Genomic DNA, 57,671 nt, shown 5'->3' with positions numbered 1-57,671 from the left:
GTGCCATCGCGCTTTTTGCAGGAAATCCCGCCAGAGCTGTTGGAAGGAAACCCTGCTGCTGCGGAGCGGAGCTTTGGCGGCAGTCGCGGCGGAGCATTCGGCCAGCGCGATCCGGGGGCGAGAGCGTTTGGCTCCACGACTTCGCAAGCAGGCGGCGGTGGCTTCGGCGCGACAAAGCCGGGCATGGCGCAGCGCTTTGCCGGAGGCTCTCAGGCAACGTTTTCCCGCCCAGGCATGCAGGCTGGCGACAAGCTACCCGGACACGGCCAGGGAGCTGGAGTGGATTGGAAAGTCGGGGACAGGGTGCAGCATGGCAAGTGGGGCACAGGCACTGTCGTCAAGGTCAAAGGCACGGGAGACGACATGGAGCTTGATATCGCGTTTCCAAGCCCGACAGGCATCAAGAAGCTGCTCGCGAAATTCGCACCGATACAGCGGACATAAGCAGAACTATCGTTAAAGTAAAGGATGAACGAGATGGATCGATTGACGGCGGAAACAAAAATCAAGGAATTGGCGAAACGAATTGAGCGGCATAATCGTCTTTACTACGAAGAAGATCGGCCTGAGATTACCGACCAGGAATACGATCAATTGATGCGGGAGCTTATCGAGCTGGAAACCCAGTTTCCAGAGCTGGCTTCCCCGGATTCTCCTACTCAGCGCGTTGGGGGGGAACCTTTGCCATTCTTTGAAAAGGTCGTGCACAAGACGCCGATGCTCAGCCTTGGCAACGCCTTTGGCGAAGCGGACATCAGAGATTTTGACCGCCGCGTCCGCCAGGCAGTGGGCAGCCAGGCCGTGCGTTACGTGGCAGAGCTGAAAATCGACGGGCTGGCCGTTTCCCTTCACTACGAAAACGGGGTGTTTGTCCGCGGAGCGACGCGCGGGGACGGAACGATCGGCGAGGATATTACGCAAAACCTGAAAACCATCCGCTCGATTCCGCTCAGGTTGACCAGGCCGCTGACATTGGAAGTGCGCGGCGAGGCATACATGCCAAAGGCTGCCTTTGAAAAGCTGAACCGGGAGCGGGAAGAACGCGGGGAACCGTTGTTTGCCAATCCGCGCAACTCGGCGGCAGGCTCGCTGCGCCAGCTCGATCCGAAAATTGCCGCCTCCCGTCAGCTCGACATCTTCATCTACGGCATCGGCGAGCTGCACGGCGAGACTGTCGAGTCCCACAGCGAGGGGCTGGACCTGCTCGAATCGCTCGGGTTCAAGGTGAATAAGGAGCGCCGCGTCTTCGAGGACGTCGGGGAGCTGCTCGCTTTTATCGAAAGCTGGACGCAAAAACGCCCGAGCCTGCCTTACGAAATCGACGGCATGGTCATCAAGGTAGACAGCTACGCGCAGCAGGAAGAGCTGGGCTATACAGCCAAAAGCCCGCGCTGGGCCATCGCCTACAAGTTTCCTGCGGAGGAAGCGATCACGATTCTCGAAGGCATTGAGGTGTCGGTAGGACGAACCGGGAGCGTGACGCCAACGGCCCTCTTGAAGCCGGTCAGCCTGGCGGGCACGACGGTCAAGCGCGCTTCCTTGCACAACGAAGACATTATCCGGGAAAAAGGCTTGCTGATTGGCGACCACGTCGTCGTGAAAAAAGCGGGCGACATCATTCCCGAGATCATTGCGGTACTGCCGGAGCGCCGCACCGGGAACGAGACGCCGTTTGCCATGCCGACGCATTGTCCGGAGTGCGGCAGCGAGCTGGTGCGGCTGGAGGAAGAAGTCGCCCTGCGCTGCATCAATCCGATGTGTCCGGCGCTGATTCGCGAAGGCATGATTCACTTTGTGTCCCGCACAGCGATGAACATCGACGGACTGGGTGAAAAAGTGGTGGCGCAACTGTACCGCGACGGCATCATTCACAGCGTGGCAGACCTGTACTACCTGCACCAGCAGCGCGATGTGTTGCTCGGCATGGAGCGCATGGGCGAGAAGTCTGTAGACAACCTGCTGGCAGCGATTGAAGCGAGCAAGGAAAACTCGCTGGAGCGCGTGCTGTTCGGCCTTGGCATTCGCCTGGTCGGAGCCAAGGCAGCGCGTGTGCTGGCGGAGCATTTTGGCCATATGGACGCGATCATGCAAGCTTCCGAGGAAGAGCTGACGCAAATTAACGAGATCGGGCCGAAAATGGCAGCGAGTCTCATCAACTACTTCGCCCAGCCGCAGGCACAGGCCGTCATCGAGCGGCTGAAGGCGGCCGGTGTGAACATGGAGTACAAAGGCGTTCGCGTCGAAGCGGGGGCAGATTTGCCGTTTTCCGGCAAGACGATTGTACTCACGGGGACGCTGACGCAAATGTCCCGCCAGGAGGCAGAGGAAGCGATTGTCCGCCTGGGCGGCAAGGTGACGAGCAGCGTCAGCAAAAAGACCGATCTGGTCATTGCGGGAGAAAAAGCCGGCTCCAAGCTGGAAAAGGCCGAAAAACTGGGCGTAGCTGTCATGGACGAAGCCGGATTTTTGGAGATTCTCAAATAACAGCGCCGAAAGAGAAAACAGCGGCGACAGACGGATGAGCAAGGGAAGGGACGTGAAGAGCATGGGTAGCTTTAAGCGATGGGGAATAGGAGCAATGGCAGTGCTGCTCTTGGGCGGTTGCAGCGATGGCGGCGACGTACAGGAGAAGCCAGCTCCCTCTTCGGTTATGGCGGCTGCTCTGCAAGGTGACTTGACCTATCAGGACGTTTTGGAAAAGGGAGAGACGATTCATACGCTGGCGATGACGCCGGATGCTGCACATGTATGGGTGGGCACGCATGCGGGACTGTACAGCTCCACTGGCGGAGGCTTGTGGGGGCTGTTGTCGACGCAGTTGGAGCAGTTTGACACCGTCGGCTGGTTTGTGGACCCGGAAGATACCGCACACATTTATGTCGGTGGAAGCGAAGGGGTGCGACGCTCTGCGGACGGCGGGAAAAACTGGACCCCGGCGAGCAACGGATTGCCTGAGCCTGCTCAGATTCGCAGCTTTGCAGGTACGCGCCAGGGGGAAAAGGTTCGCTTGTTCGCCTTCGTGTCGGGCGAAGGCATCTACCAGTCGACAGACAAGGGAGGGTCGTGGACTCTCTGGCAGCCGATGGACCAGGAAGTATATGCCATGGATTTTGACCCGAACGAGAACCGTCTCTATGTAGCGGCACAATTCAGCTTGCTCTATAATGAAGAGGGGCAGTGGAAGACAGAGGAGATTCCGGAAGCAGAACAAATCTATTCTCTCTCCGTCAACAGGCGTACTGGCGTTCTCGCTGTCGCAACTGAAAAAGGCGTCTATGAAAAAATTGAGGGAGAGTGGCGTTTGCTCGATGCGCGCTCACCGGAAAAGCTGATCGTCATCGCCTCGGGCGACGGCGATACAAAATGGGTGGGAATCGGCGAATCGGCGCTGATCTACAAGCTCAGCGACAATCGCTGGACCAAATGGAATTAGTCCCATTTTTTCAAGACAAAAGGAGTAGCGTATGAAAGCGAAGTTTTTGACAGGATGCAGGTACGCAGCCGCGATTGTGCTCGCGATTGCAACCGCTGGCTGCTCGTTGCTGCCAGGGGGCAAGGATCAAGCGCCCGAGCCTACCGCGCCATCCTTGTCTGAAGTAGTGGAAGTGTCCGAGGATTACTACGGCAGCATCACGCCGTACAAGCCGAATTTGACGCGCGGCATGCTCAGCAGCACGAGATACCGGATTGATTTCAGCCACCTGGAGCTGGGCTTGATGGAGTTTGCCCGCGATACGTTCCCGACCTCCGAGTATTATTTCCAGGAAGGTCAAGTGGTGAAAAAAGAACAGGTAGCCCAATGGATTGCCCAGGAAAAGGCGAGCGGAACGAACGGGCAGCAGAAAAACGGCATTCTGGTGCACGTACTGGAGCATGACTACCTGAACAAAAAAGACAAACAGCTCGCCGGGATGGTGCTGGGCTTGTCTGTTTCGCCGAACTATCAGGATGCAACGGGCAAGGAAATGGTCTACACCCGGCAGGAGCTGCAAGCAAAAGGCCAGCAACTTGCCGCCACCATCGTTTCGACGTTGCGGGTGAGCACGCCGAACGTGCCGATGCTGATTTTGCTGTATCAGGTCCCAGAGGCAAATTCTTCGCTCGTGCCGGGCCATTTCATCATGTCCGGCACAGTGGCGGCCAACGATTCGGCCGTTTCGAAGTGGCAGCCGATCGACGAGGAGTTTTTCCTCTTCCCGAGCGCGGACGTCGAGAAAAAATACGCCCAGCAGTCGTTGCAGTACGACAAGCTGATGCGGCAAGCGCAGGCTTACTTCGGGGAGTACGTCGGCATGACAGGCGTGGGACGCTTTATGGATGGCAGGCTGACCGAGCTGACGATCACGGCAACAGCGGAGTACGACTCGCGGACAGAGGTTCTGCAGTTTACCCAGTATGCCGCCGGAAGCATCAACCAACTGTTCGACAAAAGTGTTCACGTCAACCTGTACGTCCAGTCGATGAACAAACCGCTGGCGATTTATATTCGCCCGACATCCGGCGAACCGTACATGCATCTTTATCGTCAATAAACGGACAGAAGCCCGATTTGCACCAGCCAAGGTGTGAATCGGGCTTTTTGTGCAGTGAATGAACAAAAGTGTATATCATTGAGCAGTTTATAAACATAAGTGTCAGATTTCGTTTTTTGAACTTGGCTGTTGTTTTTCGCGAAAAATGCAAACACTATCGTGGTCGAGCAACTCAGTATTAGTTGGTATGATCCTTGCATATATTTTATGAGTGATCTCAGGAAGAAATCGATAAGGAGGCGTCACCGAATGCAAGTTGAATTCAAAAACGAGGCGTTTACCAATTTTAGCCTGCCGGAAAATAAAAAGGCATTTGAAGAAGCACTCGCCAAAGTAGAAAGCGAGCTTGGCCGCGAGTACCCTCTCATCATTGGTGGAGAGCGCATTACAACCGAGAAAAAATCCCGCTCCATCAACCCTTCCAACAAAGAACAAGTAGTGGGCGTCGTTTCCCAAGCAGACCAGGCGCTGGCTGAAAAAGCAATCCAGACAGCAGCGAGCACTTTCGAAACATGGAAAAAGGTACCTGCACAGGCGCGCTCCCGTTATCTCTATAAAGCAGCAGCGATTCTGCGCCGCCGCAAGCATGAATTTTCCGCTTGGCTCGTAAAAGAAGCAGGAAAAAGCTGGCCAGAAGCGGACGCTGACACAGCAGAAGCAATCGACTTCATGGAATACTACGGCCGTCAAATGGATAAGCTGTCCCAGCGCCATGACCTGCCGCGCATTCCGGATGAAGACAACGAGCTGTACTACATCCCGCTCGGCGTAGGCGTAGTAATCCCGCCATGGAACTTCCCTCTGGCAATCATGGTCGGTATGACAACAGCAGCTCTCGTAGCGGGTAACACCGTTGTGCTGAAGCCTGCTTCCACTACACCAGTAATCGCAGCGAAATTCATGGAAATTCTCGAAGACGCTGGCGTACCAGCAGGCGTAGTAAACTTCGTGCCAGGTTCCGGCAGCGAAATCGGCGACTTCCTCGTAGAACATACGCTGACTCGCTTCATCAGCTTCACAGGCTCCCGTGACGTAGGTCTGCGCATCAACGAGCTGGCTGCGAAACATCGCCCAGGCCAAAAATGGATGAAGCGCCTGGTAGCAGAAATGGGCGGGAAAGACTCCATCGTGGTTGACAGCGATTGCGACATCGAGTTGGCTGCACAATCCATCGTTGCTTCCGCATTCGGCTTCTCCGGTCAAAAATGTTCCGCTTGCTCCCGTGCGATCGTTCACCAAGACGTGTACGATCAAGTGCTGGGCCGCGTAGTCGAGCTGACCAACCAACTGACTGTAGGCGACGTAAGATCCAACGAGTTCTACACAGGTCCGGTTGTCGATGAAAAAGCTTACAACAAAATCCTCGAATACATCGAGATCGGTAAAACAGAAGGCAAACTGGTTGCAGGTGGCGAAAAAGGCCCAGAAACCGGCTACTTCATCAAGCCAACCGTATTTGCTGACGTAGATCCGCAAGCTCGCATCATGCAGGAAGAAATCTTTGGCCCAGTCGTAGCGTTCTGCAAAGCCAACGATTTTGACCATGCACTGGAAATCGCAAACAACACTGAGTACGGCTTGACTGGCGCTGTTATCAGCCGTAACCGTGCACACCTGGAGCGCGCTCGCGAAGAGTTCCACGTGGGCAACCTGTACTTCAACCGCAAGTGCACAGGCGCACTGGTTGGCGTGCATCCGTTCGGCGGCTTCAACATGTCCGGTACGGACTCCAAAGCGGGCGGACCAGACTACCTGCTCCTGTTCACTCAAGCAAAAATGGTTTCCGAAAAAATGTAAGAAAACGCACGACAAAGCTGCCTCCAAACGGGGGCGGCTTTTTTGCGCTCCTTTTGTCCACACTAATGGGTAAGAAAATGATGTGCGGGCAGGTGAGGGTAGCTGTTTACTTACATTGCTTCAGGACTCTCGACGTTTTTTCTCGTCTACTTGCTGATGCCGTTAGCGTACCGTCTGGCCTGGAAAACGAAGCTGCTGGACATGCCCAGAGGAAGAAAAGGACACAGCAGACCGATGCCTTTGTCCGGCGGGCTGGCGATGTTTGTCGGGCTGCTGTTGGTGACAACTTTTTTTGCAGGGGCGCAAAAAACGGTGGCAGTTTTGGCAGTCGGCGGTTTGCTGCTGGTGGCGATCGGCTGGGTGGACGACACCTTCAAAGCCCGGCAAAAAGATTTTCCGGCATTCCCAAAGCTGCTGGTGCAACTGGCGGTGGCCGTTCTCGCTTTTCTTTTGGATATCCGGTTTCGCGGCATCAGCTTGACGTGGCTCGGGGCGGAGGAAGGCGCGTACGTATCGTTTCCGTTGCTCGTTTCGTTGCTGGCGACGGTGCTGTGGATTGTCGGACTTATCAACATGGTGAATTTTTTGGATGGAGTGGACGGGCTGGCGGCTGGGGCGACATCGTTTTCCGCGATCACCTTGTTTTTTCTGTCCATGGCCCGGGGCCAGGAGGTGACCGCTCTGCTTGCGGTGGCGCTGGCAGGTGCTGCGCTTGCGTTTTTGCGCTTTAATTTTTATCCCGCAAAAATTTTCATGGGGGATGCCGGGTCGATGTTTCTGGGGTTTGCGCTCGGGGTAATCTCGTTAGAGGGCACAATGAAAGGGGCGACGCTCATTTCGTTGGTCGTGACGGTGCTGGCGCTGGGCTTGCCCGTCGTGGACACGATACAGGTGATGATTAGTCGGCTGTTGGCCGGATCACCCATGTACCAGGCAGATCGCAGGCACGTTCACCATCGGCTGATGTCGTTCGGGCTGTCGGCCAAGCAGACAGTCGTCGTCCTGTACTTGGTGAGCTTGCTGTTTTCCGTCCTGTCTGTGTTCCTGTTTTTATACGGGTGAGATCGTTATTGCCTTAACGTGGTGAAGCCATTGACAAAAGAGCGGCCGCCAAATGAGTTGGCGTAGCCGAAATCTATCCATAAAACGGCGAACGGCTCAGTTTTGAGCGGGATCGAAGAAAAAGAACTGGTTGCGTCCCGTCGCTTTCGCTTTGTACAGAGCCTTGTCCGCATTGCTCAACAACTGGTCCGCCTCGCTTGCGGAAACAGGGTAAAGCGCGATGCCGATGCTGGACGTAAATGAAAAAGTCTGGCCCTGAAAGCTCCACGGTTGCTGCAGCGAATGCAAAATCCGGGTCGCGACTTTTTCCGCCTGACGCTCGTTCTGGATGCCAGTGAGAATGACGACGAACTCGTCTCCCCCCAGACGCGCGACCGTATCCTGTTCGCGGACACAAGCCTGGAGGCGCTGGGCGAGCATTTGCAAAAAAACGTCGCCGGCGTCATGGCCCCAAGTATCGTTTATTTGCTTGAAATGGTCGCAATCGAGATAGAGGGCCGCGACCATTTCGCCGGACGCTTTAGCCTTTTCCAAAGCTTGCTGGAGATTGGCGTAAAGCAGGCGTCTGTTTGGCAAGCCTGTGAGCACATCGTGGTAGGCCATGTATTCGAGCTGCCTTTCCAGCTTTTTGCGCTCGGTAATGTCCCGGGTCACGGAAAAAACATGGGTGCAAACCCCTTCACAGTTGAAGACGGGAGAGAGGATCGACTCTCCGATCATGTTGCCGTTTGTCGTGAAGTGAGTGGGGCTTGCGTCTTCCACCGTCTGTCTGTACATGCTGTTGAGCAGGTCTGCTTTTTCCGGCGGATACACTTCCTCAATCAGCTTTCCGTAAGTGTCCTCAGTAAGACCTGCTCCTTTCATAGCGGCAGGATTCATCAGGACATACCGGAACTGGTAGGCCCCGTCGGCGTTTTTTTCCACAGCCATAAGGAAAAACATGTCCGACATGTGATGAAATAAGCTGGTCAAGATGTCGCCGTGCTGACTGATGAGAGTTGTGATATCAAGCTTCGCCATATCTGTAGTCTCCTGATTGTAGGCTTGTCCCATTATTATAGTATAGCAAGTCCGGGCAAGAAAATGATGAGACGTTGGTAATAGTGCAGGGTTTACTGGCTGTAAGTGGAGGTGGTAAAGTAAGGGTATTCGCTACTTGCTGTCTAATCGAAAACGATTAAGGAGTTCCACTTATGCGCAAAAAGCTGCTGCCAGGTCTGATTCATCGACTGCCGCAAAACGCAATGTCACGGACCATGGGCAAAATTACCGCTTCTCGCTTCAGTCGATTAGCGATCCAACACTACATCCGTCACTATAAAATTGATGCCTCCATCATAGAAAAGCCGGTAACGGAATACCGGACGCTCAAGGAATTTTTTACGCGCCGTCTGAAGCCGGGAGCAAGGCCGATCGCTCCCGGCAACGACGTTATCGTCAGCCCGGTAGACGGGACCGTCTCCCAGCTCGGCGACATATGCGAGGGCACGCTGATTCAGGCAAAAGGCAAGGAGTTCAGCGTGACAGAGCTGCTGGGCGGTTCCGAGGAAGAAGCAAAGCGCTACTACGGCGGAAAGTTCATCACGATCTACTTGAGCCCGCGCGACTATCACCGCATCCATATGCCGGTGGCAGGCGAGTTGGTGCGCTACAGCTATTTGCCGGGCCGTCTCTATCCGGTGAACCGGCTCGGGATTGAAAATGTGGACAGACTGTTTGCCCGTAATGAACGGCTCGTCACCTACATCGAGTCGGATGGCCTGGGCGAGATCGCACTGGTAAAAGTCGGCGCCCTGTTCGTCGGCAGCGTCAAAGTCGTGTACAATACCGCCACGACCAATATCAAGCACGGCCGGCAAACAGACGAGCCGATCGAAGGCACGCCGCACTACGCAAAGGGCGACGAGCTCGGCTGGTTCGAGTTCGGCTCGACCGTCATCCTGCTCCTGGAATCTTCGCAGCTAACATGGGCGGCAGGCGTGGAAAAAGGGAAGTCGCTGCTCATGGGGCAGTTGCTGGCGACGTTGCAAAAGGAACAAGCATAGCGGCTTGTTGCCTGAAAAATAGAAGCCGAATGAAAAAGGAGTCTGCTTTGGAGAAAAGGGACTCCTTTTTGCTATATATAGATGTTCCGCTGGTTGCAGACAAAAAGCTGATTTTAACACTGGGACCGCGTCCCGCCTACTGTCTCGCCTGTATAGGCATCTATGATATGTGTCCCGCTCTCGCAGTTGGTTTCGCGAATGTAACGGATATAATACTGCCCGTTTGCGTATGTGACAGAGGTGATTTTTACCGGGCCAAGAGCGGGGTTTTTGCTCAAAATGGCGGTCAGTACTTGCGTGGCTTCCTCCGGGGTAAGCATTTGCTGCCGGGGGACTGAAAGCAGCAGGTTGGACATGGGAAGCGCATGATGCGTAGAAAGGATGGCAGCCAGCAGCAGCACGATCATTGAGTTCAAGGGCATCCTCCTTATTTTTAGAAATATCCATTTTTTAGGTGCTTGTCTTTCATTATACGCTTCACGCGGTACCGTTCCAAGTCAAGACATTGCCAGGACGATGCCCGGCTCCGAGACATGCCAGACCGCATGCCAGAGCTGGAGCGATCGGATTCGCTCTTGTTTTCGAAACAGCTTCGCCTCTCAAATCATCCAGCCAATCATTTTTACTCGAAAAAATTTTGTTTCTATGCTGCCGAATCCGCGCGAAAATTGACTGAACCTGCTGTTTTCAAGTAAGATCAAAGTTATGTGATACGATTCGGAGGTGGAAGAGATGAGTGCCATCACTCGCAAAGAAGTAGAGCATGTAGCCAATCTGGCCCGTTTGCAGTTGACGGAGGACGAGGCTTTGCAATACACAAAGGACCTGAACGCCATCCTGGAGTTTGCCGCGAAGCTGAACGAGCTCGATACGTCCAACATTGAGCCGACCAGCCACGCGACCGATGTGAAAAACGTGATGCGCGAAGACGTGAACAGACCGTCGCTGCCGCGCGAAGAAGTGCTGAAAAACGCACCGGATCACGAAGACGGGCAATTCAAGGTACCGGCTGTATTCGAATAATCTGTCAGGAGAACGAGAAGGGAGGAACCCACTGTGTCGCTGTTTGACAAGCGATTGTCGGAAATACATAGCGCCTTGCGCGCAAAAGAGCTTTCGGTCACAGACCTGGTGCAGGCTTCCATCGCCAGCATCAAGGAGCACGATGAAAAAATCAAGTCCGTCCTGCACGTGGATGAGGAGGGAGCGCTCGCCCATGCTCGCCAGTTGGACGAGCGTCTGGTTAAGGAGAACGGGGAGCTTGGCCTTCTCTTCGGTCTGCCGGCGGGGCTCAAGGACAACCTGATTACAAAAGACGTACGGACGACCTGCGCCAGCAAATTTTTGGCGAACTACGATCCTGTCCATGACGGAACTGCTTCGAAAAAGGTGAAGGAAGCGGACGCCGTGATCGTGGCGAAGCTGAACATGGACGAGTTCGCCATGGGCGGCTCCAATGAAAACTCCGGTTTCTTCCCGGCCAAAAACCCGTGGAACACCGATTACGTGCCAGGCGGCTCGTCCGGCGGTTCTGCCGCAGCGATGGCTGCCCGTCACTTCTATTTCACGCTCGGCTCGGATACGGGCGGCTCCATTCGCCAGCCTGCCGCTTTTTGCGGTGTCGTCGGTCTGAAGCCTACGTACGGCCGCGTGTCCCGCTTCGGTCTGGTGGCTTTCGCTTCTTCTCTCGACCAGATCGGACCTGTGACCAAGAGCGTAGAAGACGCAGCATACGTGCTGCAAGCGATTGCCGGACATGACGAGTTCGACTCCACCTCTGCCAATGTGGAAGTGCCGGATTACCTCTCCGCGCTCACTGGCGATGTCAAAGGTCTGCGCATTGGAGTGCCAAAAGAGCTGATCGGCGAAGGCATTGATGCCGAGGTGCGCGAGGCTGTGCTCGCCGCCTTGAAGCAGCTTGAGAGCATGGGCGCAACTTGGAGCGAAGTCTCCATGCCGCATACCGAATACGCGGTTCCAGCCTACTACCTGCTGTCTTCCTCGGAAGCATCGTCCAACCTGGCCCGCTTCGACGGCGTGCGCTACGGCGTGCGCGCAGACAATGCGTCCAACTTGATCGAGCTGTACAAGGAATCGCGCAGCCAAGGCTTCGGACCGGAAGTGAAACGCCGGATCATGCTCGGAACCTATGCGCTTTCGTCCGGCTACTACGACGCCTACTACAAAAAAGCGCAGCAGGTGCGCACGCTGATTATCCAGGACTTCAACAACATTTTCGCCGACTTCGATGTCATTTTGCATCCGACTACGCCGTCGACCGCGTTCAAGATCGGCGAAAACGTCAACGATCCGGTCAAAATGTATCTGGAAGATATTTGCACCGTGCCTGTCAACCTGGCAGGGCTGCCAGCGATCAGCGTACCGTGCGGCTTCGCCCAAAACGGTTTGCCGATCGGCTTGCAGATCGTCGGGCGCGCGTTTGACGAATCCACCGTATTGCGCGTAGCACATGCGTACGAGCAGGCAACAGGCTACAGCAAGCGCAAGCCGGAATGGGTGAGGGGGTAAGAGGCATGAGCAAGTACGAAACCGTCATCGGCCTGGAGGTTCACGCCGAGCTTTCGACCAAGAGCAAAATTTTCTGCGGCTGCCCGACTGAGTTCGGCGCGCCACCGAATACACATACATGCCCGATTTGTCTGGGACATCCGGGCGTGCTTCCGGTAACGAACAAGCAAGCGGTAGAGTTTGCAATGAAAGCAGCGCTCGCGCTCAACTGCGAGATTTCCCGCGAGACGAAATTCGACCGCAAAAACTACTTTTACCCGGACTCGCCAAAAGCGTACCAAATCTCCCAGTACGACCAGCCGATCGGCTACAACGGCTGGATCGACATTGAGGTCAACGGGGAGACGAAGCGCATCGGGATCACCCGCCTCCACCTGGAGGAAGACGCGGGCAAGCTGACGCACAGCGACTTCGGCGGAGAATCGCTCGTAGACTTCAACCGCGTGGGCGTACCGCTCATCGAGATCGTGTCCGAGCCGGACATCCGCTCGCCGGAAGAAGCACGCGCCTATCTGGAAAAGCTGAAAGCGATCATCCAGTACACGGAAGTGTCCGACGTGCGCATGGAGCAAGGCTCGCTGCGCTGCGATGCCAACGTGTCGATTCGTCCATATGGGCAAAAAGAGTTCGGTACCAAGACCGAGCTGAAAAATATGAACTCCTTCCGCAACGTGCAAATGGGGCTGGAATACGAAGTTCAGCGCCAGACAGAAGTGTTGAACTCCGGCGGTACGATCGTGCAGGAAACCCGCCGCTGGGATGAGGCGAACAAAAAGACGGTCAGCATGCGCTCCAAAGAAGAGGCGCACGACTATCGGTACTTCCCGGACCCAGACCTGGTGCGCATGCAAATCTCCGAAGAGTGGATTGAAGCGGTCCGCGCCACGATTCCGGAGCTGCCGGATGCCCGCAAGGCTCGCTACGTAAACGAGTTCGGCCTGTCGCAGGCAGATGCGGAGGTCATCACCATTTCCAAGGAAACGGCGGATTTCTTCGACGAAACCGTCAAGACAGGCGCAGATGCGAAAGCAGTCGCCAACTGGCTGATGGTAGACCTGCTCGCCCATCTGAACGCCAACAACCTGACGTTTGCCGATGTGAAAATGACGCCGCAGGGCTTGGGTGACATGATTAAGCTGATCGCAGACGGCACGATCTCCTCGAAAATCGCCAAAACCGTCTTCAAGGAGATGGTGGAGACCGGAAAAGATCCGAAGAAGATCGTCGAGGAAAAAGGACTGGTGCAAATCAGCGACGAGGGCGCCCTGCGCCAAATCGTCATCGACGCCGTCAATGCCAACCCGCAGGCAGTAGCGGACTACAAGGCCGGAAACGAAAAAGCAGCCGCTTTCTTCGTCGGCCAGGTCATGAAGCAAACCAAAGGCAAAGCAAACCCGCCGTTGGTGAACAAGCTGATTCAGGAAGTATTGAGCAGCCTGTAAGGCACAACAACAAGCAGCACTTTCCGACCAGGGAAAGTGCTGTTTCTTTTGGCAAGAGAGAGGCACAAAGCAGAAGAGGGGGACATGGCGAGGAACGGCATTGGCAGCAAGTACCAATGGCTTTGAAGCGGTTTGACGCGCCTCTAGTTGGCGGCGAGAGCAGCTTGCAGTTTTTCCAGCAAGGAGACAGCCTGAATCTCGTTTTGCTCGATGGCCTGCAAAAGCTGTACAGCTTGCTTGCCTTGCTCGTCTGCATTTGGTTCGCCGCCAGCCGGGAAAGGAAACAGTCTGGTCAGCTTGCCGAAGTCGTCCGCGATAGCGGCGTAAAGCGCGGCTGCTTCCTTGAGCAGCGGGCGCGCTTCATCCAGTGAAGGGTCAGTCCACGTGTCGGCGATTTCCGTAAAGAACCGGTAGGCGTTGCAGCGGGCGTCGTGTGCGACCGCTGTGGTGTAGGCGTTTCCGTTTGGCTCGATGGTTCCTTTGGCAAAAGCCGCCTGCCAGGCAGGATAGGCAGCCAGGCCGTAGATGAAGTTGGCGTTTTGCCCTTCCTGGCCGCGGTAATGCGCCAGGGCTGAATCCAGAGCGTTAGCCAGCATCGTGCGCTGGTCGATGGGGAGCGTCTCTTCGATGGCGAGCACAAACAGCTCTGCCACCAGTCCGCGCCCCAGATGCTCATACGGCACCGTGCCGTCGTTGCCGCAGTTGTCTCCGGCGTGCAGCAGCTTGGCTTCATCCTCGTAACCGTAGATCAGGCCAAATTCAGGCATGAACAAGTCCCAGGCGAGCACCGGATTTCCTTTGTCAACCGCGTGGTGAATCAGCTCCAGTGCCTGAGGCAGCAGGGCAGGAAGCTGCCGCTTTTCGCGCGCGGCAAGGCTGAGCAGCGCGGGATCGACCTGGTTCGCATTCGGGCCAGGCGTGCCGTCCAACTGCTCCTGGCAGACGGAACGAGGCTTGAAGCCCATGTTCCGCAAGCCTTGCTCCAGAACGGGCTGGAAGTAAAACATGGTTGGCCCCGCAATATGAATGCTCTCTGGAACGATCGTCAGGCGGAAGGCGTGCCCGCTCAAACCGAGAACCAGCGGCAGGGACAGCTTTCGTTCCGTACACTCGACTAATCCGTGCAACGCTGCCCCGCATGTAATCCATGTTTTCAGCTTCATGGCTTCCGGCTTTTTCAAAACGACTTTTTTCATAATTCCCGCATCCTTTCGCATTTGCACATAGTGGTCAACAACGAGGCGAATTTTTTCCTGCACGAGCTTTTTGCGTGAGCGAGACAGCACCTGGTACACATTTGCCTGGGTCATCTCGAACATGCGCGCAATCTCGTGAGGGGCCAGATGGTCAAAAAAGTGAGATTCGACGATCCGCCGTTCGCGCGGGCTGAGGCAGTGCAGCAAGCTTTTGATCGTCGTAAACAGCTCGCGGCGCATCAAGACCTCCTCGGGGTTGCCGTTGCTCTCGGCTGCGGTCGACCAGCTACGGCCAAGCCTGTGCAAAATGCTGTCGAGATCCTCCCAGTCGGTCGGCTCTGCCTCGCCCGTTTGCCTGGTTAGCCCGGAAAAGACCTGCTCCCGTGCTTGCGGTCCCTTTTTCAGACGCGTGTACGCCTGATTGCGCACAATCCGGTGCAGCCAGGGCAGGAAGCGGCGGCTGTCGACCAGCGTACCCAGGTGGAGGAAGGCGCGAATGAGCGCGTCCTGGACGATGTCTTCCGCGAGATAGGCTTCCTGGGTGTACGAACGGGCGTAGCCGTAGACTTTGGAGCGGTGGCGTCTGACCAGCTCGCCAAACGCCTCCTGATCTCCGGCTTTTGCCCGTTCTACCAAAGTCTCGTCCTGCTCCTCTTCTCTTTGACTGGCAGGCTTGATAACCAAATGATCCATTGCCAAAACTCCTCGTTGTTAGTTGACTTACTGCATAGACTACCGGGCGCAGGATTTTCTGACAGATGCGTAAAAACTTTTTGTAAAAAATTTATTTGCAAGCGGCGGACATAGACTCCGGCCTGATTTGCTGCGGGTTGGCCGGATTTGTAAGAAATTCCACTCTACCCTATAATGAACATACACGAACAAAAAGGGGGAAGGAAAGTACATGAAGCTGATTTCTGTCACAGGAGAGAGTGTAGCGCCGGGCAAGGGCGGCTCGCCATCCGATACATTTGACCGTTCGATTGCGACGTGGGAAGACAATGGGCAGCAAAAAACGGTGACCGTGACCTACTGTCGCTACTTCGGCAAAGTGCTGGCCGAGCGGGGCATCTACGACCAGGAGGCGGAAGGGATTCCGGTCACGCATCTGGTCGCTCCGCTGTTTGAAGAAAAGTACCCCGGGCAAAAAGAAACGCGTCACTACATTAACGATACGGAAAGCTTTGTGGCCCTGTTTGAAGGCTTTTCCCTGCCCAAATGGAAGGAACGCTACGCGAGTGCCCTGACCTCGGCATGAGGAGAGCGCAGCTATAGCGCCCGTGTGTAAAAGTCAAAAGATTCTGAGCCAGCATCAGACACATAGCTCAAACTTTGCGGAGGGCATGCTAAGGACAACCATTTACTGGAGATGATTAGCATGCTTTCTGTATGGATGACGCTTCTGCTCATGGCTTCCGCCAGCCCGGCAGGCTCGCTTGGCGCAGCATCGCCGCAGGCCACTGTGATCGCTTTGCCTGCGGCGGTTCAGGAGTTCGACGCTTTTTTGCAAGATTGGAGGGGCGGGCTTGCGCTTGCTTCGCTGCGCCATCCGCTGTTTGATCTGACAAGGGTATCCGGCGGTGTCAGCGGAGCTGTGAATACGATCGTGTTTTCCGGGGAGGCGCACGGTGCCGCAGGGGAAATCTCGCTCGTGTTTTATTCGCTGGACGGAGACAGGATATACTCTCCGCCGGGCACAGTGACTGTCGCGCGCGTCGATGACAGGCACAGGCAGTTCCACGTGGCGGCGGCGATACCGCGAGTGCTGCAAGGCCGCACAGGGGTTGTACAGGTGACGTTTTCCGGGGAGAAAAGAGCTTCCTATTTGCTGAAAGTCCGATTTTGACGGCGGGACGCCAGGCGTCATCTGCTGTGGGGCGGCTGGCCGTTCGGTTCGAAGGGAGAAGGAGAGGAGGGCTGCTGTTGATTGAGGTAAAAGCAGTCAGCAAACAGTTCGGGACGATCACAGCGGTCCGCGATTTGACGTTTCGCGTGGAAGAGGGCGAGGTGTACGGCCTGTTGGGCGAAAACGGCGCCGGGAAGACGACGACGATGCGCATGATGGCGACGATTCTCGCGCCGACTGCGGGAGACATCGAGATCAGCGGATTTTCGGTGCGGCACGAGCCTTTGGAGGTGCGGCGCAGAATCGGCATCCTGTTTGGCGGGGAAGTCGGCTTGTACAGTCGGCTGACAGCCAGGGAAAACATCGCCTACTTCGGTAGCCTCTACGGCTTGCCGCCGTCGCGGGTGCAGGAGCGGATCGACAGCCTGAGCCGCATTTTGGAGATGGAGCCGTTTATCGACAGGCGCGTCGGCGCTTTTTCCCGGGGAATGAAGCAAAAAGTGGCAATCGCCCGCACGCTTGTCCACGATCCTGACGTCATTTTGCTGGATGAGCCGACGACAGGGCTCGACGTGACGGCTGCTACCATTTTTCGCCGGATGGTGACAAGGCTGCAGGAGGAAGGCAAGACGATCCTGTTTTCCAGCCACAACATGGGCGAAATCAACAAGCTGTGCAAGCGGGTGGCCCTGATCCACAAAGGCCGGCTGCGCTTTTCCGGGGGATTGGACGCCTTGCGCAAGCAGTTTGGGACTGACGATCTGGACGACATCTTCATGGCGGTTGTGGAAGGGGGCGAGCACTGATGGGCCGGCAAATCATCTGGACCGTTTTCAAAAAGGAGCTGCTCGACCTGTTTCGCGACCGGAAGGCGTGGCTGGGGACGTTTCTCGTGCCCTTGGTGATTATCCCGTTTGTGTTTTTTTTATTGGGCAACTCCTACAGCAACGTGGAAAAGGAAGCGCGGGAATACGTGCCGCTGGCTGTTCACGGCTCCTCCAAGCTGATTAAGTCCCTGCAAGAAAACCAAGGGGTCAAAATTCTTCAGCCGCCTGATCCCGAGCAAGCGCTGCAGGCGGGGCAACTGCGCGCGATCATTACGATCCCGGAATCGTTTGACGAGCAGATTCAGGCGGGGAAAACGGCCACACTGCACGTCGCTTTTGACTCGACCAATTCCAAGTCAGTCTACGCCCGCGATCTGATCGAGCGGACCGTAGAGGCGTACAGCAAGGAGATTGTGGCGAAGCGGCTCAAGCAGGCAGGCTTGTCCGAGCAGACGATTCAGCCGATCGCGCCTGACTTTCAAAACGTAGCGTCGGAAGAAAGGCAGTCGGGCGGGATGCTCGCAGGCATCATTCCGCTCATGCTCGTCGTGTCGCTCGCCTCTGGAGGAATCGCCTCCGCCAACGACCTCGTCGCGGGGGAAAAAGAGCGAGGGACGCTGGAGTCGCTTCTGACGGCGCCGATTGCCGCCAACCACATTCTGACGGCGAAGCTCTTGGCGGTCATGGTGATGAGTATCATGAGTGCGGGAGCCTCGCTCATCTCGGTATCGCTGGTGATGAGCATGGGGCCGTTTGGAGGGGCAGGCGACCATTTTTCGCTCGCGTTTTTCTCGCCTGTTACCTTGCTCGTGCTGATCGTCGTCATCCTGCTCATGGCGGCGACGTTTGCCGGACTGGAGCTGATGCTCAGCACGATTGCAAAGTCTTTTAAAGAAGGACAGACGTACATGAGCGGAGTCATTTTCCTGGCGATGGTGCCGTCGTACATGCTGATGCCGCAAAGCCCGGTGGACATCGCGGAGCATTACTACGCGCTGCCCGTGTTCAATGGCGTGGCGCTGTGCAAGGAAGTGTTTTACGGCAAGGTCGACCCGCTGCATGCGCTGATCGGCATCGGTTCTTCGCTGGTGTACGTGGCGATCACGATTTTTTTCGCCTCGCGACTGTTCCGCAGAGAAGGGGCTGGATTGAAAAACTGATCGGGAGGGAGTAAATCCAGGCTGTCTGTTGCCCATGTCGCTGCCATTGTGAGAAGGCTGGTGAATGTCGTGAATCCGCTGTACATCGGTGTGCTGTACGTGCTTGCTTCGGCTGCGGGCTTTGGCGTCATGTCCATTTTTGCCGTGTATGCCTATGGAGCAGGCGTTTCGGTATCTACGCTCTTGTCTTTGCGCTTTTTGTTTGCTGCTGTGCTGTTTTTCGGCCTCTTGGCCTGGCGCAAGGAGTCGCTGCGGCTCAATCGTCGCCAGGTGCTCGCCCTGTTTTTTCTGGGCGGCATTTTGTACACGCTGCAATCGCTCAGCTTTTTTTCCGCAGTTCAGTACATTCCGACCTCGATGGCGGCGTTGCTGCTGTACACGTTTCCCGTGTTTGTGGCGGTCCTGAGCTATTTTGTGGAAAAAGAGCCGCTGACGAAAAAGACCGTTTTCGCCATGCTGCTGTCTTTGCTGGGCCTGGGGCTGGTGCTTGGGCTGTCGTTTGGCGGCATTCAGCCGCTCGGAGTCGTGTTGGCGCTCGCGGCAGCGCTGTTTTACTCGGTGTACATCATCGTGGGCAACCGGGTTGTAAAAGGTTTGTCCCCGTATGTGACGTCGGGTTACATCTCGTTGTTTGCAGCCGCGTCGACCTTTTTGATCGCGCAAAAAGAAGGAGGCGTCGACCTGGCCTTTGCTCTGGCGGGCTGGTGGGCCTTGGGCGGGATCGTCGTTTTTTCTACAGTCATGGCGATCAGCTTTTTCTTCCGCGGCCTACAGTTGACCGGCTCGACCAAAGCTTCCGTACTGAGTACGTTCGAGCCAGTCGTGACGATTGTGTTCTCAGCCCTGCTGTTTGGCGAAGCGTTCAGCCTGCTCCAACTGCTCGGCGGCTGCGCGGTGCTGGCGGGCGCGGCCCTGATCGTCGCAGGCAAGGAGCCGAAGTCAGGTCGGGCGGAGGAAGGGGAAGCGTCTGCGGCGCGGGTGATTGAATCGTAGAGGAAAAAGCGCTTCTGGGCGGCGGTAGTGACGGTGCTGGCAGGAGCGGAGTTGATCGTCGCGGGCAAGGAGCCGAAGCCAGATCGGGCGGAGGAAGGGAAGCGTATGTGGCGCGGGTGATTGAATCGTAGAGAAAAAGCGCTTCTGTGCGGCGGCATTGAGGCTGCTGGCAGGAGCGCTTTTTTGTATCGTTTATCGTATCGGAAAAGAACTGGGCCGTAGCTTATGGATTTCTTAGCGTGAGCGAATGAAAAAGCAGAAGTTCCGTTGCCCTTGCCGTCGGCAGCAAGCTTTTTGCAAGCAAACAGCCTGCCAAAACGCGCTCATTTTGCCGTTCCTGTCTCGGTAAATGTGTTTCTCCGCTTGTTTGGAGAAGCCCTCAAATCGCGAGGCGGCAACAGAAAACTGACGGCTACTCTTCCATCTGCGAGCGGATCAGCCAGCCCGCTCCGTACACGCCTGCGTCGTTGCCCAGTGTGGCAGCCACAATCTTGGTTGTTTCCACGACGTAAGCGAACGGAACAAACCGCGCAAACGCATCGCGAATGCGGGAAAAGAGGAAGTCGCCTGCCGCCGCCACGCCGCCCCCGATAACAAATTTGGCCGGATTCAAAACAATCGCCAGATGCGAGAGGGCAAGGCCCAGGTAGAGCGCCACCTGGTCGGCGATGGCAAGAGCAGCGACGTCGCCTGCTACGGCTGCTTCGAACACGTCCTTTGCCCCGAGCTTGCCTTTTTCGGCCAGCACGGAAGCGAGGTACGGGCTCGTTCCGTTTTCGGCAGCGAGGTGCCCTTCGCGGATAATGGCGGTGGCGGAGGTGTACGTTTCCAGACAGCCTGTTTTGCCGCAATTGCAGAGAGCGCCGCTGTCTGGCGTCATGGTGATGTGCCCGATTTCGCCGCCGACTCCGTTCATGCCGTGAACGACTTTTCCGTTCAGGATGACGCCGCCGCCGACTCCTGTGCCAATCGTAATCAGCACGAGGTCTTGTGCGCCTTGGCCTGCGCCCTGCCACATTTCGCCCAGTGCCGCCGCATTGGCGTCGTTGTCGACTGCGACTGGCCGCCCTGTAAGTGCTTCCAGCTTTTGCTTCAATAAGACAGGCTTGGTCCAGTGCAGGTTGACGGCTTGCATGACGATTCCGTTTTGGGCATCAATAGGTCCGGGGATTCCTACGCCGATTCCGCTCACTTGCTCCGGCGCATAGCCGTGTTTGTGCAGAAGAACGCGGGTCATCTCCGCGATTTTTCGCAGTACGCCATCTTCTCCATCTGCGACAGGTGTCGGCTCGTGCGTTTTCGCTACCAGCTCACCATCCGGGGTAATCAACGCTATTTTGATTGCCGTTCCGCCCACGTCAACACCAACGATGATTTTGTTCACAACTGTCCCCTCGCTCTCCTTTTTGCCATCTTTTTCTATATTATCACGCTGTTACCCGCATAGCGATTCCCAAAAATGGCTATACAGGATATGATGGAAGGAAGTACACCCGTGAGCGAGGGAAGGAAGAAGGGATCTGCCTTGAAACGAGCCAGATTGATCTACAATCCGAGCTCCGGCCGGGAAATCGTGCGGCGACGATTGCCGGATATTCTCGATTTGATGGAATCGGCCGGATACGAAACCTCCTGCCATGCAACCAGAGGGGAAGATGATGCGACCGAGGAAGCTGCCCGCGCCGTGGCCCGCGGCTTCGACGTCATCCTGGCTGCTGGCGGAGACGGAACCATATACGAAGTTGTGAACGGGATGGCGGAGCAAAAAGCACGCCCCACCCTTGGAATTATTCCCTGCGGAACCAGCAACGATTTTGCCCGGGCGGTAGGCATACCGAAGTCGATCACGCGCGCCACGGAAATCATCGCCAAAGGCAAGAAGAAGCGCATCGACCTGGGCCGAATCAACAACCGTTATTTCATGAATATTGCGGGAGGAGGCTCCCTCACCAACCTGACCTATGAGGTCCCGAGCAAGCTGAAAACGCTGCTGGGCCAGATGGCGTACTACGTCAAAGGGTTGGAGAAGCTGCCCTCCCTGCACCCGATCCGGGTCCGCCTGGAAAATCGCAAGGAAGTGCTGCTGGACGAGGAGATCATGGTGTTTCTCATCGCCAACAGCCATGCGGTCGGCGGCTTCGACAAGCTCGCCCCGGAAGCAGATTTGTCAGACGGCAAGCTGGACGTCATCGTCGTGAAAAAGACGAACATCGCCGAATTTATCCGCCTCGCGACACAAGCGGTTCGCGGCGAGCATTTGCGCGACCCTAACATCCTGTATTTCCAGGCAGACTACATCAAAGCGACCTCTCCCACAGGCGAGGTGGTCCAGCTCAATCTGGACGGCGAGCTCGGCGGACAGTTGCCGTGCATCGTGGAAGCTTTGCCAGGACATATCGAGTTGTTCGTCCCGTAGGAAGATAGTAAAATGAATAGCAATAGCCGTAGGGATGCCGCGTTCGCTGTGCATCCCTGCCTGCTTCCTTGAGCAAAAAGCAGCCGGGAAGCCAGAGCGCAAGACAAAAGGAGCAAAAGAAACGTGGCAAAAACAACAAAAAAGCGGCGCGGACCGCAGCAGACCGCCAAGGTGGAGCTGGACGTCCCGGTACGTGTCGGCCAAACCGTGGAAGTGGAGATAACCGGACTGAACCACGAGGGCGCTGGAGTCGGCCGGATTGAAGGATATACGCTGTTCGTAGACGGCGCACTCGCAGGCGAGCGAGTCCACGCGCGCGTCGACCATGTCAAAAAGAACTTCGGCTTCGCCAAGCTGACGAAAGTGGTGGAAGCCAGCACATACCGCGCGCACCCACCCTGTCCGCTGTACGACCGCTGCGGCGGCTGTTCGCTGCAGCACCTCGCCTACGAGGAACAACTGCGGCACAAACAGCAAATCGTCCGCGACAACCTGCGCCGCATCGGCGGCTTTCAGGTGGAGGGAGAAGGAGCAATCACGGTGCACCCGACGCTCGGCATGAGCGATCCATGGCGCTACCGCAACAAGGCACAGGTGCCAATCGGCGAGGAAAACGGCGCCTTGGTTGGCGGCTTTTACGCGGAAAAATCCCACTCCATCATCGACATGAACGAATGCCTCATCCAGCACCAAAAGAACGACGAGGGGGTCGCCACCGTGAAGAGAGCCGCTGCTGCTCTCGGCATCAAGCCGTACGACGAAGTGCGCGGCACAGGCTTGCTGCGCCACGTAGTCGTCAAGGTGGGGGTAAAGACGGGCGAAGTCATGGTCGTGCTCGTGACGACCGCGGAGGCGATTCCGCAGCGAGACAAGCTCGTGGAAGCGATCCGCACCGAGGTGGCGGGCGTCACCAGCATCGTGCAAAACATCAACCCGGACAAGACCAACGTCATTTTCGGCAAAAAGACTGTGACACTCTGGGGCAGCGACGTCATTTACGATTACATCGGCCCGATCAAATTCGCGATCTCGGCGCGGTCGTTCTACCAGGTCAACCCGGCACAGACGGAAGTGCTGTACAACAAAACGTTGGAGTACGCCGGCGCGACAGGGACGGAAACGGTCATCGACGCCTATTGCGGCATCGGCACGATCTCGCTGTTTTTGGCGCAGAAGTCGAAGCATGTGTACGGCGTGGAGATCGTCCCGGAAGCGATCGCGGATGCGAACCGCAACGCCCGGTTGAACGGCGTGAAAAACGCGACATTCGAGGCAGGCCCGGCAGAGGTCGTGATTCCGGCGTGGAAGGAGCAGGGGATCCGCGCCGATGTAATCGTGGTCGACCCGCCGCGCAAGGGCTGCGATGAGGCGCTGTTGACGACAATTTTGGAAATGCAGCCGGAGCGCGTGGTGTACGTGTCGTGTAACCCGTCGACGCTGGCAAGGGATTTGAAGGTATTGGCGGAGCGGTATGAGGTGAAGGAAGTGCAGCCGGTGGATATGTTTCCGCATACGGGGCATGTGGAGTGCGTAATATTGATGAATCTAAAGGGTGTAGATAAGCAATAAACCTTTGACATTCACAATAAACACCTGACAAAATCAGAATAAACCTTTGCCAGAACACCAGAGCAAAAAATCGGGGGAAAAGCAGAATCCAATCGGATCAAGCCTTTCCCCTGTTTTTGTATCAATATTTTATTCTCACAACAATAATGTTTTGGTTGAAAAAATGGAGTCAAAAATGGAGAAAATGGGGGAGTTGAACCAGGACTTTATTTTTACGGACAACGGTGGAATGCGGGTTGGAGTGGGGTAAAATGTCAGAGGTTTATTTTGTCTGTACAAAGGGAGCCAGTAACTAGGCTCCCTTCATCATTATTAGGTTTTTGAAGGTATACTGTATGGTAATGCTACCATCCTTAGAGACAATAACCTTGTCAATTAACCTGTGTAATGGGGACTATTTTACGATTACCTCTAATCGAGGGAGGGGAATTTACACACAAATATGGACTTGAACAAAAAATTAGATTTACACTTCATTTAAATTCCAATAAAATGAATTTAGATAAATATTTTACAAATATACAAGTCATCTATAAACCGTTTGGTACAGGATTGCAGCTATTCCGAAAATGGCAGTCAACTTCCGAAAACTTGTATGACTGGCAACTAGTGCGACAGAAGTGCTGGAAGAGAGTGGAGAAAATTCTGCATGAACCATAAAAGGAGGAAAGGAGTGAGGTGGAACGTTTGCTGATCGACGCTGCGACTTTACCATTTTGTCTACTCAAGCAGCAGTAAGTGCGGATTTTTTTAGAAAGGGGATCATTTTATGAAAAGAAAGTTACCTGCATTTTTAGTTGTTGCCATGTCGGCTGAGTTATTTTTGAGTTCGGTTGAAGTATCTGCTCGTGAGGACAATACGATTCCGCAGTACATGTTACCTGGCACAGTATTGATTTATGATGATAATCTTCAGATTGTCGTAGAAAAAGGCGGGTATCCCAATTTCGATGTTAGACAAGTTTCCAGGAATTTGGATGGACCGCATATTGCGAAAATTCCTGAAGATGCGACAGAAGAAGAAGCCAGGCAGATTGAGCTTGAGAATGAATTGGCAATAAAAGCGTTTCAAATGAGTGTGGCGGGCGATTATATTCAAGCACCTCTACCTGAAATTTATCCGGGAATGAAAGTAGTTTACGATGAAGTTACGGGCGAACTAAACAACATTTATTATGCGGATGAAAACGATCCTTCTGGTTATTCCCTTCATAATGAGCCGGTTTCAGCACTGAATCGTAATGCCAATTCGAAAAAAGCGGTTCCCAGTGCTGCTAGCAATGTTCAGTGGAAATGGGGGAAGGATGATCGAAACGTATTGACGTATCAGGCTGGTGACGACAGTTTTCTAGGAACAGGCAGAGCGACTTATTTTACTGGTTCAATCGGCAATAGAGATAATAAGCTGAAAAACTATGATTGTGCTACTCATAAAGAGTATGATTATTCTAAAAAGGGAGATAAGGATATTACAATAAGAAATTTAGATACAGATAAAGCCTTTACTTTTTATCAGGCATCTGTAGGGACTTTGCCTGATGCTATTATCGATATTTGGGGATTAAGCAATTTGCAAACGGTTGCGGGGAATACAAGAGATACTTCAGTGCCTAATGTACGGTATTACCATAAGAGATTTTCGGATCAGAGCATACCTAGATAGTCTTTTATTAACCGCGAGCCGACATGCCCATTAATGTTGTTAAGATTTAATTTTTTTCATTGGTATACGCTGTTCTTTTAGAAGTAATGGCGTATACCACTCCAACAAGATATCATTCAAAATCTTTAGCTTAGGAGTAACGTTTGAATATGAAAAAGAGAATGATAACGCTTGGCAGCATCATCGTTGTTATTATTTTAGCTATCATTGCTATAAATCAACATACACTTGAGGGTAATGCAAAAAGAGAATTAAAGGAATATTTGCACATAACAGCTACAGTTTATAATAATGGAAAAAATGATGCTGACGGGGTTTCTTTAGTGTTGTACCTTTATTCGATTCAGGATCAAAAAATGTCGGAAATCTTGAGGGTACCTGTAGATCCTGGGTATCCGGTGGCTTTTGCAGATCTTCGGAACAATAAAGTGTATTTTAGCGATAGCGTTACAGGTGACGAAGTTGATAATTTGTATGAATATAATCTAAAAACGAAAGAAAGAAAACAATTAACCTTTGGCAAGTTTCTTTTCAATGATTTGTTTATAGTAGATAACAAAATGATTACAAACGTTGCACCGCAATTCGTTACCGTTACTCAACCGGCTATTTTTGATCGGACGACGAGAGAATTTACTTATCTAAATCCAGACGACGATGACACCTGGTGTTTCTCGTTGTCCTATAATTATACGACGAAGAAGTTATTAAGCCTTACTGCTTCCGATTCCGAAATGAGAACACGTAAAGTTACGGAAGTTACACATATTCGACCAAAAACACTCTATTTGATGGATTTGGATTTTGGACATTATCAGCCGATCTACCATACGGACCAATTTGAAATCAGACTCACCAGGCAGCTTGATCGAAATAGAATCTTAATGACATACGATCCATTTATGGGTTCGTCCAAACCCAGGACGCTAAAAATATTGTATATCGACAGTCAAAAGGTCGAAGATTTTGATGTTCCGGGTATTAAGGAAGTGAAAACTTTTTACCCGAGGGATAATACGGAAGGCTTGTTTGTTCTAGGAAGGGATGCCAATAACCAGTATGGACTTTTTTATTATGATATGGCTACAAAGAATCTAAGCAATGTATTTGAAAATTACCCGCTTCCTAAGGATCATCACAGTTTGGTCGATTTTGTATACAGTATGGATTGAATCGAGAATTGCGCGCAGGCTTCTTTATCGGCAAAACTTCGAGCGTGGTCCGTACACGTTCATGGGGGGAATTGTAGAGTGACCTAGCCGTTCAGAAAAGGATTGTAGCATCGACTCCTTGAGTAATCAGAACAGTCGTGCTAATCTGAGCGGAGAATGGAAGGGTGTGTAACGTAGTCCGCCATTTTGCAGAGTGACCGGAAGTGCAGGTCATCGCCCATCAATCTTGGTCCAACTATGCGTTGGCTTTCGTATCCAATGGGCAACGCAGCAAGTAAAAAGCTTGTCCATCTTTACTGTGTATTTTGTTTACCGTAATTTGATATTCGGGGAAAAAGGAGAGGAAAATGGACGATTTAACTTTTTTCCAACAAACTGGCGCAGATGTGCGCTTTGATTGGGGGTATGAAGGAGTAAGGACACTAGCGGCTCTATCGGATATCGTGGTGATTATTGATGTTCTTTCCTTTACGACATGTGTAGATGTTGTATTGAATCGAGGAGGAACAGTCTTTCCATACCCGTCAAAAGGAAAGGCAGCTGGTGAGTACGCAGATCAAGTCAATGCGATAGTAGCAGGCAAACGCGGCGAACCGATCTCGCTTTCACCGTATGAGCTTTCAACGATACCGTTTGGGAGTCGGATTGTACTGCCTTCTCCAAATGGAGCGACGTGTTCATTCCTTGCGAGAGAGTCAAAAGCAACAGTCGTGGCGGGATGCTTTAGGAATGTATCGGCAGTAGCCAGTTTTGCAAGGCAAAGTGAGGGGGTTGTGTCGGTAATTGCTTGTGGCGAAAGATGGCCAGACGGGAGCTTGCGCCCGGCATTTGAGGATTTGATGGCAGCAGGAGCAATTTTAAGCCAATTGGAAGAGCAGCGATTGTCTCCAGAAGCCTTAACTGCTGTCGTAGTATTTGATGCAAATGAAAGACAAGCTTCCACAGTGGCTTGTTAAAACGGGCTCTGGTCAGGAATTGATTGCAATGGGCTACCAGGATGATGTAACGATCGCGTCTGAATTTGACGTAAGCAAAATAGTCCCCATTCTTAATCAAGATGGGGCGTTTACACCTTATCCAAATAAAGATGAATAAGCATAGATTCGGAGGCTGACCTAGCTAGCGGCACGTTATTTGCCAATGAAGGGTTATGTTTTTCCTGAAAAGGAATCCATGGTTATGATTGGTTTTGGGCAAGGAGGAGTAATTGAAGCTGCTGATGAAGTTTCTACATCTGTAGCCTATGATCTCCCGGTTATGACCAATAGTTACGAGAGTGGATGCCCTTATCGGCTGTCGCTTCCGTGCCTTTGAACCAACGCAAAAAAGGCCGCAGCGCCCCCTCACGGCAAACGCCACAGCCTTTTCCCTACTACCTCCTACATCCCAATTTCTCTATCTCCCCAACGCCTCAAGCACCGCTTTAACCCCATACATATTCCCGATCGGGCCGTACCCAAGGGCAAGCTCGCCGTTGATTCCGTACACATGCTTGTTTTGCACGGCTTTTAACTTGCTCCACACTGCTGTGTCGTCCCATTCATCCGTCAGGGCGGGGATGGTCTTGTCGTTGTAATTGAAATAGCCGAGGAACAAATAGTCGGGATTCAGCACACTCAAACCTTCGAGGGTGATTTGCGCCCCTTCCTGCATATCCAGATTGGCAGAGGTCGGAGGCTTCAGGCCCATGCCTTCATAATAAGGCTTCAAATAATTCGTGCCCTGCAGCCACACCGCTTTGTCGCGAACTTGCACGAAGGCCACCGTGCCGTCCAGGGCTGTCAGCTTCTCCTTGGCGCTTTGCAACTGTGCCTGATAGTCCGCAATATAGCGCTTCGCCGTCTCTTCCTGGCCCAAAATTTCACCGAACTTGGTGACAACCGACTGCCAGTCCGACCAGACGCTGGTCGTCTGCTCGTCGATCACGACGGTTTGCGCGATTTGCGGCAGGGAGGCCAAAATCTCCTTGTTGACGGTATTTCCGGCGATAATCAGGTCGGGACCGTAGTCGAGCAGCGCCTCCATGTTCACCTGGGTGTTCTCGCCGACGATTTTCAGCTCCTGCACTTTCTCCACGTACGGCTTGTAGCTTTCCGAATGCAGCACGGACTGTTTTTCGGTAAACGGCAGCGCGAGCGCGACCGACGGCACGTCGAACAGCAGCAAGGAATCCGCATACCCCCAATGGACGACGGCAACCTTTTTCGGCTGCTTTTCAATCGTCACGTCTCCGTTCGCGTCCTTGATCGTACGGGGGAACGCAGCGGACTCCGGGGAGGTCGACCCAGACGTCGCTGCCGGGGCTTGCTGCTCCTGAGACGGGCTCGTTTTCGCGCTCTGGTCGCCGCCCGATGCGTTCTGATTCGGGGTGTTCGCGCCGGAACAAGCTCCAAGCAGCAAAATCAAACATAACAGACTGACCATCATAGCCCATGACTTTATTCGCATTCCTCGTCAGGCATCCTTTCTGTGTGCATCACATTTGATAATGATTCTCATTGACAAATATGAATGTACCACGTTCCTTGCCCCATGAAAATGGAGGAATTCCCGACTTTACGATGGACGATTTCTTCTGAGGTACAGCCCTATGCGGCCTGGTGAAACGCCTTTGTGCTTCTTGAACAGCCTGCTGAAGTAGTAAGCGTCAAGATAGCCAACGCTTTTGGCGACGGCGGATACGGAAAATTGTCCTGTCAATAGCAACTCGTGCGCCCGATTCATCCGGTACTGGATCAAATAGTCAATCGGGCCAATTCCCACGTACTTGTGAAACAGGTAGGAAAAGTATTTCGCCTTCATGCCGTAGCGGTTGGCCAGATGGCCGAGCGAAAGCGGCTGCGCATAATTTTCCTGAATGTATAAAATCGCCTCGTCGATCAACGCATGGCTGTCTTTGTTTTGATGAAGGCGTTCGGACTGCAACACCTTGTTCAGCAGGTGGTAGAACAGCGTTTTTTTACCCAGCAGGCCCATGCTGTCTGGGGCAGAAGCCGTCTTCAGCAGTTGCTCCAGCAGTTGATGCAACTCGGGGTCAAGCGGGGCATGGAGCAAGGACACGTCTGTCAATCGCCGCGTATCTTCCCCATGCGGACTGACGGGCAAGTAGTGCACGAGGCAGTATTCGAATCCGTCCGGGGCAGTCTGAATTTCCAGCCGCTTGTTCAGCCCGCCGAGCAGCACCTTGCCCGGCTCCAGCGTGTAGCGTTCGGTTTCATCGAAGCGAAATTCGGCCTGTCCCCGCAAGCAGACGATGACAGCGCACTTGGTTGTCGGCTGGTTGACATGGCCGTCGTAGATCATCCCGCCCGCAAGCTTCGTCCGGTAGACGCCGTGCACCTCCAAGGCTACTTTCGCGAGGTCCTGCGCCAGCTCTTCGTAGAAATTCGCCATGCCATCATTCACCACCATTCTTCAACGCGATCGGCCTTGTACCGTCGCTTTCCAATATACATTTTCACAAGTCGGGCGTAAAGCAAGCTCATGATCCCCGTTTGTCTGCGAGGCAACAGCAAGCCTGTCTTTGAACGGTAAAGAACCCAGGCGCCTGTATTCACGTCATAGAGATGGCTGGTTGTTGCTTGCCGTCACTGGTTGGTTGCCAGGAGTCAGAGAGGAGAGCAACAACATATTTTATATAATTTATAATTTTCTAAAAATATTGACGAGGTAAAACGGGCGTGATATTATCTTGTCAAAACCACATGAATAATCAACATACAACATTGAATCGCAGGAAAACATAATCGCTTTTTGTGGAATCATCATCTTCTGAAGTGGAATCATGCGAAAAAACGGAAAAGGAGTCGTGAGGATGATCCGTGGCGGATGAGGCAGTTGTTGTTGCAGACTGGAACGGCAGCGCAGCTACACGCGTTGGGGACAACAAGAGCGAGAGACGTTGACTGTAATAAATAGACAATGTTATCATCAATGCAATTCCACATTAATCAACAAAGAATAAAGCGGATGCTCCAACTGTGGCCGTGTGGAAAAAAACGTAGCAGGTGATGAAGTCATGTCTCTATCATTTGAGGATCGTAAAAAAACAATTTTAAAAACATTGGAAAGAGACGGGAAAGTACAGGTCCGTGAACTGGCGGAAATCCTTCAAGTCTCTGGCGAAACGATTCGGCGCGATCTGGATAAGCTCGAAAAAGAAGGCATGCTGAGAAAAGTTTATGGCGGCGCTGTAAAAGAGAAAACTTCTTCCTGGGATAAACCTTTTGAACAGCGAGCGGCCATGAACGAAAAAGAGAAACGCTCCCTTTGCAAAGCGGCAGCAGAGCTTGTCGAGGACGGCGACAGTATCATGATTGGCTATGGAACGACCACGCTGGAGATCGTGCGTTTTTTGGCGGACAAACAGAACGTCACCATCATTACTCAATCCATCCCGGTCTTGCTTCTGGCTCTCGAAGTGTTCAAGGGAAGAATTATTTTCATCGGCGGGGAAGTGGAGCGCGTTCAAAAATCGGCTGTCGGCCCTCTCGCGGAAAGGATGCTGGAGCGTCTGAAGACCAACAAAGTATTTATTTCTGCAAGCGGGATCTCGATGAGCGACGGCATTACGGACTACGACCTGGACGGGGCCAACATTTCCCGCAAAATGATGGAGCGTGCGGAAGAGGTCATTGTTTTGGCTGACCATACGAAGTTTGGAAAAACCGATTTCGCCTACATTTGTCCTCTCGTGGATGCGTCCATGATTATCACTGACAAAAGCTGCTCGGAAGAATGGAAAAAAATATTGGCCGAGAAAGAGATCGAGCTTTTGATTGCCGAGGATATGTAAAGAGGCCAGCTTTTGGCCGTAAAAAACTGCTGAAAATGGGGAGAAGACGAATGCTTAGATTCGGTGATAAAGACGCTGTGCTCAAAAAGTCCGTCCAGTGGTGGAACCCGGGAAAAACAAGGCAATGGCAAAAAGACGGGATCGATCTGGTCATCGGAAAGCGGGAAGGTTACTACCTGTACGATATGAACGGGAAGCAACTGATGGACCTTCATTTAAATGGCGGAACATTTAACCTTGGGCACCGGAATCCCGAAATTATTTCTACCTTAAAAAATGCTTTGGATGAATTTGATATCGGGAATCATCATTTTCCCGCGATCACGCGTGCGCAGCTCGCCGAAGAACTCGGAGGGTGCACGCCAAATAGTCTGAAGTATTCGATTTTTTCCAGCGGAGGAGGGGAAGCGATTGATGTAGCTTTGAAATGCGCCCGGTACGCGACGAAACGAAAAAAAATCGTCTCCGTCAAATTTGCTTATCACGGTCATACCGGATTGGCTGTGTCGCTGGGGAATGAGCGTTATTCCCGGCCGTTTTTGGGAGAAGGAGCGCCGGGGGAATTTATCCATGTGCCGTTTAATGATGTCCAGGCTATGGAAGCCGCGCTTTCCCGTGAAGATGTCGCCTGCGTCATTATGGAAACCATTCCGGCCACATACGGCTTCCCGCTGCCGGAAAAAGGCTATCTGTATGCGGTGAAGCAGCTCTGCGAAAAGTACGGCTCCTTGTACATAGCCGACGAGGTGCAGACGGGCTTGCTGCGTACAGGAAAGCTGTGGGGGATAGAGCACTATGGCGTAGAGCCGGATATTTTGGTCACGGCAAAAGGGTTTGGCGGCGGGATTTATCCGATTGCAGCTACGGTCGTGAGTGAAAGGGCAGGACAATGGATGAACGAAGACGGCTTTGCCCACATCTCGACATTCGGCGGTTCCGAGCTGGGCTGTATCGTAGCGATGAAAGTATTGGAAATCTCCCAACGAAAAGAAGTCATCGAAAACGTCGACTACGTATCCCGGTATTTGCGCGCAGGGCTGGAAACGATCAAAAAGCAAAACGCCGACTTTTTTGTCGGGATTCGTCAGTTGGGCGTAGTGATGGGGCTGGAGTTTGCGCAGCCTGAGGGAGCAAAACAGGTCATGCGCGCGCTCTATAACAATGGCGTATGGGCGATCTACTCGATGCTCGACACGAAAGTGCTGCAATTCAAGCCAGGGCTGCTGTGCGACCAGAACTATTGCGATGAATTATTGTCCCGTTGCGAGTTGAGCATCAGACAAGCTGCGCGTGCTTTGGTGTAAAAGGTTTGGTTTGTCCGTTATCATCCCATTTTAGGAAGGGGCAGTGCAGGAAGATGAGCCATTCAAGTGCAGAGCTGTGGAAAGAGCATGTGGAAGTTTTTCATCAGGTTGCCAAACATGCTATTCATTCCTATCCGAACTTGTCGCAAGCGACGGTCGATCTGTTGAATTACTCAGAGAACGCTACCTATTTGGTAAAAAACGTCCCCACTGCCGAAAAATACGTATTGCGCGTATGTCGCCCCGGCTACCACACGAAAGCAGAGATCGAGGGGGAGGTTCACTGGATCAGCTCGATCTATCAGGATACTTCCGTCGAGGTATCTCTGCCGATCGCAGGAAAAAACGGCGAATACATTCAGACGGTGCAACTGGACAGCGACTCCCAGGAATATTGCTGCGTGCTGTTTACCTTTCTGGAAGGCGAGGCGCCGGACGCGCATAACGAGACAGAGCTGGTCAAACAATTTGAGCTGATCGGTGAAATTTCAGCGCATTTTCATCAGCATGCGATCGACAACTGGGCTGCATTTCGCGAGATCAAGCGTCCTACGTGGGATTACGAAACAATTCTGGGAGAACGGCCGATCTGGGGCAGATGGCAGGATGGGGTAGCGATTACGCCAGAAAGACTGCACCTGTTTCAACAAGTAGCGGATATCATCAAGCCCCGGCTCGACCGTTTTGGAAAAGACGCAAACCGTTTCGGCCTGATTCATGCCGATTTGCGCAACACGAACCTGCTTGTCCTGGACGAACAAGTGAAAGTGATTGATTTTGACGACAGCGGGTTCGGGTGGTATCTTTTTGATTTGGCATCGTCCTTGACTTTTATCGAGCATAAACCGTACGTGCCTGACCTGATTCAAGCCTGGCTCAAAGGATATCGCAAAGTTCGAGCGCTGTCGAAAGAAGAAGAGCTGGAAATCCCTACGTTTATCATGATGCGCAGACTGCAACTGATCGCCTGGATCGGCAGTCGGGAAAATGAAACGACGAGGGAGCTGGGGGGTGAATACACGGAGCAGACGGACGCTTTGGCAAGACAATATTTGGAATATTCAAAAAGATTCTTTTGATTTTCGAGTCACATTAACCTTGCAACAACTTCTTGAACAAGAATGTGAGGGAGATGACGGTATGAGCAAGCAATTGGAACTGAAAAAGACGTTGTCCGCTTTTCATCTGTGGGTAATCGGGGTCGGCATCGTCATTTCCGGAAACTATTTCGGCTGGAATTTCGGTTTGGCGGCTTCGGGGTACATCGGAATGCTGATCGCGATTGGCGTGATGGCTGTGATGTATTTGTTCATGTGCTTTGGCATCTCCGAGCTGTCCACGGCTTTGCCGTATGCAGGCGGACCTTACTCGTTTGCCAGGCGGGCCATGGGGCCATTCGCCGGCTTTTTGACAGGCATCGGTGTGATTTTGGAGTATTTTATTGCCGCGCCCGTAGTGGCGATCGGGATTGGGGCTTATATCAACTTCCTGTTTCCGACGATCAATCCGATTTTGGCAGCCGCCTTCATGTACTTATTTTTTATGATCGTCCACATTATCGGAGTAAAGGAATATGCGAGTCTGGAAACAATCCTCGTCTTTATTGCGCTGGGCTTGATTGTCCTGATGTATTTTGTCGGCCTGCCGCAGATTTCTATGGAAAACTTGTTCGGCGCCGAAGGAACGCCGCTGATTCCGGGCGGGATCGAGGGAGTCTGGGCGGCTTTGCCGTATGCGATGTGGCTGTTTCTCGCCATCGAAATGTTGCCGATGCTGTCTGAAGAATGCCGCGATGCCAAAAGGGATATGCCAAAAGGAATTTTGTCAGGAATCGTGACTTTGCTGATTTTGTCGGTTTTGACGACTACGGTTGCGATCGGCTTGAGCGGAATCGACCAGTTGAGCACCGCGAGTGATCCGTTGCCGACTGCTGTTGCCGCGACCTTTGGCAATACGTATTGGTTAGCGCAAATTTTAGCCTCGATTGGTTTGGTTGGATTGATCGCAAGCTTTTCCGGTGTCATTCTCGCTTATTCCCGTCAAATTTTCGCCTTATCCAGAGCAGGATATCTTCCGGCTTTTCTCTCCCACCTGCATCCTACACGCAGGACTCCGTATGCAGCGATCATTTTGCCAGGGATCATCGGTTTGCTGCTGGTCGTCTTGTTCAACCCGAATGATCTGATTCTGATTTCTACCTTCGGAGCGCTTGTGTCTTACATTTCCATGAACTTGTCTGTCATCATCCTGCGCAAAAAAGAGCCGGATCTCGTCCGTCCGTACAAAACCCCGTTGTATCCATTCATTCCGATCGTCTCGCTTGTATTGGCTGTCATTGCCTTGTTTGCCAGCTTCTTTGCGAATTTGACGTTCTTCTGGGTCAGTATCTCGGTGTTTGGCGTAGCGATCATTTACTATTTTGCCTGGGCGAAAAATCATATTAACGTCAACGCGCCGGAAGAACAGTTCAGTCAGGAGAGCAGACAACATCCGGCGAATGTGGAGCTGCAAAAATGAATAAAGAGATCGAACTCGTTTCAATCAAGGAAGGGAGGGGAGCACCGATGCCCGTTTTCGGGGAAGATATCCAGACGTTTTTGTTCGATAAAGACGGAACCTTGATCGACCTGCCGTCGATTTGGATTCCTTGGGCTTACGATATTCACCGACATCTCGCCGAGGTCATGCCCAATTGCCCGTTCAGTCTGGCGGAATTTGGAGATGCCGTAGGGATTTGGGGAGAGGATGAGGTCGACCCGAAAAGTCCGTTAGCGATTGCGAGCCTGGGGGAAATGCAGGCGGTGATCGCGTTCTTCCTGTATGAAAAGGGAGTGGCTTGGGATTCGGCCGTGCTTTTCGCCCGGGACAGCATCCAGTATGCGGACGAAAAGCAGAACAGCTCGGCGGCGATCCGACCCGTCCACGGCGTACGCGAGCTTTTGACAGAGTTGAAGAAAGCAGAGCGGATGCTTGGCGTCGTGACGGCGGATGATACGGAAAAAGCACGGGTGCAGCTAGAACGAGTGGGCCTGGCAGAATACTTCGATTTTGTGATCGGCAGCGATCAGGTTCAGAACGGAAAGCCGTATCCGGACATGGCGTATCTGGCGAGAGATCGTCATGGCATCGCGCTTGGCCAGACGGTAATCGTAGGCGATACGAATGCCGACATGCAACTGGGCAAGAGCGCAGGCTTAAAGGCGACGATCGGAATTGCTGCGAACAGCAGAAACGAAACCGCTCATTTGGCAGAGGCGGATTTGATTGTTACCAGCTATAGCGAATTGCTGGACATGATGAGGACGAGGAGGTGAGGAGATGGATTCGGTTTTGGTAGAAAAGATCACCAGGCTCGTTCTTGCCAAGCTGGAAGAGCGCCCGACTGCGCTGCCTCTTACGCCGGAAGAACTCAGACGCTGGCAGGACATCTCGGCTTCCATACAGGGAACAAAAGCGGCAAACCCTGCTGCCGACGCTGCGCCTCGTCCGCTTTCGCGGGAAGAGCTCAAACGCTGGAACGAGATTACAGCATCCATGCAAGGGACAAAAGCGGGAGGACAGGTCACTTTTTACAGATACAATCAGTAGACGGATTCGCAAGTGGAAAGAAGGGAGGGTTTCCTATTCGCGCATTTGATCGTGATTTGGCGTCGATACAAGAGATGCGGGAAGCGGTGAGCCGGGCAAAGGAAGCGCACGCCAGGTTTCGCGCGTTTTCCCAGGAACAGGTTGATCGCATTGTGAAAAGCATTGCGGAGGCCGCCTACAAAGAAGCCGCGTCTTTGGCCCGGCTCGCGGTGGAAGAAACGGGAATAGGCGTTGTCGAGCATAAAAAGCTCAAAAACGAGTTAGGCTCCATGGGCGTGTACGAATCGATCAAGGATGAGAAGACGGTGGGAATCATCCGCAAAAACAGCAAAGACAAAATCGTGGAAATCGCCTATCCGTTTGGCGTCATTGCCGCGATTTGCCCGACGACCAATCCTACCTCGACCGCGATTTTTAAAACGTTGATTGCCTTAAAAGCGCAAAACGCAATCGTGGCGAGTCCCCATCCTTCAGCGGTAACGTGTACGATTGCCGCGTTGAAAATTTGTCATGACGCGGCTGTCGAGGCTGGCGCCCCGGAAGGGCTGATCGGCTGGATTCCCCAGCCATCGATTGAAACGACGCTCCAACTGATGAAGCATCGGGATGTCAGTCTGATTTTGGCAACAGGGGGAGGGGCGTTGGTCAAGGCCGCCTATAGCTCCGGTAAGCCGGCATACGGGGTAGGACCGGGAAACGGCCCCGTCTACCTGGAGAAGACGGCGAATGTGAAGCAGGCAGTCAAGCTGATTGTCGATTCCAAAACATTCGATAACGGCACGCTCTGCTCGTCGGAACAAGCCATGGTCGTTCATCGGAACATCAAGGAAATGACGATCCGGGAGCTTTTGCACAACGGCGGGTATATGTTGAACCCGGCAGAAAAAGCGAGGGTGGAGAGCGTCATTTCGCCGACAAAGGGGAAGCTGAATCCGGCGATTGTAGGGCGCTCCGCGGACGCGATCGCGGAAATGGCCGGTATTCACGTGCCGGCGGGAACCCGGCTGCTGGTCGCAGAGGAAGATCGGGTCGGAAAGGATGTTCCCTTTTCGATTGAGAAGCTCGCCCCGATCTTGCCTCTCTATACGGCAAACAGCGAGGAAGAAGCGAAGCAGATTTGCATCCAACTGTTGAATCTGGGCGGGCGGGGCCACAGTTGTTCGATCCACACAAGCGATGAAGAGGCCAGTTACCGGTTTGGGCTGGATATGCCCGTGTCCCGTATTTTGGTGAACACGCTCGCTTCCATCGGGGCGGCAGGGGCGACGACTGGTTTGCGCCCGTCGCTGACCTTGGGATGCGGATCGTACGGCGGAAATATTTCCTCCGACAACATTACGGCTCATCATTTGTACAACATCAAACGAATTGCGCACGGAATCAGAGAGGTTGCCATCCCCGTGCCACAGCAAGCGCATAGGGGACGCACGGAGCAAGCTGACAGTAACGATGTGGAAAAGCTGGTGCGCCAGGTGCTCAAGGAAGTCGAAAAGACGGCTCATTCCTGGAATCCTGCTGACGTTTCCAAAATCGTAGAAAACATGGTCGGCCAAATCTTGACCAAACAATGAACAGGGGGAGTAGCACATGGCTGGAGCGATTAATGGCGCGCTCGGAATGATCGAAACGAGAGGATTGGTAGCTTCCCTGGAAGCGGCAGACGCGATGGTAAAGGCAGCGAGCGTTACTCTGGTAGGAAAAGTCCATGTCGGTGGCGGTATTGTCACGGTTTTGGTCACGGGCGACGTCGGTGCTGTCAAGGCGGCGACAGAAGCAGGCAGCGCAGCCGCCCAACGCGTAGGCGAGCTGCTTTCTGCCCATGTCATTCCGCGCCCCCACAATGAACTGGAAATCATTTTGCCATAGGAAATCGCCTCGCAAAAACATCCGGGAGGGCATGTGAATGCTGGTTGGCAAAGTGATTGGGAGCGTTTGGGCGACGCGTAAAGAAGACGGGTTGACAGGATTGAAGCTTCTGATCGTGCAACCAGGATTAACAGAAACGGATCGGCCAGGTCAGCCAGCTTTTGTTGCCGTTGATCGAATCGGGGCAGGGGTCGGCGATCACGTCATGGTGACGACGGGAAGTTCTGCCGCTTCTATTCAGGAAGGGAAGCGACTGCCGATTGATGCGTTGATTATCGGCATTATTGATTCGGTCGATACAGGAAGTGGGTAATGCACGTGACCAAATCATTGGGGATGATTGAAACGCGGGGGCTGGCGACCTCGGTTGCAGTCGTGGATGCCATGCTGAAGGCGGCGGATGTTCGGCTGGTCAATCAGGAAACAGTCGATATGGCGCTGGTGACGGTTTTCATCGAAGGAGACAGCAGCGCCGTCCGCATCGCAGTCGAATCTGGCGCACAGGTGGCGAAACAAACGGGAGCGTTGATCGCGTGTGCTGTCGTTCCCCGTCCGGATAGCGGCACAAGGAAGCTGGCGGAGACACAAGTGAAAAATTGGCGGATGTCCTGATGGCAAGTGCGGCGTCAGGACATGCAAAAATGGCAGGGAGGAATAGCAGATGGCAATGGAACTGACTGCTTTAGGAATGATTGAAACTAGGGGACTGGTCGCTTCGGTCGAGGCGGCGGATGCGATGGTCAAGGCGGCAAATGTGCATCTGGTGGGCAAAGTTCACGTCGGAGGCGGCATTGTCACGGTGTTGGTTCGCGGTGACGTGGGAGCGGTCAAGGCGGCGACAGATGCCGGAGCAGCCGCCGCCCAGCGCGTAGGGGAGCTGCTTTCCGTACACGTCATCCCGCGCCCGCATGCGGAAATCGAAAGCATTTTGCCGCAAATAAAACCGCAGCTTTAATCCGCGGTTTTTCAAGTGAGGGATGACAAAATGAATGAAAACGTGATCCAATCCATCGTGGAAGAAGTGGTCAGCCAGTTTTCGAAACAGCCGCCAGCGGAAAAAGGGATTCCGCTTGCCGTTTCTGCGCGGCATTGTCATTTGAGCAGACGCGATCTGGAAGCGCTGTTTGGAAGCGGGTATGAATTAACCCCGATAAAAGCGCTCTCCCAGCCAGGGCAATTTGCCGCTCAGGAAACCGTCATGATTGCCGGGCCAAGGGGAGGCATCGAAAACGTGCGGGTGCTTGGTCCGGCAAGAAACTTGACGCAGGTGGAAGTCAGCAAAACCGATTCCATCAAATTGGGCTTGCAGCCTCCCCTGCGGAAGTCAGGCGATATTAAAGGGTCTTCTCCGGTTACGATCATCGGCCCAAAAGGAAGTATTTATTTGCAGGAGGGACTGATTATCGCACAAGCCCATGTGCACATGAGCCCGGCGGATGCGGCTGCTTTTCATGTGAGTGACGGGGAATACGTGCGCATAACAGTGGAGAGTGGACGCGCGCTTTCTTTTGAAAATGTGCTGATCCGCGTTTCGCCTGACTATCGGCTGGAGATGCATCTGGATACCGATGAGGCAAACGCCGGTTTCATCGCAACCGGAGCAACGGGAAAATTGATAAAGTACGCGGGTCTAGCATGATGGACTATGCCACAATCGAAGCGATAGTCAGAGAGATTTTGCGCAAATGGGAGCCGGAGTCTGCCAATAGACCAGATCTTCTCGTGCTGAATGCTTCCGCTGACGGCAGGCTGGACCAACTGGAAAAGCACTGGAATCTCATCAAACTGCCGTTGACGCCGACCCCGATTCCGGAAAATGTGCGCGATGCGGTCTTCCTGGATGCAACACAAGATTTGCTTGTCAAAGGCGCATTGGGCATTGCCGATACGCCGGAGAGCCAAATGTTGTCGACACTCCTTTTACGAGGCTTGCGCATCACGCTCATCCCTTCCGCTGAGTTGGAATGGATGCTGGATGTTTCCGCGGACAAGGCCGCGAATCCAGCGTATGCCCATCACCTTGGCAGCTATAAAAAGACGCTGGAGGGCTTTGGGGTGCGAATCGCTCCATTGGCTGCTCTCGCCGCGAGCGCCTCCCGCGAGCGGATCACTTTTCGGGGAAAACTGTTGACGCAAAGAGATATCGAGCAGATCAAGGAAGAAAAAATCTGGATTCGCAAAACGACGATTGTCACGCCGTTGGCCCGTGATGCCGCACGCGAAAAAGGAAAGAGCATCTGTGTGATCGATGGAACTGACGAAAAATGAGGTGAAAAGCTTGGCCAAGGCATTGGGAATGATTGAGACACGGGGACTGATCGGTTCGGTCGAAGCGGCGGATGCCATGCTGAAAGCCGCAGATGTCCGTTTGGTGAAACAGGAGAAAGCAGATGCGGCGCTGGTCACGATCTATGTGGAAGGCGATGTCGGCGCTGTGCAGGCAGCCGTCGAATCCGGGCGGGAGGCAGCAGCGCGAGTAGGGGAACTGATCGCCTCCCATGTGATTCCGCACCCGGATGACGGAATAAAAAAACTTTTGCAAACGGAAGAAAGCAAGACAAGCGCGAAACCGTCGGGCAATCCGGCCAAAGGGGAAGCCAGGGAGAAAGCCGCAGGAAAAAAGGCAACGGGCAACCAGCAAGCGATAAAGGAGCAAGAACAGTCGCCGCCGGAGTCGGGGGCATAAACCATTTCCGGCCAGAGCGGTAAGCGGGAGGAAACGGCATGGCTTTTACACGCAGAAAAATAGCGGTCATCGGGGCAGGCTTTACCGGCGCGACGACTGCTCTGATGCTGGCGCAAAAGGAGCTTGGCGATATCGTATTGGTGGATATCCCCTCCATGGAAAAGGCGACAAAAGGAAAAGCGCTTGATATGCTGCAAGCAAGTCCGGTGCAGGCGCTCAATGTCCGTATAACAGGCACCTCTGATTATGAAGAGATACGCGGCTGCGATCTGGTCATCATCACAGCCGGAATTGCCAGAAAGCCCGGCATGACAAGAGACGATTTGGTCGCGACAAACGCGGGGATCATCCGCGACGTATCCGAAAAAATCGCCCGTTATGCAGCGGATAGTTACGTCATTGTGTTGAGCAACCCGGTGGATGCCATGACGTACGTCTGCTATCAGACGACCGGTTTTCCGAAAAATCGCGTGCTCGGCCAGTCGGGAGTTTTGGATACGTCGCGCTTCCAGACGTTTGTGGCCCAGGAGCTGAACGTATCGGTTGAAGACATTTCCGCATTTGTCCTCGGGGGACACGGGGATGAGATGGTTCCGCTGATCCAGTATTCCTCGGCAGGCGGCATTCCGCTGGACAAAATCATCCCTGCCGACCGGCTGGAGGCCATCGTCGAGCGCACGCGAAAAGGCGGAGGCGAAATCGTCGAACTGCTTGGAACCGGAAGCGCCTACTACGCCCCTGCGGCTTCCGTCGTGCAAATGGCAGAAGCGATCCTCAAGGACAAAAAACGCATCCTGCCATCCATCGCCTACCTGGAAGGCGAATACGGCTATCGGGACATGTATTTGGGCGTGCCGACCATTCTCGGCGGCAATGGCGTCGAATGCGTGATCGAGTTGCCGCTTTCTGCCACAGAAAAAGCAGCTTTGGATCGCTCGGCCCAGTCGGTGAAACGGACGCTGGGCATGCTGGCGGGGGTGTGAAATAGAAGAAGCTTTGCTCAAGGCGTTGTCCTTATTTTTTAGGGCGGCGTCTTTTTTGTATTAATAAGTATTGATAAGATTCTTATCCAGTATAAGTTATCATGAACGAGGACAGCCTCTGTACGTAACTTCGTAGGTTACTCTGGCTACACGAAAGACGTGTGTACTACACCTATAGAGCGCTGTCGTCGCGGTCTGCCTTTTCTTTGCCGGCCTCAAATGGCTGCAGCTATCTTTTGAATGAAGTTTTGCTATAGAAATACATCCCGTCGACTAGACAGATAAGCGGCCTTGGTCCTGAAATGCATAGATCAAGCGTTATACACTATTTACCAAAAGTGTTATATGATTAATTTTGACATCGTTCTACAAAAAACTAGGTACAGGATGCGTTTCGGTATGGATAATCGCTGAATGATGAAGAGGAGGCGGTAATCATGAAATTCATCGCGCATATTCGTGAAAGCGACAAACAGATACAAAGTGTCGCGGAGCATTTGCTGGGAGTAAAAGCATTGGCGGAATCGATCGGCGAGAAGATAGGCGTCAAGCATATCGCAGGTCTGGCGGGTATGCTTCATGACATGGGAAAGTACACCGAGGAGTTTAAAGACTACATCATAAAAGCCGTGGAAAATCCTGGAGAAGCGCCGAAAAGAGGGAGTGTCGATCATTCGACTGCGGGGGGCAGACTATTATACCAGAAATTTCATACCGGGAATCCTTCCAGGGGAAGCTGGATTTTAGCTGAGGTTGTCGGAAATGCGATCATTTCGCACCACTCCTACCTCCATGACTTTTTAAATAAGGATTTGGAATCTCCCTACTTGCATCGTGTCCGGGATAAACCGTTGAAGGAATACGACAAGTCGATCCAGCGTTTTTTTGACGAAGTAATCAGCGAGCAAGCATTTCATCAATATGTGTTACGTGCAATCGATGAACTGGAAGCTTATCTTGGCAAGCCTTCTGTAGAGAATAGCGAAAGCAAATTGATGTTTCTGACCAAGTTTGTGTTTAGTGCATTAATTGATGCAGATCGTACGAACACCAGGTTGTTTGAGGAAAACAAGTACGAGGAATCCACTCCATGTCGCCAAGACCTGTTTCATACATACTATGAGAGGCTGATGAAAAAGCTTCAATTTTACCAAGAGAAGGAAGAGGCAAAAACACGGATCAACGAACTGAGAAAGGAATTGTCAGACCAGTGTGACAAGTTTGCGGAGAAGCCGTCTGGTATCTATACGTTGTCCATTCCGACTGGTGGGGGAAAGACTTTGGCGAGTTTGCGGTATGCGCTCAAGCATGCCATTCGGGAGAACAAAAAGCACATTATTTATGTAGTACCGTTTACAACAATTATCGAACAGAATGCAGAGGAAGTCCGTAAAATCCTTATGGACGACGAACATATTCTGGAGCACCATTCCAACGTCATAGACGACATGAGCGATGACGATGAGGCCCAGGATGGCATGATTAATGCACGGCAAAAATTGAAGCTGGCCAAGGATAACTGGGATTCACCCATTATTTTTACAACGATGGTTCAGTTTCTGAATGTGTTCTATGCCAGGGGAAGCAGAAATATACGAAGGCTTCACAACTTATGCGAGTCGGTCATTATTTTTGACGAGGTACAGAAAATTCCGGTTTCATGTGTATCGTTGTTTAATTATGCGCTGAACTTTTTGAAATCGCATGGTCATTCCAGCCTTATTCTTTGCACGGCTACCCAGCCGGCCCTTGATTTTGTAGAGCGCCGTCTGGAAATCAGTGCTGACTCTGAAATGATTCAAAACGTGGATCACGTCATTGAAGCTTTCAAACGGGTGGAAATTGTCGATAAAGCTACGGATGAAACTTTTGACACGAACAAGCTGGCTGATTTTATTACCGAGAAAATAGAAGAGGTCCAAAGTATTTTGGTTGTTCTCAATACAAAAACGGTTGTGAAGAGATTGTATCGTCAAATGGAGACGCTCGATATTCCGCTCTACCACCTGAGTACGTCGATGTGTGCGGCGCATCGAAACCACATCCTTGGGCAAGTGCGGGATCATTTGCAGCGTGAGGAAAAAGTGATATGCATTAGTACGCAGTTAATTGAAGCGGGTGTGGATGTCAGTTTTGATTGTGTGATTCGCTCGTTGGCCGGACTGGATTCGATCGCGCAGGCTGCCGGCAGATGCAATCGCCACGGGGAGAAGGAAATACAGCAAGTGTATGTCATCGATCATGCAGAGGAGAATTTGAATCATTTGCAGGAAATCAAGGCAGGCAAAAAACTATCGAAACGAATTCTTATCGACCTCAAGACAAATCCAAATCTGCATGGCGGCAATCTATTATCCGTTCAGGCGATGGACAAGTATTTTAAAGAGTTTTATACGGAGTTTCGTTCCCGTTTAGATTATTTTATTCGCGGGCTGGAGAAGCACATGACAGAACTGCTGATGGCAAACAGGAACAACAGCTCCTATAACTGCGAGTACACACAATCCAAAAGGGAGAGTCTGCCGCTATTTATCGTGAACAGCTACAGGACGGCAGCAGATTTCTTTCAGGTGATCGATGACCAGACAACAACCGTTCTTGTTCCGTACGGAGAGGAAGGAAAAGAGATGATTGCACGACTAAATGGCGATGAAACTATTGAGAACCTGTCCAGGCTGCTGCGAAGGGCACAACAGTATACGATCAGCCTGTTTTCGTATGAACGAGAGCAACTGGTCAAGAATGATGGGCTAGTAAGCTTGCTGGATGGAAAAATACTGGCGTTGAAAGAATCAGCCTACAGCGGGGAGTATGGTCTGGATATCGAGAATGACAGCCAGTTTGAAATGAGTATGTTTTGAACGTTCATATAATGGATATTACCCAGACTTACTAATCTGTTACAAAAATGGTATGATTGAACTATTGAATCGGATGAGAAAGGAGGTGATGCTATGCGGAACGCGATCGAATTCGAGGTTTTCGGGCAGTATGCCTTATTTACAGACCCGTTAACAAAACTTGGTGGAGAAAAGTTATCCTACCAACTGCCTACCTACCAGGCCCTGAAGGGTGTAGTCGAGTCCATTTACTGGAAACCTACGTTGCTCATGATCGTGGATGAAGTTCGGATTATGAACCCGATTCGCATGGAGTCCAAGGGCGTTCGTCCAATTGAATACGGCGGAGGGAATACGCTTGCCAATTATACGTATTTGCGAGACGTTCGCTACCAGGTTCGGGCCCATTTCGAGTTCAATCTGAACCGTCCGGATTTGGCTTATGATCGCAACGAGCATAAGCATCACAATATTTTGAAACGCTCACTTCAGGCTGGAGGGCGAAGAGACATCTTCCTTGGCACGCGGGAATGTCAGGCATATGTCGAGCCATGCGTGTTTGGCGAGGGGGACGGGTTTTATGACAACTACGGGGAGATTCACCTGGGAACGATGGTGCATGGCATCAATTATCCGGACGAAACCGGGCGGAATCAGATGGAAGTTCGCCTATGGAATCCTGTCATGAAGAACGGGATTATCCGCTTTCCTCGACCAGAGGAGTGTCCGCAAATTCGGACGGTTGCCAGCATGAAGCCAAAGCATTTCGACTCTGCTAACCTACTCTCCGTGGATGATCTGTTTGCCGAACTGGAAGAGGTGGATAATCGATGAGCTGGCTTTTGAATTTGTACGAGACATACGAAGCGAATCTGAATGTTGTCGGCAAGGTCGAGAGAAAGTCTAACGACCAGGAGTACATGCTGCTGCCCGTTTCGCATACGACACAAAACGCCCATATCGAAGTGGACATAACGGAAGACGGACACTTTCATTCAGCGACAGTCGTTGAGAAAAGCGATGCGAGTACAGTGATCCCGTGTACAGAAGATTCTGCCAGTCGATCAGGTACAAAGATCGCTCCTTATCCCTTGCATGACAAATTAAGCTACGTAGCGGGAGATTACAAAGCCTATGGTGGAGAAGTCAAAAAGGAAGAGGCTTTTCCGCACTATATCAAGCAATTGGAAGAGTGGGCAAGCTCTCCATACGCTGTCGACAAAGTGAAAAGCATCTACCACTACCTACGCAAAGGGCGGTTGATTCAAGATTTAGTCGAGCATGGAATTTTATATGTAGACGAAGATCAGCGACTGCTTAGCAAATGGGATAAAAATGCCGAAGCGCGATACGGAGCGAAGCCGCCGATCTTTTCGGTAGTTGCTGGAGAGCAGACAAGCGCGTTTGTCAGATTTAACGTCTACTCGCCCACGAAGGTACTGACGAAGGTGTGGAACGATCAGCAGGTATACGATTCTTTCATTCAATTTTACAGCAGCAAGCTAGGTGGCGAAGATTTCTGCTATGTAACGGGTAAGAAGCTGCCTGCAACAGACAAGCATGCCAACAAAATCAGAAATGCAGCAGACAAAGCCAAACTGATTTCGGCGAATGACAACAGTGGCTTTACATTCAGAGGACGGTTTGCTCAGAGTCACGAGGCGGCAAGCATCAGTTACGAGGTGTCTCAGAAAGCGCATAATGCATTGAAGTGGCTCATCCACCGTCAAGGGAAGATCATCGATCAGAGAGTGTTTCTTGTCTGGAGCAATACTGAACTCGATATTCCCGGGGTTACCGAAGATTTGTTTTCGATCGACCCTACTCCGCCCCCCGTCAAAGACAAAATCGCCTATACCAATCGGGAATTGGCTGTAGAGGTAGCGAAAGCACTAGATGGGTATCGCAACAAATTGTCAGGTTTGCGCGACAGAAAAGACAATGTGAATATTCTGGTTCTCGATTCGGCAACAACGGGGCGTATGGCGGTATTGTATTACCGCAATATGGACAAAGAGCAGTATTTCGACAAGCTGGTGAACTGGCATTCGACTTGCACATGGTTGCATACATACCGCAAAAATGACAACGGGGAATTTGTGCAGTTTATTGGAGCGCCTGCCTTGAAAGATATTGCTTTTGCCGCATACGGACCACGGGCAAGCGACAAAGTGGTCAAAGGGGTCATGGAGCGAATGTTGCCTTGTGTGCTGGATGGCCGAAACATTCCATTGGATATCATAATGAGCTCCTGCCGGCGTGCAGCCAATCCCGTTTCCATGGAAAAATGGGAGTGGGAGAAGACGTTGAGCATCACGTGTGCGCTGATTAACAAACAGGAAGAACAGGAGGGATTCAAAGTGGCGTTGGATGAAAGCATAAATGACCGTGACTATTTATTTGGCCGTCTGTTGGCCGTGGCTGATGTTTTGGAACGACGAGCGTTGGGGGCTGACGACCGCGCCAGTAATGCGGTTCGCTACATGAATGAGTTTTCAAGACATCCGGAGCGAACCTGGCGGACGATTCAGGCGTGCTTGCAGCCTTATCAGGCAAGGCTGGGCAGACAAGCGTTCTATTTCAACCGTCTGATTGACGAAATAGGATCGCGTATTCCCATTGAACAATTCAATAACAAACCATTGTCCGGCAAATTTTTGCTCGGATTCTACAGTCAAAGGCACGACCTGTATACGAAAAAAAGCACGACCGATACAGAGGAAACGGAAGCAACTCATTAAAAAGGAGAGAATCATATGACAACGCTCGATCATAAAATCGATTTTGCCGTCGTTTTATCGGTGACGAAAGCCAATCCGAACGGGGACCCGCTGAATGGCAATCGGCCACGGCAAAACTATGATGGCCATGGAGAAATTTCTGATGTCGCATTGAAACGGAAGATTCGAAATCGTCTGCAAGATATGGGCGAATCCATATTTGTACAGTCCAATGATCGCAAATCAGATTCTTATGGAAGCCTTCGAGAGCGGGCAGATGCGAATGCCGAGCTGGAGAAGGTATTAAAGTCCAAAAACGTATCCAGCGATGAGTTTGCCAGAATTGCTTGCCAGGAATGGATCGATGTTCGAAGCTTTGGTCAAGTATTTGCATTCAAAGCGGAAAAAGGAGCGGGTGTATCTGTCGGCGTAAGAGGGCCTGTTTCCATTCATACGGCGACCAGTTTAGATCCGATTGACATCTCCAGCGTCCAGATTACCAAAAGCGTGAACTCGGAGCCTGGAGCCTCTCGCGGCTCAGATACGATGGGAATGAAGCATCGAGTCGACTCAGGGGTGTATGTCTTTTACGGTAGTATCAATACGCAGCTCGCCGAAAAAACGGGATTTACGAACGAAGACGCCGAGAAAATCAAGAGGGCGTTAGTGACCTTGTTTGAGAACGATGCGTCTTCTGCCCGTCCGGAAGGAAGTATGGAAGTTCACAGGGTGTATTGGTGGGAGCATCCATCCAAGTTGGGCCACTATTCCTCTGCAAAGGTACATCGATCGTTATTGATTGAAAGACTTGTAGAAGAACCCAAGAAATTTGACGACTACATGTTCTCGGTGCAACCATTGGATGGGTTGAAAGTAGAGATTTTGGATGGAATTTAGTGAAGACGATCATTATTTACTTTTGTCCGGCATTCAGCATTTTCAGTTTTGCAAACGGCAGTGGGCATTGATTCACATTGAACAGCAGTGGGAGGAGAATGTCAGAACGATAGAGGGCGTACATCTTCATCGGAAGGCAGATCAACCGTTTGCCAGAGAAAAGCGAGGAGACAAACTGATCGTTCGAGCCATGCCTGTAAAATCGGAAAGCCTCAAGATCACAGGCGTTTGTGATGTGGTAGAGTTTGTGAAAAGCGATAACGGCGTTGAAATCAATGGGGCTTCCGGCAAATACACTGCGTATCCCATTGAATATAAACGCGGGAAGCCGAAAAGCGGAGAAGAGGATGTCGTACAATTAGTTGCCCAAGCCATTTGTTTGGAGGAAATGCTGTTGTGCGACATAGACCTCGGCTATATTTTTTACCATGAGATCAAGCATCGAGTCGAGGTCCCGCTAACGGCTGATTTGAAAGATAAGGTGAAGCTGATTGTGGCTGAAATGCAAGACTACTATCATCGCAGACATACTCCTAGAGTGAAGACGGGGTCCTTCTGTCGAAGTTGTTCCCTTCAAAATATTTGTTTGCCGGAGCTCATGAACAAACGAACCGTAAAAAGTTACGTTGAAGGGAAAATCAACGAATGAAGAAACTGCTAAATACGTTGTTTATTACACAGCCCGATGTGTATTTATCGCTTGATGGCGATAATATTGTTCTCCTCAAGGATCAGGAGAAGTTGGGGAGGCTGCCATTACACAATTTGGAATCGATCATCTCATTTGGCTACACCGGCGCCAGTCCAGCTTTGATGGGATATTGCGCTGAGCGAAACATTTCATTGACATTCTTCACCATGAACGGGCGATTTCTTGCCAGAGTGATTGGGGAAAGCAAGGGGAATGTCGTCCTGAGAAAAAAACAGTATGTGGTGTCAGAGGATGAGGCTCTTTCCGCAAGAATTGCTCGTAATTTTATAGTAGGCAAGATTTACAACCATAAATGGATGATTGAAAGAATGACCAGAGACTATCCTTTGCGGATCGATGTAGACCGATTTAAGGATGCATCCAAGCAGCTATCTTCTTTACTTTTGGACGTGAGGGATTGCGAAAATCTGGAGAGGCTAAGGGGGCTAGAAGGTCAGGCAGCTATTTGCTACAATAGGCTATTTGACTCCATGATTTTACAACAAAAGGAAAGTTTTTACTTTCGTGCACGCTCACGAAGACCGCCGCTGGATAACGTGAATGCGATGCTGCCATTCGCATATTCTCTATTGGCGATTGATATGGCAGCGGCACTGGAAGGTGTTGGATTAGACGCCTATGTTGGTTTTTTGCATCGAGATCGGCCGGGGCGCGCTTCCCTGGCCCTAGATGTGATGGAGGAGCTGCGAGGAGTTTTTGCAGATAGATTTGTGCTGTCGTTAATTAACAAAAAGATTGTGAGCAAGGAAGATTTTTTCCAAAAAGAGAATGGTGCCGTCATTATGGGAGATGAAGCGAGAAAGAAGTTCCTAACGGCATGGCAAAATAAAAAACAGGAGAAAATTACTCATCCATTTCTTGGGGAGAAAATTTCCTGGGGCCTAGTTCCGCACGTACAAGCTTTATTGTTAGCCCGTTTTTTACGTAATGATTTGGATGAGTATCCTCCTTTTTTGTGGAAGTAGGTGAATGGTGTGCTGGTATTGATCACGTATGATGTGAGCACAGTTAGCAGTGCAGGGCAAAAAAGACTTCGCCGCGTCTCGAAAATATGCCAAAATTACGGTCAACGTGTCCAAAATTCCGTGTTTGAATGCATTGTCGATTCCACACAGCTTACTTCATTGAAGCTGGAATTGCTCTCGATCATCGATCTGGATCAGGATAGCCTCCGTATTTATCAATTAGGCAATCATTACAAGAATAAGGTAGAGCATTTGGGTGTGAAAGAATCAATTGATTTAGAGGGGCCATTGATTTTCTAGTGCGAATGTGAAGCGCACACGAATTCCCTGGGGGATTCGCACCCGAAAAACGGGTTAAAATGCCGTTTTTTGTCTGCTTTCTCTAAATTATCTTAACGTATGAATGAATTTGAGCGTATTTTGATTACAAATATGAAAATGAAAGCATATTTGGGGTGAAAATTCGCTGTCGCATCCTACGCGGATGCGTGGATTGAAATCTTAGCAAGCCACTCTTGTTTGATGCCGCGTTTATCGTCGCATCCTACGCGGATGCGTGGATTGAAATTCGTACACGATCCGTTCGACCTCCGGCCATTCATGTCGCATCCTACGCGGATGCGTGGATTGAAATTGCTCCGGCTGCGATTACTCCACTGACGTAATCAAGTCGCATCCTACGCGGATGCGTGGATTGAAATTTGTACCCAAGAATACATCCCCATCCAGTTCCATGTCGCATCCTACGCGGATGCGTGGATTGAAATTAACGCTGGCGAAATCTTCCGCCTGTTTGAAGTGGTCGCATCCTACGCGGATGCGTGGATTGAAATACTTCGTCGAAAGCGTAGCCGATCGGAGTCGGATCAGTCGCATCCTACGCGGATGCGTGGATTGAAATCAATTGTGATCTGCGCCGTCTCGATCGCGCCGTGTCGCATCCTACGCGGATGCGTGGATTGAAATTCCTTGCCGCATGCCCGTCATGATCGCCAGATAAGGTCGCATCCTACGCGGATGCGTGGATTGAAATGCCAGCCATTGCAGACGTGCTGCCCTTACTCCAGGTCGCATCCTACGCGGATGCGTGGATTGAAATCGTTGTTTCGTCTGTCATGATCGCGTAGTGGATTTGTCGCATCCTACGCGGATGCGTGGATTGAAATGCGTACCTTGCCAAGCGCAAACGTGACTGCTTCGGGTCGCATCCTACGCGGATGCGTGGATTGAAATTGCGGCGATTTTTTCGCGCAACTCGGCATCTACCTGTCGCATCCTACGCGGATGCGTGGATTGAAATCCGACTTTTGCTAACCGTGACGATGTGAAGGGTAGGGTCGCATCCTACGCGGATGCGTGGATTGAAATCTCGACTTCGTGGGCGCGGTCGATAAACTCGGCAGAGTCGCATCCTACGCGGATGCGTGGATTGAAATACTGTCTGCTGTCCATTGGTGTGAACGACGTCAACCGTCGCATCCTACGCGGATGCGTGGATTGAAATCAAACAAGCGTACCAGTACCAGTACCAGTTGCTGGGTCGCATCCTACGCGGATGCGTGGATTGAAATCCGTTTACATGCCGACGGACGATTACGACGAACTGTCGCATCCTACGCGGATGCGTGGATTGAAATAATTAAGCGATACCGAGACTGTGGAAGCGATTAAGTCGCATCCTACGCGGATGCGTGGATTGAAATAATTAAGCGATACCGAGACTGTGGAAGCGATTAAGTCGCATCCTACGCGGATGCGTGGATTGAAATATCTGGCATCAGCAATGGCCGCCCTGTTAAGCCGTCGCATCCTACGCGGATGCGTGGATTGAAATATCCAGCGTTCGACCGTCTGTACCGCGTCCCACGTCGCATCCTACGCGGATGCGTGGATTGAAATCGAAATAGCGCTCACCTTCGGTCGCGACGATCTCGTCGCATCCTACGCGGATGCGTGGATTGAAATGTGCGATCTTGTCTCGTCCGTTTTACGTGTCTCGTGTCGCATCCTACGCGGATGCGTGGATTGAAATCGCGAGAGCGCGGACGGTCTCTCGCAAATTGTCAGGTCGCATCCTACGCGGATGCGTGGATTGAAATCTGTACTTGGTTTACAGAGTGGGTGGGGGGGCATAACGTCGCATCCTACGCGGATGCGTGGATTGAAATTCCAGGCTCCGGCAAACGATCCGAAATTAAATATGTGTCGCATCCTACGCGGATGCGTGGATTGAAATCCCACCCACTCTGTTGACCGACGCACAAATATAGGTCGCATCCTACGCGGATGCGTGGATTGAAATTCCACATACTTGTAAAACTGATCCTCATCAGCAAGTCGCATCCTACGCGGATGCGTGGATTGAAATGGCCTGCTTGGCGGTTCGATCCTCCGCGTCACGGGGTCGCATCCTACGCGGATGCGTGGATTGAAATCTCGGTTGTGGCCCATACCCATACCTCTCCGCTCGTCGCATCCTACGCGGATGCGTGGATTGAAATTCCAACCGGCGTGTTTTTTGTCAATGACCGTTTTGTCGCATCCTACGCGGATGCGTGGATTGAAATATCAAGTATCAAGAATTGGCGGCACGTACCGCCAGTCGCATCCTACGCGGATGCGTGGATTGAAATTATCCATACCAAACGTGTGGAGGTTTCCCGTAAGTGTCGCATCCTACGCGGATGCGTGGATTGAAATACTCACATTGCGCCAAGTGTATTACCAGTTGGTGGCGTCGCATCCTACGCGGATGCGTGGATTGAAATCATGGCCATACGTTGGACAAGGCGGAATTGGCGAAAGTCGCATCCTACGCGGATGCGTGGATTGAAATAAAATCAGGGACATTGACGGTTTGAATTGGGCGTTGGTCGCATCCTACGCGGATGCGTGGATTGAAATAAACATTCCGAAACGTACAAATCAAACGGGTACTGTCGCATCCTACGCGGATGCGTGGATTGAAATCCGTAGAACCGTCGGAAAGAAAGCGTAGTAGGCGCCGTCGCATCCTACGCGGATGCGTGGATTGAAATCGCCACCCTATGTGCCGCCTCGTACGTGTCAAACGTCGCATCCTACGCGGATGCGTGGATTGAAATCAACGCGCCTTGTTGCTATCGTTAGGGTCGCGATCGTCGCATCCTACGCGGATGCGTGGATTGAAATTTACCCTTGTAGGAGCTTTTGGCGCGGTCATGGCGGGTCGCATCCTACGCGGATGCGTGGATTGAAATTTCCGAGCATGCGGCTGATCGATCTGCACGACGGCAGTCGCATCCTACGCGGATGCGTGGATTGAAATAACGACGGCCTTGGCAACGAGGGATGGTGGGACACGTCGCATCCTACGCGGATGCGTGGATTGAAATAAGGATCGCTCATCACATAGCGTCGCCGCCAACGTCGCATCCTACGCGGATGCGTGGATTGAAATAGCTTCCATAAGTTTAGCGATCTGATCGGCGGTGTCGCATCCTACGCGGATGCGTGGATTGAAATGACGATCAGAGCCTGGTCAGAGCCGCGCTGGACGGGTCGCATCCTACGCGGATGCGTGGATTGAAATTTGGCAGCTTTTAACACCTTATGGACGGTTGTCGTCGCATCCTACGCGGATGCGTGGATTGAAATAACCTGAACGACCTGGTCGAGAGAGAAATGTATGTCGCATCCTACGCGGATGCGTGGATTGAAATGTAGCGATAAATGGTGCATGCATCCTCGTACAAAGTCGCATCCTACGCGGATGCGTGGATTGAAATGACATGAATTGTCTAAGTTTGTCGAATCCTGTGCCGGTCGCATCCTACGCGGATGCGTGGATTGAAATAGCTTGGAGAACGCCAAGGACTTTCTGCTGGCAAACGTCGCATCCTACGCGGATGCGTGGATTGAAATAACATCACCTTGGATGGAAGAGAGTATGGCGTACGTCGCATCCTACGCGGATGCGTGGATTGAAATTTGAAGAAGGTACTCTTGAGAAAAGTATTTACCGGTCGCATCCTACGCGGATGCGTGGATTGAAATCGAAATGGGTTTAAAATTTATGAACTTGTCCAACCGTCGCATCCTACGCGGATGCGTGGATTGAAATCCGGTTTGCCGGCACTCATGCGATGCTTTTAAGGCGTCGCATCCTACGCGGATGCGTGGATTGAAATAACAAGCCATAATTGATACCGTAACAGATAAAACCGTCGCATCCTACGCGGATGCGTGGATTGAAATCAAACTTTGCAAACTGTGCTGTATAAGCGGCTCGTGTCGCATCCTACGCGGATGCGTGGATTGAAATCTCGCTACCCGCCTCAGCAGACGCTCTACGCACCGTCGCATCCTACGCGGATGCGTGGATTGAAATTCCAATCCACACCTTAGGCACGTTACCTACCATCGTCGCATCCTACGCGGATGCGTGGATTGAAATCCCTTCACGTCCGATACCTTCAAGCGTAGCAGGTCAGTCGCATCCTACGCGGATGCGTGGATTGAAATTACTCAAAAAACCGAATCTGTCCAGACTGTGGAGGTCGCATCCTACGCGGATGCGTGGATTGAAATCAAAGACTGCCGAGCGATAAACGAAGTTCCGTCCGTCGCATCCTACGCGGATGCGTGGATTGAAATAGAACTTCAAGGACGGGGCGCCACCCAACGCGGACGGTCGCATCCTACGCGGATGCGTGGATTGAAATTCACGCGAACCAGGCACCGGCAAGACCACGACGGCCGTCGCATCCTACGCGGATGCGTGGATTGAAATCACCCAAGGGGCAGACCAGTCGCACGATCTTTAGGTCGCATCCTACGCGGATGCGTGGATTGAAATGCGAACATGACGAAGAACGCGAGCGTACCGGTTGGGTCGCATCCTACGCGGATGCGTGGATTGAAATCGTCAACACCATCTTGACCAACACCGCAGGCGCACGGTCGCATCCTACGCGGATGCGTGGATTGAAATATCGGTTGCCGAATAGCCAGTCGGACCGCCGATAGTCGCATCCTACGCGGATGCGTGGATTGAAATATGACGTATGCACCGAGTTTTTTAAACGCTGGACACCGTCGCATCCTACGCGGATGCGTGGATTGAAATCTCAAGCGCGTGCACCCGGACGTGCTACTGCAAGAGTCGCATCCTACGCGGATGCGTGGATTGAAATCGCTTTTGTCGCAATAAGTCGACAATTTACGAGGGTCGCATCCTACGCGGATGCGTGGATTGAAATTCCTCGCGATACCGCACGCCGTCGATGGTCACTACGTCGCATCCTACGCGGATGCGTGGATTGAAATGCCGGGGTTATAGTCGAAGAAAACGAACCCTACGGTCGCATCCTACGCGGATGCGTGGATTGAAATCATGCCAGCAACACACCCATCACGGTCACAGCAGGTCGCATCCTACGCGGATGCGTGGATTGAAATACACTTCCAGAGGCCAACAGTAATCACAGAAGGGTCGCATCCTACGCGGATGCGTGGATTGAAATATGTGGTGAAAGGTTTAACTACGTTTTTGTATGGTCGCATCCTACGCGGATGCGTGGATTGAAATACGCTAGTAATAGTGCGGTAGGGGTATGTCGTTAGGGTCGCATCCTACGTAAGCGTCAAATAGCCCCCACCTTGTTGCCAAGATGAGGGCTGGTCTATGCTGGGGTCAAGAGTTGAACACGCGGCAAGTTAGCGGTAACGACGGCGACCAAGGCAGCAAACTGTCCAGGGTTTCTGGATTTTTCAGATCAGGAAGCTGTGGGAGCTGCTCGAATAGGTACGTCAAATACTTGAACGGGTTCAGTCCATTCTCCTTTGCTGTTTCGATGACACTGTAGATGATTGCGCTCGCCTTTGCACCGCGAGGCGTATTGGCGAACAGCCAGTTCTTTCGTCCGATCACAAACGGCTTCATCGACCGCTCGCTGCGGTTGTTGTCAATCTCGAGCCGCCCATCCTGCAAAAACGCCGTCAGCTTGTCCCACTGATTCAGGCTGTAGGCAATCGCCTGCCCCAGCAGACTTTTGGGAAGCGTTCGGGGGCGTTGCTGACGCAACCATGCCAAATAAGCGTCCAAAATGGGCTTGCTTCGCTCCATTCGGACGGTATAGCGTTCCTCTGGTGTCACGTCCTTCAGTTCCCGCTCAATGGCAAAGAGCTGGTTGCAGAACTGAAGCCCTTGCTGAGCTGCTGTTTCATTTTTGTCTTGGGAGGCGGGCAGCGCCTTCAACGCCTCGTCAAACTTGCGACGCGCATGCGCCCAGCATCCAACGAGGGTGACATCCTTCACCTTGTGGTAACCGGCATAGCCGTCCACGTGAAGATAGCCGCCAAACCCCGTCAGAAAGTTCCGGGGATGCTCACCGCCGCGCGTTGTCCGGTAATCGTAGAGCACGATGGGCGGACCCATGCGGCCTGTCCGGTACAACCACAAATAGGACTGCGTCTCTGCGGATCGGCCAGGCTCGCGCAATACCTGCAGCGTCGTTTCGTCGGCGTGCAGAATATCCTGGTTCAGCAGATGCTCCCGCATGCGGTCTGTCAGCAGGGAGAGCCACTGCTCTGCCCCGTAGATCATCCAATTCGCCAGCGTCTGCCGCGAGATCGTCAGACCCATGCGGGCAAACTGTTGCTCCTGTCTGTACAACGGTTGGCTGTCCACGTACTTCTGCGTCATGACATACGCCATACTCGAAGGAGAAGCGAGGCTTCCGGGGTAGACAGGCTCTGGCATCGGAGCCGTGACGATGGGTGTGCGAATTTCCTCTCGTTCACAGCGGCGGCAAGCATACACCTGGCGAACATGACGCACGACTTTCACTTCTGCCGGGATGACCGTGATTTCGTTACGGGTCTCGGTACTCATCTCGTGGAGAGGACCTCCGCAGCATGCGCAAACTTGCTCCGTTTTCGGCAGTTCATAGAGGACCGTTTCCACGGGGAACTGGTCCAGCTTGGATTTGCGGCCAGCAGACTTTTTACGGCTGTACGTAACCGTTTCTACATCCGGTTCCTGAGCGGCAGGAGTCGCCAGCATCTCGGCTTCGTTGAACAGGTTCAGCTCCAGTTGATCCGGATGCGTCTTCTCGCTGGAGGCACCAAAACGTTTTTGCTGGGCCAGTCGGAACTGCTCCTCGTACCATTTGAGCTTGGCCATGAGCTCGGCGTTTTGCTGCTCCAGTTCGAAGCAACGGTCCTGCAGATGTTCCATTGTAATGTGGGGCGTTTCACTTGTTTTTTTCATATATGTTTCATTCGACAACTGAGCAGGAATATCCTGTGCCCTTGTTTGGAAAATAGGCTCAAATGACTGTGCGGGCCGTCACCTCCGGATGTGCTTGGTGTTGTTCAAGTGACAATCCATCGAGCAGCCAGCGCAGCTCACGTCGGGTCATTTTCATCGGCGCAGCGCTTGCATCTGTCGGCCAGCGGAACTTGCCACGCTCCAGCCGACGATAGTAGAGCCAGAATCCGTTATGCTCCCAATAAAGGATTTTTAGTTTGTCTCGCTGTCTGTTGCAAAAGACAAACAGGGCCGATGAAAACGGATCGAGATGAAATCCCTCCTTGACCAGGATAGCGAGTCCGTCAATGGACTTGCGCATATCCGTGCTGCCGCAAGCGAGGTACACCCGATCTGCCTGAATCTCGCTTAACATAAGGTTTTCAACACCTTGACCACATCCGCAAGCAGGGATGGATCAAAGCCGGATCTGATCTCAATGCTTGCCGAACCAACTTTCACAAGCAAGGGCGATGCTGTGTCGGATGTCGATTCTTCCACTTGAAGGGGAACCCACTGGGGTTTGTTGGTTGCTTGTTTTGGCTCATCTTCCCCTTTCAATTTCCGCATCCAATACCAAAGCTGGCGCGGCGTAACCTGATGACGTTCGCACCAGGTCGCGACGCGCTCTCCACTAGCCCGGTAGTCATTGATTCGGGTGCTCCATACCTCTCGAAGCTCCGCTTGCGTCATAAAAAAATCCTCCCACTATAAAGTAATGTTTTCTCCTGTTTTCTCGCTCATTCTCTGTTTTTTAACTTTGACATCTTAAAGC

At 52.4% G+C, this 57,671-nt stretch carries 51 protein-coding genes and 1 CRISPR repeat array (1 of these 52 running past the window's edge); of the genes, 42 read left to right on the top strand and 9 right to left on the bottom strand.

The features are described 5' to 3' along the window. The 6 genes from pcrA to AC3WJN_RS15695 all read left to right on the top strand — a co-directional run. Positions 1–444: the final stretch of a DNA helicase PcrA gene (pcrA, locus tag AC3WJN_RS15720; protein ID WP_005836492.1), read on the top strand. It extends 1,902 nt beyond the left edge of the window; the window shows 444 of its 2,346 coding nt (coding positions 1,903–2,346); its start codon lies off the left edge, out of view; the stop codon is at positions 442–444. Between the two features lie 33 nt (positions 445–477). Further along, positions 478–2,484 carry an NAD-dependent DNA ligase LigA gene (ligA, locus tag AC3WJN_RS15715; RefSeq protein ID WP_005836487.1) on the top strand — a complete coding sequence of 669 codons (2,007 nt, stop codon included), beginning with the start codon at positions 478–480 and terminating at the stop codon, positions 2,482–2,484. Between the two features lie 94 nt (positions 2,485–2,578). Beyond that, entirely contained in the window at positions 2,579–3,433 is an 855-nt protein-coding gene (locus AC3WJN_RS15710) for a WD40/YVTN/BNR-like repeat-containing protein (protein ID WP_005836485.1), read from the top strand. A 31-nt stretch (positions 3,434–3,464) separates the two neighbouring features. Next, a complete protein-coding gene (locus AC3WJN_RS15705; RefSeq protein WP_005836483.1) occupies positions 3,465–4,532 on the top strand; it encodes a CamS family sex pheromone protein in 1,068 nt (355 codons plus the stop codon). Between the two features lie 249 nt (positions 4,533–4,781). Then, on the top strand, positions 4,782–6,329 hold the full coding sequence (pruA, locus tag AC3WJN_RS15700) for an L-glutamate gamma-semialdehyde dehydrogenase (RefSeq protein WP_005836481.1): 1,548 nt from the start codon (positions 4,782–4,784) through the stop codon (positions 6,327–6,329). Positions 6,330–6,530: 201 nt separating this feature from the next. Continuing rightward, the gene (locus tag AC3WJN_RS15695; RefSeq protein ID WP_237716585.1) at positions 6,531–7,391 is read left to right on the top strand and encodes an MraY family glycosyltransferase; all 861 of its coding nucleotides are present in this window, start codon (positions 6,531–6,533) and stop codon (positions 7,389–7,391) included. 96 nt (positions 7,392–7,487) lie between these two features. On the opposite strand, the gene AC3WJN_RS15690 is transcribed toward AC3WJN_RS15695, so the two are convergent. Beyond that, positions 7,488–8,411, bottom strand: coding sequence for a sensor domain-containing diguanylate cyclase (locus tag AC3WJN_RS15690; protein WP_005836474.1), 924 nt, complete (start codon positions 8,409–8,411; stop codon positions 7,488–7,490). Between the two features lie 173 nt (positions 8,412–8,584). On the opposite strand from AC3WJN_RS15690, the gene asd reads away from it, so the two are divergent. Further along, positions 8,585–9,436 (top strand): archaetidylserine decarboxylase, encoded by an 852-nt coding sequence (gene asd / locus AC3WJN_RS15685; RefSeq protein WP_007778623.1) that lies wholly within the window; start codon positions 8,585–8,587, stop codon positions 9,434–9,436. Positions 9,437–9,549: 113 nt separating this feature from the next. On the opposite strand, the gene AC3WJN_RS15680 is transcribed toward asd, so the two are convergent. After that, positions 9,550–9,843, bottom strand: a complete 294-nt coding sequence (locus AC3WJN_RS15680; protein WP_005836470.1) for a hypothetical protein — start codon at positions 9,841–9,843, stop codon at positions 9,550–9,552. Between the two features lie 325 nt (positions 9,844–10,168). Here AC3WJN_RS15680 and gatC point away from each other — a divergent pair, with 325 nt between their 5' ends. The 3 genes from gatC to gatB are packed head-to-tail and all read left to right on the top strand — an operon-like array spanning position 10,169 to position 13,407. Continuing rightward, positions 10,169–10,459, top strand: coding sequence for an Asp-tRNA(Asn)/Glu-tRNA(Gln) amidotransferase subunit GatC (gene gatC / locus AC3WJN_RS15675; RefSeq protein WP_005836468.1), 291 nt, complete (start codon positions 10,169–10,171; stop codon positions 10,457–10,459). Positions 10,460–10,492: 33 nt separating this feature from the next. Beyond that, the gene (gatA, locus tag AC3WJN_RS15670; RefSeq protein WP_007778616.1) at positions 10,493–11,965 is read left to right on the top strand and encodes an Asp-tRNA(Asn)/Glu-tRNA(Gln) amidotransferase subunit GatA; all 1,473 of its coding nucleotides are present in this window, start codon (positions 10,493–10,495) and stop codon (positions 11,963–11,965) included. A 5-nt stretch (positions 11,966–11,970) separates the two neighbouring features. Continuing rightward, positions 11,971–13,407, top strand: coding sequence for an Asp-tRNA(Asn)/Glu-tRNA(Gln) amidotransferase subunit GatB (gene gatB, locus AC3WJN_RS15665; protein ID WP_005832547.1), 1,437 nt, complete (start codon positions 11,971–11,973; stop codon positions 13,405–13,407). A gap of 143 nt (positions 13,408–13,550) precedes the next feature. Here gatB and AC3WJN_RS15660 read toward each other — a convergent pair whose 3' ends face one another. Further along, a complete protein-coding gene (locus AC3WJN_RS15660) occupies positions 13,551–15,296 on the bottom strand; it encodes an RNA polymerase sigma factor (RefSeq protein ID WP_007778612.1) in 1,746 nt (581 codons plus the stop codon). Positions 15,297–15,507: 211 nt separating this feature from the next. Between AC3WJN_RS15660 and AC3WJN_RS15655 the strand changes: the two genes are divergently transcribed. The 5 genes from AC3WJN_RS15655 to AC3WJN_RS15635 all read left to right on the top strand — a co-directional run bounded on the left by AC3WJN_RS15655 (position 15,508) and on the right by AC3WJN_RS15635 (position 19,429). Further along, entirely contained in the window at positions 15,508–15,861 is a 354-nt protein-coding gene (locus AC3WJN_RS15655) for a hypothetical protein (RefSeq protein WP_005832542.1), read from the top strand. A gap of 120 nt (positions 15,862–15,981) precedes the next feature. After that, a complete protein-coding gene (locus AC3WJN_RS15650) occupies positions 15,982–16,449 on the top strand; it encodes a hypothetical protein (RefSeq protein WP_007778605.1) in 468 nt (155 codons plus the stop codon). A 77-nt stretch (positions 16,450–16,526) separates the two neighbouring features. Further along, positions 16,527–17,255, top strand: a complete 729-nt coding sequence (locus AC3WJN_RS15645) for an ABC transporter ATP-binding protein (RefSeq protein WP_122953189.1) — start codon at positions 16,527–16,529, stop codon at positions 17,253–17,255. After that, a complete protein-coding gene (locus AC3WJN_RS15640) occupies positions 17,255–18,436 on the top strand; it encodes an ABC transporter permease (protein WP_007786233.1) in 1,182 nt (393 codons plus the stop codon). Before AC3WJN_RS15645 ends, AC3WJN_RS15640 begins: the two co-directional genes overlap by 1 nt. Positions 18,437–18,496: 60 nt before the next feature. Further along, positions 18,497–19,429, top strand: coding sequence for a DMT family transporter (locus tag AC3WJN_RS15635; RefSeq protein WP_237716689.1), 933 nt, complete (start codon positions 18,497–18,499; stop codon positions 19,427–19,429). Positions 19,430–19,841: 412 nt separating this feature from the next. Here AC3WJN_RS15635 and AC3WJN_RS15630 read toward each other — a convergent pair whose 3' ends face one another. Beyond that, a complete protein-coding gene (locus tag AC3WJN_RS15630; protein ID WP_005832531.1) occupies positions 19,842–20,813 on the bottom strand; it encodes an ROK family glucokinase in 972 nt (323 codons plus the stop codon). Between the two features lie 141 nt (positions 20,814–20,954). On the opposite strand from AC3WJN_RS15630, the gene AC3WJN_RS15625 reads away from it, so the two are divergent. The 5 genes from AC3WJN_RS15625 to AC3WJN_RS15605 all read left to right on the top strand — a co-directional run bounded on the left by AC3WJN_RS15625 (position 20,955) and on the right by AC3WJN_RS15605 (position 27,205). Then, positions 20,955–21,845 (top strand): diacylglycerol kinase, encoded by an 891-nt coding sequence (locus AC3WJN_RS15625; protein WP_007786238.1) that lies wholly within the window; start codon positions 20,955–20,957, stop codon positions 21,843–21,845. Positions 21,846–21,968: 123 nt separating this feature from the next. Continuing rightward, positions 21,969–23,414: a 23S rRNA (uracil(1939)-C(5))-methyltransferase RlmD gene (rlmD, locus tag AC3WJN_RS15620; protein ID WP_007786239.1), complete on the top strand. Its 1,446-nt coding sequence runs from the start codon at positions 21,969–21,971 to the stop codon at positions 23,412–23,414. Positions 23,415–24,183: 769 nt separating this feature from the next. Next, positions 24,184–25,077 carry a hypothetical protein gene (locus AC3WJN_RS15615; protein WP_007786241.1) on the top strand — a complete coding sequence of 298 codons (894 nt, stop codon included), beginning with the start codon at positions 24,184–24,186 and terminating at the stop codon, positions 25,075–25,077. Positions 25,078–25,226: 149 nt separating this feature from the next. After that, positions 25,227–26,249 carry a hypothetical protein gene (locus AC3WJN_RS15610; RefSeq protein ID WP_005836871.1) on the top strand — a complete coding sequence of 341 codons (1,023 nt, stop codon included), beginning with the start codon at positions 25,227–25,229 and terminating at the stop codon, positions 26,247–26,249. A gap of 347 nt (positions 26,250–26,596) precedes the next feature. Continuing rightward, positions 26,597–27,205, top strand: coding sequence for a 2-phosphosulfolactate phosphatase (locus tag AC3WJN_RS15605; RefSeq protein WP_007786244.1), 609 nt, complete (start codon positions 26,597–26,599; stop codon positions 27,203–27,205). A gap of 439 nt (positions 27,206–27,644) precedes the next feature. On the opposite strand, the gene AC3WJN_RS15600 is transcribed toward AC3WJN_RS15605, so the two are convergent. After that, positions 27,645–28,697 (bottom strand): ABC transporter substrate-binding protein, encoded by a 1,053-nt coding sequence (locus AC3WJN_RS15600; protein ID WP_007786245.1) that lies wholly within the window; start codon positions 28,695–28,697, stop codon positions 27,645–27,647. Between the two features lie 108 nt (positions 28,698–28,805). After that, positions 28,806–29,642, bottom strand: a complete 837-nt coding sequence (locus AC3WJN_RS15595; protein WP_007786247.1) for a helix-turn-helix domain-containing protein — start codon at positions 29,640–29,642, stop codon at positions 28,806–28,808. 625 nt (positions 29,643–30,267) lie between these two features. Between AC3WJN_RS15595 and AC3WJN_RS15590 the strand changes: the two genes are divergently transcribed. From AC3WJN_RS15590 to cas2, 22 genes are all read left to right on the top strand, one after another. Next, positions 30,268–31,044 carry a DeoR/GlpR family DNA-binding transcription regulator gene (locus AC3WJN_RS15590; RefSeq protein ID WP_005829019.1) on the top strand — a complete coding sequence of 259 codons (777 nt, stop codon included), beginning with the start codon at positions 30,268–30,270 and terminating at the stop codon, positions 31,042–31,044. A gap of 50 nt (positions 31,045–31,094) precedes the next feature. Then, entirely contained in the window at positions 31,095–32,348 is a 1,254-nt protein-coding gene (locus AC3WJN_RS15585; protein ID WP_005829017.1) for a class-III pyridoxal-phosphate-dependent aminotransferase, read from the top strand. A gap of 53 nt (positions 32,349–32,401) precedes the next feature. Further along, positions 32,402–33,427, top strand: a complete 1,026-nt coding sequence (locus AC3WJN_RS15580) for a phosphotransferase enzyme family protein (RefSeq protein WP_007786252.1) — start codon at positions 32,402–32,404, stop codon at positions 33,425–33,427. A 61-nt stretch (positions 33,428–33,488) separates the two neighbouring features. Beyond that, complete coding sequence (eat, locus tag AC3WJN_RS15575) at positions 33,489–34,865, top strand: ethanolamine permease (protein WP_007786254.1); 1,377 nt, start codon at positions 33,489–33,491, stop codon at positions 34,863–34,865. After that, positions 34,862–35,662 carry an HAD family hydrolase gene (locus AC3WJN_RS15570; protein ID WP_237716690.1) on the top strand — a complete coding sequence of 267 codons (801 nt, stop codon included), beginning with the start codon at positions 34,862–34,864 and terminating at the stop codon, positions 35,660–35,662. The genes eat and AC3WJN_RS15570 overlap by 4 nt, the downstream gene beginning before the upstream one ends. A gap of 4 nt (positions 35,663–35,666) precedes the next feature. Then, on the top strand, positions 35,667–35,936 hold the full coding sequence (locus AC3WJN_RS15565) for a hypothetical protein (RefSeq protein ID WP_238503823.1): 270 nt from the start codon (positions 35,667–35,669) through the stop codon (positions 35,934–35,936). A 74-nt stretch (positions 35,937–36,010) separates the two neighbouring features. Then, positions 36,011–37,507, top strand: a complete 1,497-nt coding sequence (locus AC3WJN_RS15560; protein WP_081494726.1) for an aldehyde dehydrogenase family protein — start codon at positions 36,011–36,013, stop codon at positions 37,505–37,507. Positions 37,508–37,523: 16 nt separating this feature from the next. Continuing rightward, a complete protein-coding gene (locus tag AC3WJN_RS15555) occupies positions 37,524–37,802 on the top strand; it encodes a BMC domain-containing protein (RefSeq protein WP_005829009.1) in 279 nt (92 codons plus the stop codon). 37 nt (positions 37,803–37,839) lie between these two features. Further along, positions 37,840–38,115: a EutN/CcmL family microcompartment protein gene (locus AC3WJN_RS15550; protein ID WP_025847348.1), complete on the top strand. Its 276-nt coding sequence runs from the start codon at positions 37,840–37,842 to the stop codon at positions 38,113–38,115. After that, the gene (locus tag AC3WJN_RS15545) at positions 38,115–38,414 is read left to right on the top strand and encodes a BMC domain-containing protein (RefSeq protein WP_005829005.1); all 300 of its coding nucleotides are present in this window, start codon (positions 38,115–38,117) and stop codon (positions 38,412–38,414) included. Before AC3WJN_RS15550 ends, AC3WJN_RS15545 begins: the two co-directional genes overlap by 1 nt. 49 nt (positions 38,415–38,463) lie before the next feature. After that, positions 38,464–38,757: an ethanolamine utilization microcompartment protein EutM gene (gene eutM, locus AC3WJN_RS15540; RefSeq protein WP_007786265.1), complete on the top strand. Its 294-nt coding sequence runs from the start codon at positions 38,464–38,466 to the stop codon at positions 38,755–38,757. Between the two features lie 30 nt (positions 38,758–38,787). Then, complete coding sequence (locus AC3WJN_RS15535; protein WP_005829001.1) at positions 38,788–39,441, top strand: phosphate propanoyltransferase; 654 nt, start codon at positions 38,788–38,790, stop codon at positions 39,439–39,441. After that, on the top strand, positions 39,438–40,070 hold the full coding sequence (locus tag AC3WJN_RS15530) for a hypothetical protein (protein WP_007786268.1): 633 nt from the start codon (positions 39,438–39,440) through the stop codon (positions 40,068–40,070). The genes AC3WJN_RS15535 and AC3WJN_RS15530 overlap by 4 nt, the downstream gene beginning before the upstream one ends. Positions 40,071–40,080: 10 nt before the next feature. After that, the gene (locus AC3WJN_RS15525) at positions 40,081–40,488 is read left to right on the top strand and encodes a BMC domain-containing protein (protein ID WP_025847357.1); all 408 of its coding nucleotides are present in this window, start codon (positions 40,081–40,083) and stop codon (positions 40,486–40,488) included. A gap of 38 nt (positions 40,489–40,526) precedes the next feature. Beyond that, complete coding sequence (mdh, locus tag AC3WJN_RS15520; protein ID WP_492329302.1) at positions 40,527–41,471, top strand: malate dehydrogenase; 945 nt, start codon at positions 40,527–40,529, stop codon at positions 41,469–41,471. A gap of 437 nt (positions 41,472–41,908) precedes the next feature. Beyond that, positions 41,909–44,332: a CRISPR-associated helicase Cas3' gene (gene cas3 / locus AC3WJN_RS15515; RefSeq protein WP_492329301.1), complete on the top strand. Its 2,424-nt coding sequence runs from the start codon at positions 41,909–41,911 to the stop codon at positions 44,330–44,332. Between the two features lie 93 nt (positions 44,333–44,425). Further along, a complete protein-coding gene (gene cas5c, locus AC3WJN_RS15510) occupies positions 44,426–45,145 on the top strand; it encodes a type I-C CRISPR-associated protein Cas5c (RefSeq protein WP_005835703.1) in 720 nt (239 codons plus the stop codon). Beyond that, positions 45,142–47,052 carry a type I-C CRISPR-associated protein Cas8c/Csd1 gene (gene cas8c, locus AC3WJN_RS15505; protein ID WP_005835704.1) on the top strand — a complete coding sequence of 637 codons (1,911 nt, stop codon included), beginning with the start codon at positions 45,142–45,144 and terminating at the stop codon, positions 47,050–47,052. The genes cas5c and cas8c overlap by 4 nt, the downstream gene beginning before the upstream one ends. Positions 47,053–47,067: 15 nt before the next feature. Next, positions 47,068–47,928, top strand: a complete 861-nt coding sequence (gene cas7c / locus AC3WJN_RS15500; protein WP_005835706.1) for a type I-C CRISPR-associated protein Cas7/Csd2 — start codon at positions 47,068–47,070, stop codon at positions 47,926–47,928. Beyond that, positions 47,918–48,577, top strand: a complete 660-nt coding sequence (gene cas4, locus AC3WJN_RS15495) for a CRISPR-associated protein Cas4 (protein WP_005835707.1) — start codon at positions 47,918–47,920, stop codon at positions 48,575–48,577. The genes cas7c and cas4 overlap by 11 nt, the downstream gene beginning before the upstream one ends. After that, positions 48,574–49,605, top strand: coding sequence for a type I-C CRISPR-associated endonuclease Cas1c (cas1c, locus tag AC3WJN_RS15490; protein WP_007786277.1), 1,032 nt, complete (start codon positions 48,574–48,576; stop codon positions 49,603–49,605). Before cas4 ends, cas1c begins: the two co-directional genes overlap by 4 nt. A 9-nt stretch (positions 49,606–49,614) precedes the next feature. After that, positions 49,615–49,905, top strand: coding sequence for a CRISPR-associated endonuclease Cas2 (gene cas2 / locus AC3WJN_RS15485; protein ID WP_005835709.1), 291 nt, complete (start codon positions 49,615–49,617; stop codon positions 49,903–49,905). A gap of 168 nt (positions 49,906–50,073) precedes the next feature. Then, positions 50,074–55,174: direct repeats of the CRISPR family, unit length 32 nt; unit sequence GTCGCATCCTACGCGGATGCGTGGATTGAAAT. A 105-nt stretch (positions 55,175–55,279) separates the two neighbouring features. On the opposite strand, the gene tnpC is transcribed toward cas2, so the two are convergent. Genes tnpC through tnpA form a run of 3 tightly spaced genes read right to left on the bottom strand, consistent with a single transcriptional unit; the run spans position 55,280 to position 57,589 of the window. After that, positions 55,280–56,857, bottom strand: coding sequence for an IS66 family transposase (gene tnpC / locus AC3WJN_RS15480; RefSeq protein ID WP_433947702.1), 1,578 nt, complete (start codon positions 56,855–56,857; stop codon positions 55,280–55,282). A gap of 58 nt (positions 56,858–56,915) precedes the next feature. After that, positions 56,916–57,272, bottom strand: coding sequence for an IS66 family insertion sequence element accessory protein TnpB (gene tnpB, locus AC3WJN_RS15475; RefSeq protein WP_433947701.1), 357 nt, complete (start codon positions 57,270–57,272; stop codon positions 56,916–56,918). Continuing rightward, entirely contained in the window at positions 57,266–57,589 is a 324-nt protein-coding gene (gene tnpA / locus AC3WJN_RS15470) for an IS66 family insertion sequence element accessory protein TnpA (protein WP_431809260.1), read from the bottom strand. The genes tnpB and tnpA overlap by 7 nt, the downstream gene beginning before the upstream one ends. Between the last annotated feature and the right edge of the window lie 82 nt (positions 57,590–57,671).

Source organism: Brevibacillus sp. FW306-2-1A-C05A (assembly GCF_058781555.1).
The sequence above is the reverse complement of the archived record's forward strand: the minus strand, read 5'-3'. Positions and strand labels throughout refer to the sequence as shown.

Excerpts from the sequence above, each read along its gene's own strand:
- AC3WJN_RS15560 (WP_081494726.1), top strand. The coding sequence starts at position 36,011 with ATGCGGGAAGCGGTGAGCCGGGCAAAGGAAGCGCACGCCAGGTTTCGC.
- AC3WJN_RS15595 (WP_007786247.1), bottom strand. The coding sequence starts at position 29,642 with ATGGCGAATTTCTACGAAGAGCTGGCGCAGGACCTCGCGAAAGTAGCC.
- AC3WJN_RS15680 (WP_005836470.1), bottom strand. The coding sequence starts at position 9,843 with ATGATCGTGCTGCTGCTGGCTGCCATCCTTTCTACGCATCATGCGCTT.
- AC3WJN_RS15655 (WP_005832542.1), top strand. The coding sequence starts at position 15,508 with ATGAAGCTGATTTCTGTCACAGGAGAGAGTGTAGCGCCGGGCAAGGGC.
- AC3WJN_RS15610 (WP_005836871.1), top strand. The coding sequence starts at position 25,227 with ATGAAAAAGAGAATGATAACGCTTGGCAGCATCATCGTTGTTATTATT.
- AC3WJN_RS15615 (WP_007786241.1), top strand. The coding sequence starts at position 24,184 with ATGAAAAGAAAGTTACCTGCATTTTTAGTTGTTGCCATGTCGGCTGAG.
- AC3WJN_RS15570 (WP_237716690.1), top strand. The coding sequence starts at position 34,862 with ATGAATAAAGAGATCGAACTCGTTTCAATCAAGGAAGGGAGGGGAGCA.
- gatB (WP_005832547.1), top strand. The coding sequence starts at position 11,971 with ATGAGCAAGTACGAAACCGTCATCGGCCTGGAGGTTCACGCCGAGCTT.
- gatC (WP_005836468.1), top strand. The coding sequence starts at position 10,169 with ATGAGTGCCATCACTCGCAAAGAAGTAGAGCATGTAGCCAATCTGGCC.
- cas4 (WP_005835707.1), top strand. The coding sequence starts at position 47,918 with ATGGAATTTAGTGAAGACGATCATTATTTACTTTTGTCCGGCATTCAG.
- AC3WJN_RS15535 (WP_005829001.1), top strand. The coding sequence starts at position 38,788 with ATGAATGAAAACGTGATCCAATCCATCGTGGAAGAAGTGGTCAGCCAG.
- pruA (WP_005836481.1), top strand. The coding sequence starts at position 4,782 with ATGCAAGTTGAATTCAAAAACGAGGCGTTTACCAATTTTAGCCTGCCG.
- cas5c (WP_005835703.1), top strand. The coding sequence starts at position 44,426 with ATGCGGAACGCGATCGAATTCGAGGTTTTCGGGCAGTATGCCTTATTT.
- tnpB (WP_433947701.1), bottom strand. The coding sequence starts at position 57,272 with ATGTTAAGCGAGATTCAGGCAGATCGGGTGTACCTCGCTTGCGGCAGC.
- AC3WJN_RS15690 (WP_005836474.1), bottom strand. The coding sequence starts at position 8,411 with ATGGCGAAGCTTGATATCACAACTCTCATCAGTCAGCACGGCGACATC.
- AC3WJN_RS15590 (WP_005829019.1), top strand. The coding sequence starts at position 30,268 with ATGTCTCTATCATTTGAGGATCGTAAAAAAACAATTTTAAAAACATTG.
- AC3WJN_RS15565 (WP_238503823.1), top strand. The coding sequence starts at position 35,667 with ATGGATTCGGTTTTGGTAGAAAAGATCACCAGGCTCGTTCTTGCCAAG.
- AC3WJN_RS15660 (WP_007778612.1), bottom strand. The coding sequence starts at position 15,296 with ATGGATCATTTGGTTATCAAGCCTGCCAGTCAAAGAGAAGAGGAGCAG.
- asd (WP_007778623.1), top strand. The coding sequence starts at position 8,585 with ATGCGCAAAAAGCTGCTGCCAGGTCTGATTCATCGACTGCCGCAAAAC.
- AC3WJN_RS15695 (WP_237716585.1), top strand. The coding sequence starts at position 6,531 with ATGCCCAGAGGAAGAAAAGGACACAGCAGACCGATGCCTTTGTCCGGC.
- AC3WJN_RS15705 (WP_005836483.1), top strand. The coding sequence starts at position 3,465 with ATGAAAGCGAAGTTTTTGACAGGATGCAGGTACGCAGCCGCGATTGTG.
- tnpA (WP_431809260.1), bottom strand. The coding sequence starts at position 57,589 with ATGACGCAAGCGGAGCTTCGAGAGGTATGGAGCACCCGAATCAATGAC.
- AC3WJN_RS15600 (WP_007786245.1), bottom strand. The coding sequence starts at position 28,697 with ATGCGAATAAAGTCATGGGCTATGATGGTCAGTCTGTTATGTTTGATT.
- AC3WJN_RS15555 (WP_005829009.1), top strand. The coding sequence starts at position 37,524 with ATGGCTGGAGCGATTAATGGCGCGCTCGGAATGATCGAAACGAGAGGA.
- eutM (WP_007786265.1), top strand. The coding sequence starts at position 38,464 with ATGGCAATGGAACTGACTGCTTTAGGAATGATTGAAACTAGGGGACTG.
- cas3 (WP_492329301.1), top strand. The coding sequence starts at position 41,909 with ATGAAATTCATCGCGCATATTCGTGAAAGCGACAAACAGATACAAAGT.
- AC3WJN_RS15550 (WP_025847348.1), top strand. The coding sequence starts at position 37,840 with ATGCTGGTTGGCAAAGTGATTGGGAGCGTTTGGGCGACGCGTAAAGAA.
- eat (WP_007786254.1), top strand. The coding sequence starts at position 33,489 with ATGAGCAAGCAATTGGAACTGAAAAAGACGTTGTCCGCTTTTCATCTG.
- AC3WJN_RS15640 (WP_007786233.1), top strand. The coding sequence starts at position 17,255 with ATGGGCCGGCAAATCATCTGGACCGTTTTCAAAAAGGAGCTGCTCGAC.
- cas7c (WP_005835706.1), top strand. The coding sequence starts at position 47,068 with ATGACAACGCTCGATCATAAAATCGATTTTGCCGTCGTTTTATCGGTG.
- AC3WJN_RS15650 (WP_007778605.1), top strand. The coding sequence starts at position 15,982 with ATGCTTTCTGTATGGATGACGCTTCTGCTCATGGCTTCCGCCAGCCCG.
- cas1c (WP_007786277.1), top strand. The coding sequence starts at position 48,574 with ATGAAGAAACTGCTAAATACGTTGTTTATTACACAGCCCGATGTGTAT.
- AC3WJN_RS15710 (WP_005836485.1), top strand. The coding sequence starts at position 2,579 with ATGGCAGTGCTGCTCTTGGGCGGTTGCAGCGATGGCGGCGACGTACAG.
- mdh (WP_492329302.1), top strand. The coding sequence starts at position 40,527 with ATGGCTTTTACACGCAGAAAAATAGCGGTCATCGGGGCAGGCTTTACC.
- AC3WJN_RS15605 (WP_007786244.1), top strand. The coding sequence starts at position 26,597 with ATGGACGATTTAACTTTTTTCCAACAAACTGGCGCAGATGTGCGCTTT.
- cas8c (WP_005835704.1), top strand. The coding sequence starts at position 45,142 with ATGAGCTGGCTTTTGAATTTGTACGAGACATACGAAGCGAATCTGAAT.
- AC3WJN_RS15580 (WP_007786252.1), top strand. The coding sequence starts at position 32,402 with ATGAGCCATTCAAGTGCAGAGCTGTGGAAAGAGCATGTGGAAGTTTTT.
- AC3WJN_RS15545 (WP_005829005.1), top strand. The coding sequence starts at position 38,115 with ATGCACGTGACCAAATCATTGGGGATGATTGAAACGCGGGGGCTGGCG.
- AC3WJN_RS15530 (WP_007786268.1), top strand. The coding sequence starts at position 39,438 with ATGATGGACTATGCCACAATCGAAGCGATAGTCAGAGAGATTTTGCGC.
- AC3WJN_RS15585 (WP_005829017.1), top strand. The coding sequence starts at position 31,095 with ATGCTTAGATTCGGTGATAAAGACGCTGTGCTCAAAAAGTCCGTCCAG.
- ligA (WP_005836487.1), top strand. The coding sequence starts at position 478 with ATGGATCGATTGACGGCGGAAACAAAAATCAAGGAATTGGCGAAACGA.
- tnpC (WP_433947702.1), bottom strand. The coding sequence starts at position 56,857 with ATGAAAAAAACAAGTGAAACGCCCCACATTACAATGGAACATCTGCAG.